This window comes from Shewanella sp. CAL98-MNA-CIBAN-0140, from assembly GCF_040309905.1.
Classification (GTDB): Bacteria; Pseudomonadota; Gammaproteobacteria; order Enterobacterales; family Shewanellaceae; genus Shewanella; species Shewanella psychromarinicola.
In genome coordinates this window covers 1-42,859 of record NZ_JBEOPI010000038.1, presented here as the reverse complement: position 1 = coordinate 42,859, position 42,859 = coordinate 1, and the positions used below count along the sequence as shown (strand labels likewise).

The window sequence follows — 42,859 nt, the reverse complement described above, 5'->3', positions numbered from 1 at the left end:
CTAGGTCGTTGGCTTGGGGTGCGTATTTTACGCATTTCCCGTTTCGCGTCAAGTGTTTTTTCAAACTTTCTTTTCGCCTTGAACTCAGTGTTTTGAACCACTTAATTCAACCTAACTCGGTGACTGCTTTCGCTGTCTGCCGTGTCAGTGGATGCGCATTATAGGCAATACAAGATTTAGCGCAAGCCCTTTTTCAATGGATTTATCAAAACAACGCCTAACCGAACACAATTCAAACAAAGCGATGTTAAAACGATTAAAATCACATCAAAACCTATCAATTCATAACTTAATTAGTCCTTTTATTGTTTGTTCTTGTTTGTTTACTCATACAAGAAACAATAAAAGGGAAACTAACTATAGTACAAATTTGCTGAATGAAAACACAAATGGCGATTAGATCATATTAAAATGAAAGATGCCTACTGCTAAGTAGGCATCATTAAGCAATCAAAGAAGACTAGTTGGAAGTTAGAGGTGGACTTAACAGAGCTTAAAGCAATGAGGCTCCATTAATAGCAGGTCTTATTGGACATCATCTTTTTGTTGTACTTTATCAGTTGGTGCTGAATGGGAAGATGAATGGCTATGGTTATCAGACTGAGTGGTTTTTTTGCTTATCGGTTCATCACCCATTATGTGTTCTACTTTTAGCTTCTTAATCGTTTTGATAGTGATCACGGGTCCAGAGAGTGCATATATATAGAAACCAAGACAAAGTATGATTGCAGGTTCTACAGAGATAATAACGAAGACCCCTACCAGCAATAACATAACAATGAAATTCACTTTCCCCCGCCAGTCTACTTCCTTAAAGGAATGATAACGGAAATTACTCACCATCAGTAAACCCGTTAACGCAGTGATGATTGCCACTATATAGCTAATATCTGTAGGGTCGACTTCATATTTAGTGCCGCTCCAAATACTCCCAGCAATTAATGCAGCAGCTGCAGGACTTGCAAGCCCTTGAAAAAATCGTTTATCCGCCACACCCACTTGAGTGTTAAATCGAGCTAATCTTAATGCTGCACATGCACAATAGATAAATGCAGCTAACCAGCCGATTTTACCTAAATCCTGCAGGGCCCAGTTGTAGGCAAGAATGGCTGGCGCCATGCCAAATGAAACCATATCGGCCATACTGTCATATTCAGCTCCGAAATCACTTTGTGTATTGGTAAGCCTTGCGACTCTGCCATCAAGTCCATCACAAATCATGGCAATAAAGATAGCAATTGCAGCAGACTCAAAGTGGCCGTTCATTGATGAAATGACAGCATAGAAACCAGAAAACAATCCTGCTGTTGTAAATAAGTTAGGTAATAGGTAAATACCTTTATTTTTTACTGGGTGATCAGGCGATTTTTGCATACACTTCAATCATTACCGTTTTAGATGTTGAATTTATACTCAAAGATAGCATATTTTGAAACATTCAAGCATAACGTCAATTAGCTCTAGGATACTCACATGAGAATTATGCGGATAGTGATTGGTTTGGCCACGTTAGCATTTAGTACATCCACACTAGCGGCGGCGATTTACACTTGGGTCGATACTGCTGGTGTTGTACATTACAGCCAGCAACAACCCTTGAGTGTAGATGCTCGCAAGATTTATAGTGAAGATATAGAACCATCGAAAATTGGAACTCACACCCCACAAAAAAAGGTCTCAACTAAAGTGGAGTCTGAATTAGAACGATCGGCAAAAATCATTAATGAAAAAGATAAGCAACAGGCCAAAGATATCTGTGAAAGTGCTAAGCACAGCCTTAATGTGTTAAAGAGTCACAGCAAATTAAATCAGCAAAATAAAGATACTGGCGAGTCGGTCGTAATGACAGAAGAGCAAAGGCAAGCTGCAATTGCTGAAAATACCGAACGAGTTAGCTTATTTTGTCAGAGTAAATAATAGAAAAAGGGAGCTGATGCTCCCTTTTTTATGCCGATGTCATCTAATAATTCTCAATAACATTATTGAATAAATGCTAGCTTGCCATCTTCCACTATGACTTTAATCATTTTACCCGGTAGCAATTGACCCCGAAGTAATTTTTGAGCTAATGGATTCTCTACTTCTTGTTGTAATGCTCGTTTTAACGGCCTTGCACCATAAACAGGATCGAATCCAGCTTCAGCGATTAATGATAATGCCGCATCAGACAATTCAATATCGAACTCCTTTTCAATCAAACGTTTGCGCAGCAACTCAAATTGAATACTGGCAATATGCTTGATGTTTGCAGCGTCTAAGGGATGGAATACCACAGACTCATCGATTCGATTTAAAAACTCGGGACGGAAACTTTGCGTCACAACATTCATAACCCCGGCTTTCATCTCCTCATATGTCGTATGACCAAAGCCCTCTTGGATAATATCTGACCCAAGGTTTGAGGTCATAATAATCACAGTGTTTTTAAAATCGACCGTTCTACCTTGACCATCGGTTAAGCGACCATCATCTAACACTTGCAGTAATACATTAAATACATCCGGATGCGCCTTCTCAACTTCGTCTAACAAAATGACAGAGTAAGGTTTACGACGTACCGTTTCGGTTAAATATCCGCCTTCTTCATAGCCAACATAACCGGGAGGAGCCCCGACTAGACGCGACACAGTGTGTTTTTCCATAAACTCAGACATGTCGATACGTACCAAAGCGGATTCGCTATCGAATAAAAATTTAGCTAACGCCTTACACAGCTCAGTTTTACCGACACCTGTCGGTCCAAGGAATAAAAATGAACCGATTGGACGTTGAGGATCGGCAAGACCAGCACGACTACGACGAATAGCATTCGATACTGCATCAACGGCTTCATTTTGACCGATGACACGTTGGTGGAGTGCATCCTCCATGTGTAACAGTTTTTCTCGTTCACCTTCAAGCATTTTTGACACCGGAATACCGGTGGCTTTTGATAGCACTTCAGCAATTTCAACATCAGTAACTTTATTACGCAGCAATGTCATATCTTGCATTTCAGCTTGTGATGCTAAATCCAACTGTTTTTCAAGCTCAGGAATACGCCCATATTGCAATTCTGACATTCGAGTTAAGTCACCGGCGCGTCGAGCCACTTCCAAGTCCATTCTCGCTTGTTCGAGATCGGCCTTAATGTGCTGTGTGCCTGCCAATGCGGCTTTTTCGGTATGCCAAATTTCATTCATCTCAGCCGCTTTACTTTCAACATCTCTCAATTCATGTTGTAAAAAATCAAGACGTTTACGACTGGCTTCATCGGACTCTTTACTTAACGCTTGTTCTTCTAACTTAAGCTGAATCGCACGACGTTCTAATCGATCTAGCGCTTCTGGCTTAGAGTCAATTTGCATCCTGATACTAGACGCTGCTTCATCAATTAAATCGATGGCTTTATCAGGCAATTTTCTATCTGAAATATAACGATGCGACATCGTAGCGGCGGCCACAATAGCAGGATCGGTAATCTCAACATGGTGATGTAATTCGTAACGCTCTTTTAAACCACGTAAAATGGCAATCGTGTCTTCAACACTGGGCTCATCTACAATCACTTTTTGAAAGCGACGTTCTAGTGCGGCATCTTTCTCAATATATTGTCGGTATTCATCGAGTGTTGTGGCCCCGACACAATGCAAGTCACCACGAGCCAACGCGGGTTTAAGCATATTACCGGCATCCATCGCGCCCTCGCCTTTACCGGCTCCCACCATAGTGTGTAACTCATCAATGAATAAGATAACTCGGCCTTCTTCTTGGGATAGCTCATTTAAGACCGCTTTTAAACGCTCCTCAAACTCACCGCGGTATTTGGCTCCCGCAATTAACGAGCCCATGTCTAATGATAATACCCGCTTATTTTTAATCCCTTCAGGGACTTCACCATTGATAATACGTTGCGCTAACCCTTCAACAATGGCGGTTTTACCCACACCTGGCTCACCAATAAGTACTGGGTTATTTTTAGTGCGGCGTTGTAATACTTGAATAGTGCGACGGATCTCTTCATCACGACCAATAACAGGGTCTAATTTACCTTGCTCAGCGCGCTCAGTTAAATCAACGGTAAATTTTTTCAATGCTTGGCGTTGATCTTCAGCATTGGGATCATCGACTTTCTGTCCGCCACGCATGTCCTCGATGGTTTTCTCCATTAATTCTTTACTTGCACCAGAGTCTTTTAATGCTTTGGCAAGGGGATCATTATTTTCCAATCCGGCCAAGACAAACAATTCCGATGAAATGAATTTATCTTTACGCTTTTGAGCCAGTTTGTCACACAGATTCAGTAAACGAATTAATCCCTGTGACAGCTGAACATCACCACCAGTACCTTCAACTTGCGGTAAACGCTCTAACTCTTGACTAATAGCTGAGCGAAGTGCGCTTACGCGAATACCCGCTTGGGTGAGTAAAGAATGAATAGAACCAGAATCTTGATTTAATAGCGCCATCATTAAATGAAGAGGTTCAATAAATTGATGATCGCGTCCCAATGCTAGTGATTGGGCATCAGAAATGGCAATTTGAAACTTATTAGTCATACGATCGAGTCTCATACAATCTCCTAGGATCTGATACTAATATAACGGGAAATTAATTCAGAAATGAATAATTTGTTAACTTAAAGATGGGGGGCATTTAATGTAAATTCAAGCTTAAAACATAACCTAGATCAAAAAATTGTTGTTTTTTTGAGCGCCATAACAAAATTTAGGCCTTAAGCCAGATTAGCGAAGCCATTCGACCCGTTTGTTTGTTGCGACGATAAGAAAAGTAATCAGGATCGGTAAAGGTACACACATCAGCACTATAGGTTTGAATTACACCAGCTGCAGACAAACGCAACCTTGCTAATCCGACCAAATCGCCTAAATACTTGCTGTTGTGGCCAACAAAGTGCATTGAAGCTTGTGGGTCTTTATTGATAAAAGCATCACGCACCTCACTGCCAACCTCAAAGGCAGAAGGGCCAATTGCAGGCCCTAAGTATGCGATCAAACTTGACGGTGGAGAATGAAACATCGCCAATGCCTGCTCGATAACGCCCTCACACAAACCTCGCCATCCAGCATGAACAGCGGCCACTTCACTGCCTTGTTGATTGCACAACAATATGGGTAAACAATCGGCGGTCATTACCGTGCAAACATGGCCAAACTGATTACTGTAACTGCCATCCGCTAATGCTATAGCGCTACCTGGTATCAATGTTTGTACATCAACAACGTTAGTACCATGAACTTGCTCGAGCCAAGTTGGCTCAGCTGGCAACGACAATCGTTGGCGTAAAATGGCACGATTAGCCAATACATGTTGAGGCTTATCACCTACATGGAGCCCTAAATTTAGACTATCAAAAGGGCTTAAACTGACACCGCCATAACGATTAGTCATCGCAATGGCGACATTATCAGGTATTGGCCAATCGTGCTTGAGCATTATAAATACACTATCGGATGAAGCTCAGTATCTACTCGAAGTGCTTTTGTCAGCTCAACCATGTCATCAGGAATAGGCGCATGCCAAGTCATGATCTCACAGGTGAAGGGATGAGCAAGTTCTAAACGCACGGCGTGTAAAGCTTGGCGCTTAAAGCTTTTAAGTAATTCAAAAAATTCTGGGCTAGCGGATTTAGGCGGACGAGGACGGCCACCATAAACCGGATCGCCCACTAACTCATGACCAATATGTGCCATATGAACACGAATTTGATGAGTACGACCAGATTCTAAACGTAAACGCAAACGAGTGTGAGCACGAAACTTTTCTGCAACACGGTAATGAGTCACCGATGGACGACCACCATGGATCACTGCCATTTGAGTACGACGAGTAGCATGACGTTCGATAGGCTCATCAACCGTACCACCCGCCGTCATAGTGCCTAATACAATCGCTTCATATTCACGAACGATATCGCGAGCTTGTAGAGCTGCAACTAAATGGGTTTGTGCTTCAACCGTTTTAGCGACAACCATTAACCCTGTGGTGTCTTTATCTAAGCGGTGGACAATACCAGCTCTTGGAACATGCTCAATATCAGGACAATGGTGCAATAATGCGTTCATCAATGTACCGTCGGCATTACCCGCACCAGGATGGACGACCAAACCAGCTTGCTTATTAACCACTAAAATATGATCATCTTCATAAATAATGTTGAGGGCGATATCTTGCGCTTTTGCCCGCACTTCTTCTTCGATAGTCGCGGTCACTTCTATCTGTTGAGTTTCGAAAACCTTTTCCCGTGGCTTGTCGACTGTGATACCGTCAATAGTAATTGCACCAGATAGGATCCATTCCTTGATGCGTGTGCGCGAGTAGTCAGGGAACAAACCAGCTAATGCTTGGTCTAATCTCAGACCGGTTTGTGTTGCTGTGATCTCGCTTTTTAGATTAATCTCTTGTGTCATAGGAACCGTACCCCAGTTTTGGGGTCCAAAGTGAATGAGCTATCTGTTACAATCGGATGTTTTCTATTTTACCGTGATTTTACCGTGAAATAGAAAAAATCTTAACAACAACTTAAAAAGAATTGAATTCAAGTATGCATAAAATTGCCAAAGTTGCCGCACTAGTATTACTTTCACTGGCTATTACAGCCTGTAGTAGCAGTCCAGAAGACGTTGATGTTGCCAGTAAAGCATCACCTGACGTCTTGTATTCTCAAGCACGAACGTCAATGGAATTAGGTAATTACTCTAAAGCCGTCCGTTCACTTGAAGCATTGGACACTCGTTTTCCATTTGGTCCGCACAAAACTCAAGTTCAATTAGACTTGATTTTTGCGTATTACAAAATGGATGATGCCGCCTCAGGACTTGCCAATATTGATCGCTTTTTACGCCTCAATCCAACGCATCCTAATATAGATTACGTCTATTATATGCGTGGTTTAACCAATATGCAGGCAGATAATTACTTATTTCACGATTTAATGAATATTGATCGTACCGATCGTGACCCCAAAAATGCCCAAGATGCATTTAAAGATTTTGACCGATTGATTAAATCGTACCCAAATAGCAAGTATGCTGCTGATGCACAACAACGTATGCAGTTCTTAAAGAACCGTTTAGCGAAATATTCTATTCAAGTTGCAGAATATTATATCAAAATGAACGCATGGAGTGCAGCGGCAGTTCGTGCCCAATCAGTCATGGAGAAGTTCCCAGGAACACCTTTAACTGAAAGAGCATTAGAGATAATGGCTAAAGCGTATGACGAGTTAGGTCAGGAAAAATTACAACAAAACGTTAAAGCTGTGATGAAAGCAAATTTTCCAAATAATGAGATATTAACTAACTAGTCATTATTGAAGCTCAACGACAGTTAACGAATATTTAGCATTAAACGCTCCTCGGAGCGTTTTTTTATACCTGACTCATCAGCATTAGTAAATTTCATATCTACTTATTTTACTCTTTTTACTTGGCGCTGTTATCACACCAGTAAAAAGGCACCATAACACCTTTTAACCTAGCAACCATCATAGGAATGAAGTATTTATTACACCATGGTGCTTTGGCTGAATAACACTCGATACGACCAAAATACATCCAAACAAATCTAATTTTGATATAAATATAAAAAAACAGGTTGACTCAGCAGGTCAAAACCCTTTAAATTGCGTCCGTCGCCCGAATAGCTCAGTCGGTAGAGCAGAGGATTGAAAATCCTCGTGTCCCTGGTTCGATTCCGGGTTCGGGCACCATATTTATATTGGTGGCTACAGCGACTAATAAAATAAAGTTATTTTGCAATAATGTTTTGCAGGTGTGGTGGAATTGGTAGACACGTCAGCTTCAGGTGCTGATGCTCGTAAGGGCGTGGAGGTTCAAGTCCTCTCACCTGTACCAAATAACTTTATCTGTTTTAACAAAAAGGCCTCGCATTGCGAGGCCTTTTTGTTTTGATTGTCTATCTCATTTCGAAATGCCAAGACAAACTATGTTGGTTTATTCAAATAGTACGACATCACCCCTTCTTCACTTACGGCAGCTAACTTACGGCAGCTAACTTACAGCAATAGCACACTGTAAATGATCCGTGAGTTCGCCATAAAACTCAGTTGCAAGTTAGCGCTTAAATATCAATATGTCGCAAGGTACTATCAAACCATTTTTCACTGGCAAGTCATTCAACTCGCCAGAACAATCCGCTACCACATAAAAAAGCAATTACATCGGCTCAATATAATCCACCATTAACTGCACGGTTTGTTTACCTCTAAACTCATTAACATCAAGCTTATAGACCACTCGGGCATGTTTAATGGTTGCGTCAGGCCATATTGCTAAATCCACATTAAAGGCAATACCGTCTAACATCGAACTGCCACATTGGGTCTCTAACAATAGCTTTAAATGTTTCTCGCCGACAATGCGCTGCTGGATAACATTAAATATGCCATCAAATAAAGGCTCTTCAAACGACTGTCCCCACGGTCCCGCATTACGTAACATAAATGCAGTATCAAGGGTCATTAGCTCACTTGACAGCTCGCCGTCTGACAGTAACTCTCCGGTCAGCTGTTCATAATCCAATATTTCTCTTACCGCATCATCAAAGGCTTGTTTAAATTGTTCAAATACGTCAGCTTTTAATGATAATCCTGCCGCCATCGCATGACCACCAAACTTAGTTATCATCCCAGGATAGCCACTATTAATGCGTTCGAGTAAATCTCGCATATGCAGTCCTTTAATCGAGCGGGCAGAACCTTTTATTTGGCCATCCCCCGCATCAGCAAAGGCAATAACAGGGCGATGATAGCGATCTTTAATCCGTGATGCCAAAATACCAATCACGCCTTGATGCCAATCATCCTTAAAAATGGCGATGCCCCAGGGTAAATCATCTTCATTAAGCGACACTTGCAATAAACTCTTTAATGCCTCTTGTTGCATGCCGGTTTCAAGTTCACGCCGCTCTTGGTTTAATCCATCCAGTTCGGCAGCCATTCTTCTTGCCAACATGATGTCTTCACACAGTAAGGTTTCTACCCCCAGCGCCATTTCATCTAGGCGGCCAGCAGCATTTAATCTGGGACCAACCGCAAAACCAAAATCGGCAGCAACCATCTTTGCAGGGCTGCGTTTGGCGACTTCTAGCAACGCGGTAATACCAACTCGACAGCGGCCACTTCTAACACGCTGTAAACCAGCATTGACTAAAATACGGTTGTTAGTGTCTAACGACACCACATCCGCGACAGTACCCAAGGCGACAATATCAAGTAATGTTGCCAGATTTGGCTCAGTAATTTGTTGCTGTTGATACCAATTACGTTGCCTTAATTCTGCTCGCAAAGCTGACATCAGATAAAATGCCACACCAACACCGGCAATAGACTTACTGGCAAACTGACAACCAGGCTGATTGGGATTTACAATAACATCAGCATTTGGCAAGCTATTACCAGGTAAATGATGATCTGTCACAACGACGGTCATGCCCAGTAACTTGGCAGCCGCAACCCCCTCAATGGAAGATATCCCATTATCAACGGTAATTAATACATCGGCACTCTTCTTGTAGGCTACCGCAACAATTTCAGGACTTAAACCATAACCATAATCAAACCGATTTGGAATAAGGTAATCAAGCCGTTTAGCACCCATCATGTTTAACGCCAGCATGCATACACTCGTTGAGGTCGCACCATCAGCATCAAAATCGCCAACAATCAAAATTGATTGCTGTGCAACAATCGCATCAGCGATCACTACTGCGGCCTCGGCTAGACCTTTCATCGTCTCGGGACGCAATAACTTACTTAACACTAATTCACAGTTATCTTGATTAACACCACGGCGGGCATAGAGTTGTTTCAGTAATGGCGGTAAAGAACTGGGTAAATGATTATCATCAACCTGAGGGCGACGGACTATATTATGAGACAAAAGGCAACCTTAATCGGGCAATAAGAGAATGGAGCATAACAAAAAGGTGAGCCTAAGCTCACCTTGATTTTACGTTTATAGCACAGGCTATACGACTTTGATTTATAAGTGGGCGTTATAAGTTTGATTCAATAGTACGTAATAATTCTGCCGGAGCTTGATAACCTGGCACCATGGTTCCATTTTCTAAAATCAGTGCGGGTGTACCGTTAACACCAAACGACATACCTAACTTATATTGCGCCGCAATATCAATATCACAACTCGCGGCTTTAACATTGCCACCCGCTTTAGCTTCTGTCATCGCTTTTAAAGGATCTTTAGCACACCAAACGGCTTGCATCTCATCAGCATTTGCAGAAGGAATGCCTGCACGCGGATAAGCTAAGTAGCGAATCGTAATACCTAAATCATTATAGCCTTGCATTTGATTGTGTAGCTTACGGCAATAACCACAGTCGACATCGGTAAATACAGTGACGACATGCTTCTCATTTTTAGCTTTGTAAACCAACATTTCATCTACAAATGGTTCGAGCAATGCGATACGAGGTCCGGCTAGTGCTGCCTCGGTTAAGTTTTTCATGCCGTTGTCGATGTCATACAGATTACCATGAAATAACTTAGCGCCATCTTTGGTGACGTATAACACACCTCGGTCGGTCAGCACTTGATATAAACCGTCGATGGGAGATTGCTGAATTGTCATCACGTTGACACCTAGCGTGTCGGTAAGTTTTTGCTTTAATGCTGATTCGTTGGCTACATCAGACGCAGCTGACACCATTGGAGTGATAACAAGGCTGGCAACAAGGGCTAATGTTTTGGTTAACTTCATGATAATTCCTAAATTACACGGGTTCAAAGTGAATAGACCCGATTTTGTCAATAAAACTTACAGGCTTAGTTTAGCTAACGCAACTAAACTCACAGGCTTAAATGTAAGGATTTGATCAACCTCGCACTCAACCGCGCGGATGATGCTGGCTATGCAATTGCTGCAAACGCACTTTTGCCACATGAGTATATATTTGAGTGGTTGATAAATCACTATGTCCCAACAAAAGTTGTACAACCCGTAGGTCAGCACCGTGATTTAATAAGTGAGTGGCAAAGGCATGTCGTAACGTATGCGGTGATAAATGGCACTCAATTCCAGACCTTGCCGCATACAACTTAATTCGATGCCAGAAAGTTTGCCGAGTCATCATTTGCCCACGACGTGACGGAAACAGTACATCGGACTGTTTCATATTTAACAATTCAGTACGAGCAAACTTAATATACTGTTCAACCTCAGTAATGGCCACTTCACCCAATGGAACCAAACGTTCTTTGCCGCCTTTACCCATCACTCGGACTAAACCTTGACGCAAACTGATTTGCTCCATCGTTAAGCTCACTAATTCAGTCACGCGCAACCCGGTGGCATACAAGAGTTCCAACATGGCTTTATCACGACATTCAATCGGATCGTCGGTATTAGGCTCAGATAATAAACACTCAATTTGTGCCTCAGACAAGGTATCAGGCAACTGACGAACTAACTTAGGCGACTTAATCAATGAGGTCGGATCTTGGCTAATTTGCTTTTTTACCAATAAGTAAGCATAAAAACGCCGTAAACTACTGAGTAATCTGGCGGTACTGCTTTTAGCAAATTGTTTGTCAAAACGCTCTGCGAGGTAGTCGCGCAACACGGCTTGATCAACTTGCAGTAAGTCTTTTCCCTGAGACAACACATAACGTTCTAAATGTTGTATGTCGGTGCGATAGGATGCCAATGTATTATCACTTAACCCGTTAGTTGACCATAAGTCATCAACAAACTGGTTAATTAATGGATCGGGTTGATAAGCAGGTTTGGCCAAAGCAGTTTCCAATAAATAATAAAAAACGACGTTAGATAATCTATCATAACGCCGTTATATTGATCCGTTTATTATGGCCTATTTAACGTTTAAGCCTGCACTTTTTGAAGCCTCTTTTTGGGTAAAAACAAACACACAATCGCGGTCAACGCCGTAGGCAGCAACCAAGCCATACCCTCAGCATGTAATGGCATAAAATCTAAGAAGCTCATGTCCATCCCCGCGGTTTGTAACCCATCGAAAATGCCGAAAAAAAGTGCCACAGTTAGCACTATTCGGTGCGAAAACTCAGGTCGAGCAAAACGCTCCGTTAAGAAAGTGACCAACACTAATGCAATAGCGACTGGGTAAATCGTCATTAACACCGGAATACTCACACTAATTAATTGCGCTAAACCAACGTTTGCAACGGTGGCACACACTGCACTTAGCAGGACAACCAACAATTTATACGACAAGCGCGGTAATAATTCATTAAAAAATTCAGCACACGCAGTAACTAAACCGACTGCCGTGGTTAAACAGGCTAAGGTGACAACGGTCGATAACAATAGTGAACCAAGATTACCGAAGTGATACGTGACGTAGTTGGTTAAAATTTGCCCGCCATTGTCAGCGCCAATGGCAAAATCACCCGCAGAAGCACCAAGATAAAACAAAGAAATATACACAAATGCTAGACCACCAGCAGCAATAAAGGCGGCACGAATTAAATACTTGGTTTGATCAGCGGCTTCATTGACACCTTTTTTGCGTAATAAATCGATGATTAACATACCAAACATCAAAGATGCCAAGGTGTCCATGGTATTATAACCTTCAATAATCCCTTTCGTTAATGGACTATTAATGTAATCACCAACGGGTTGGCTCACCTCTGCGCCAGGAATAATAATCACTGAACTGGCCAATCCCACCAATAATAAAATTAATACTGGCGTAAGCACTTTCCCTACGCTGTCCAGTAATTGGCCTGGATATAAAGATAAAAACATCACCACGGAGAAAAACACTAAAGTATAAATAAGTTGGGCAATATTGAATTCTTTACCGCCTAACATCATCAGTGCATCAGGATTACCGATAAATGGTCTTGCACCAATTTCGAACGCCACCAGAGCGGTACGCGGGGCCGCAAATGCCGGGCCAATAATAATATAAATAGCAATGGCTAATGCCGTTGCAGCAAATCCAGGTAATAATGCCATCACTTTACCGTTGGATTTGGCAACCGCAATTAAGCCTATCAACGGCATACCCACTGCAGTAATTAAGAAACCGAACATCGCAAAAGACATATTCTCGCCAGCAAGCATGCCAGCAAAAGGAGGGAAAATTAAGTTACCCGCCCCTAAAAAAAACGCAAAGGTCATAAATCCTAACCCAAGCGTATCCGTTACACTCATTTTGGTTGTTTGCACTACTCACTCCGCTTTGTTGTTATTTTTTACAAACCTAATTGATTACACCATCATTAGCTACTGCTAAACTGAACCAACAATGATTTGTAAAGTTAAAAATACACTTGAAAAATACTCAATTTGTTAAGACAACAACGGAAACGAGCTGTTAGTTCTATTTTCAGTGTCATGTTCCAGCCAAAATAGCTTAAATTAGACTTTTTACTCAATTTAATGCGTAAAAAAGTGTGCAGACTAATATCAAATATCGCCTTAATACTCAAGCTTCAGCACTCCAAACAATTAAAAAAACCTATTTAGTTGCGATTTGTGGCAAGGCTTGTGTACATATTCAGCACATCTATTGTTTTTAAGTTAATTTAGCATTACAAAAAATCAACGATGACAAGCGCTGGCAATTAAACCGCGACAGTAAAAACCAAAGCCGCTATGATCCTATTGAGTCGTTCATACAGCCCAAAGAGTACTCTATTATCTATGTCTTTTACGTTTAAGCAATTTCATATCGATGATAAACAGTGTGGAATGTCAGTCAGTACAGATGGGGTTTTACTCGGTGCTTGGGCTGAATTATCGCAATCTAGCAACATTCTCGATATTGGTGCAGGAAGTGGCTTGCTAAGCCTGATGGCTGCACAGCGCAGCCCTCATAACGCCAGTATTACTGCTGTAGAATTAGACGGTGCAGCAGCAAATGCCTGCCAATATAATATTCAACAAAGCCCTTGGCCTGAGAAAATTCAGCTATTTCAAGGTGCTATTCAGCATTTTCAACAACAACATAATCAAATATCAGCACCGTTATTCGATCATATCATTTGTAACCCGCCTTACTTTGAACAGGGTTTGCAGGCCAAAAATAGCGCACGAGCCGACGCAAGGCATACCAACACCTTATCTTTCGCTGAGTTACAGTACGTGATCGGTCAATTACTTGCTCCCCAAGGCACGGCTAGTATTATTCTACCGCAACAAAGTTTAGCCCGTTTTAGGCAACAACTTAACGCTCATGGTTTATTCGTTATAAAACACCTTGATGTTATTAGTGTTGAGGGAAAGTCTCCCAATAGAGCACTATTGGCAATACAATACGACCCAATGAGGGTTAATCCCCGACAAACCAATAACAAGGTCACCATTGAAACTCAATGTCTACAACTGGTGATCCGCGACAAACACGGACAATACAGCCAAGCTATGGCAGATTTATGCCGCGAGTTCTACTTAAAGCTTTAGCCTGCTCATTAGGTCAGTTATAATACTCAACTATTTTTCAGCGAGACCCAAGTGCATGCAATTTGAAGATTTCCAGCTCGACCCTAGCTTATTAGAGTCACTCAAGGCCATGGGACATCACAGCCCTACCACAATTCAACAACAAACGATCCCATTGGCCATGGACCAGCGGGATATTTTAGCGCGAGCGCCTACCGGCACAGGGAAAACGGCTAGCTTTTTACTGCCTGCATTACAGCATTTAATCGACTTCCCTCGGCGTTTTGAAGGCCAAGCACGTATTTTGGTGCTAACGCCAACGCGTGAATTAGCCAGTCAAATTCATCGTTATGCAAGTCATTTAGCCACTGGGCTTGATCTTAATATCGTCATCATTACAGGTGGTGTGCCATATGGCCCACAAGAAGAAGCACTTGCAGACAATGTTGATATATTGATCGCCACCCCAGGTCGATTAATGGAATACTTAGATAAAGATAAATTTGATGCCACTGAAGTGGAGATTCTCATTATTGATGAAGCTGATCGTATGCTTGATATGGGATTCTCGTCAGTAGTGCAATCTATTGCCATTGAAGCTCAAGGCCGCAAACAAAATATGTTGTTTTCTGCCACACTTGAAGGCAATGGGGTTAACCGTTTCGCTCGCGAATTGTTAAACGATCCGGTAGTGGTCGATGTAGAAGCGCCACGCAGTGAAAAAGCCAAAGTGCATCAGTGGGTGCATTTGGCCGATGATCAAGCACATAAATTTGCGTTGTTATGCCACATTCTTCAGCAAGAAAACGTTAAACGCACCATAGTGTTTGTTAAAACTCGCGAAATGGTTGCCAGCTTAGAAGGCTTATTGCTAAAAGCGAATATCCCTTGTGCATTTATGCGTGGCGATATGGAACAGAAAAAACGCTTCCAAGCACTGGGGCGTTTTTCTAAGGGCGAAGTCAACGTGCTATTGGCGACAGATGTTGCTGCTCGAGGAATTGATGTTGATGACATTACCCATGTCATCAACTTTGACATGCCCCGCTCTGCTGATGCCTATGTTCATCGAATTGGCCGCACCGCTCGTGCTGGCGCTAAAGGAACCGCGATTTCATTAGTTGAAGCGCACGATATGCGTATTATTTCTAAAATTGAACGATACATTGAATTACCGCTTAAACGCCGCGTGATTGAAGAACTTCGTCCTAAACACAAAGAAGCCAAGGTCCCAGGTAAGAAAAAAGCCAATGCAAAAGAGGCTAGAGTGACATCGAAAAAGTACAAGAAAAAGTAACCTACAGGTTTAGCTATACCTCGTCCTAGAATACCTTGACTAACGATTATTAAAGCGAATTACTCAGTAATTCGCTTTTTTTATCCTCAAAGCACTATATCGCATCATTAAATAGACATAATACAGCCAGAAAGTGTCAACTAATGTCAATTTGTGCACAAAAAACACTAACCCGAATAATCTAATATAACCTACTAATTAATAAGAGATAAAATATAATGGATTATTTTATCTCTATTCAAACATGGCAAAAAAAATCAGTTTATTAAGTGTTTATCGCCAAATCAGAAAAAACATAACTTTATGAAACATTTTATTTACATCAAACTATTTAGATAAACGTAATACTCTGTTAATTTAGACGCTATGAGTAATAAAATGAATTTGAATGAACATGTTAGCCAACGTAGTTAACTGTCTAAAGCATTATTTCAGCATGGATACGCAATAGAAATGATAAAAACCATATTAAGAAGATCATCACCACTGCTTATCATTGCTGTGTTTGTTGCCGCAGCCATGCTGCTTATCAGCACACAAGAAGCACCCGAGCAAAAAGATGAACCCATTAGCGTGCCCATTATTGATGTGCAAACCATCACGCCGCAAACCTTGTCGCTCAACTTACCGTCATACGGCGTGGTTAATCCCAAATATAAAACCCAGTTAGTCACCGAAGTTCAAGGGCGTTTACTGAACATTTCAGCAGACTTTGTTGCTGGCGGTGTCGTAAAGCAAGGCCAACAACTTGCCATTATTGAACCCTCTGATTACGAAGCGGATCTAATACAGGCAGAGGCGACACTTGCTCAAGCAACCGCCGCATTGAATGAAGAAAAAGCCCGTGGTGTAGTCGCTAAAATTGAATTTAAAGATTTTGGTACCGGTTTACCACCAGAGCTCGGATTACGGATCCCACAGCTAAAAAAAGAACAAGCTAACGTCAAATATGCACAAGCCGCATTAGCCCGTGCACAACGCAACTTAGCACGTACAGTAATTAGGGCCCCATTTGATGGCATTATCAAAGCACGCAATGTCGACTTAGGTCAGTACGTAACCTTGGGCACTAACTTAGGTGAACTCTACAACACCAGTATTGCTGAAATTAGACTGCCATTAACAAATGCAGATCTCGCGTATTTAGAGTCGGTTGATAATCCTGAAACCGCTGTCACACTCACCGCATTTCTGGCAGGTAAACAAGTCACTTGGCAAGGCAATATTGTTCGCAGCGAAAACGTCATCGACGAGCAAACTCGCATGGTGTATCTAGTCGCAGAAATACATGATCCGTATTTACGCAAAAATAAAACTGAAGGACAATTACCCTTAAAATATGGCAGCTTTGTGAACGCCGTCATCACAGGCCGCACGGTTAATAATGTAGTAAAACTGCCACGTCACGTGGTACGAAATGGTCAGGTTGCCGTTGTTGGTGCAGACAATATTATCGAGATGCGCCCAGTGAATGTTATTCGTTCAGATGCCGATACCATTTATATTCAAGGCAGCTTCAAGGCAAATGAGCGAGTATCCATGACTAGCATTAATAGTTTGAATTCTGGGCAGATCATTAAAGTGCTCGGAGAAGAAACCCAGTCAGCTCCAGTCGATACTGACGCCCAAGCCGCTACGACTGCAGGTGAATAAGAATGGATACTAATAAAGGGATCATCGCCTGGTTTGCGCGCAACAGTGTCGCAGCCAACTTACTGATGGCCGCCTTGCTTATTGGCGGTTTGTTTAGTGCGGTACTCATTAATAAAGAAATCTTTCCAACATTTGAATTAAATCTCATCAATATCAATGTTGCCTATCCAGGCGCAGCGCCACAAGAAATTGAAGAAGGGATTAATATAAAAATCGAAGAAGCGATTCAAGATATTAGCGGCATTAAAAAAGTGACTTCTGTTGCCAGTGATAGTGTTGGCTCAGTGACCATTGAGGTCGAAGACGGTTACGATGTGCAGCAAGTACTAGATGAAGCTAAACTGCGTATCGATGCCATTGCAACCTTCCCTGACAACATCGAAAAACCCAATATTTACCAAATAAAGCCAGAAAACAATGTGATTTGGGTATCTGTTTATGGCGACATGAACCTGCATGACATGAAAGAAATGGCTAAAGCGATCAGAGACGACATTACCGACTTACCAGCAGTGACTCGCGCAAAAGTCACCGGAGTTCGCGACTACGAAATAGGCATCGAACTGTCGGAAGACAAACTACGCGAATATGGCATTACGTTTACTCAAGTGGCTTTAGCGGTACAAAACTCGTCGATTGATTTACCCGGCGGTTCTATTCGGGCCCAAGATGGTGACATCCTACTGCGCACAAAAGGCCAAGCTTATACCGCAGATGACTTTGCGCAGATTGTGGTAGAAACGCGCCCAGACGGCAGCCGGATTATGTTACCGCAAGTGGCCACAATTAATGATGATTTTGAAGAACGTCTGGAATACACCCGCTTTAACGGCAAACCGGCTGCGGTAATTGAAATCACCAGTATTGACGATCAAAATGCCTTAGATATTTCATCACAAGTTAAGGCTTACGTCGCCGAACGTAAAAAAACCTTACCAAGCAATATTCAACTTGATACCTGGGGTGATTTAACTCACTACCTGCAAGGGCGTTTAAACATGATGTTGTCGAACATGTTTTATGGCGCTCTGCTGGTGTTTATTATTCTGGCCTTATTCTTAGATCTTAAACTCGCTTTTTGGGTAATGATGGGCTTACCTGTGTGCTTTTTGGGCACCATGTTATTAATGCCGCTTGAACCGTTTAACATGTCGATTAATATGCTGACCTTATTCGCGTTCATTCTGGTGCTGGGGATCGTCGTCGACGATGCCATTGTCATCGGAGAAAGTGCCTATACCGAGTTAGAGGAAAACGGCCACTCTTTAGATAATGTGATAAAAGGGGTACAAAAAGTGGCGATGCCAGCCACCTTTGGGGTGCTCACCACTATTGCAGCCTTTATCCCCATGATCATGGTGTCTGGGCCCATGGGCATTATTTGGAAATCCATCGGTATGGTGGTGATTTTGTGTTTAGCCTTTTCGCTGATCGAATCAAAACTGATTTTACCCGCACATTTAGCTCACATGAAAATCAGAAAACGCACCGCCCCAACGAATCCTTTCTCACGCTTTAAATTTGCTATCAACGAATGGTTACAGCATTTCATTCACAACACCTATCGTCATTTTCTTGAGCGCTGCATTAAGCGTCGCTACAACGTCGTGGCGGTATTTGTGGGGGTATTAATTCTGTCACTTGCTTTAGTGCAAAGCGGCAAAGTACGCTGGGTTTTCTTCCCTGATATTCCATCGGACTTTATTCAAGTGCAGCTTGAAATGGAAGAAGGCAGTTCTGAGCAGAACACCTTAAAAGTGCTGCAACAAGTCGAAGATGCGTTATACAAGATGAACGCCAAACTTGAAGACCAATACGGTTACCCCATGGTGAAGCACAGCTACATCGAACTAAGCTCACGCAGCAGTGCCTTTGTGTTTACCGAGCTGACTAAAGGCGAAGACCGTGAAGTAGACGGCGTCGCTATTGCTGAAGAATGGCGTAAACAATTACCCGAGTTATTGTCAGTTAAAAAGCTTAACATCAATGCCAGCACCAACGATGCTGGCGGCGATTTATCGTTTCGCTTAACCTCAAGTGATTTAAACCAACTGTCTGAAGCGGCCAAAGTGCTTAAGTCTAAATTGGCCACTTATGAAGGCGTATTTGATATTACCGATAACTTTTCTTCAGGTTCGCACGAAATTCGGTTAAATATCCGTCCTGAAGCCGAAGCGCAAGGGCTGACACTGTCAGATTTAGCTCGCCAAGTTCGGTACGGTTTTTATGGTTATGAAGCCCAACGTATTTTGCGTAATAAAGAAGAAGTCAAAGTCATGGTGCGTTACCCGCTCGAACAACGCCGCACTGTGGGTGACCTTGAAAACATGCTGATCCGCACCCCGTCAGGCGCAGCAGTGCCGTTTTCAACCGTAGCAGATATCGAAATGGGTGAGTCGTACGCGTCGATCACCCGGGTTGATGGCCGCCGAGCGATTACCATCAGCGCCAATGTGAATAAAAACAACGTTGAACCATCGAAAGTGGTCGCCGAAATTCAGCAAGATTTTTTACCCGAATTAACCGCACGATTCCCTAAAGTAACGTCAGCATTAGATGGCGGCAGCTTAGACGAGCAAAATGCTATGCTTGGTTTAGCGCAAGGATTTTTCTTTGCCATGTTTACCATTTATGCCTTAATGGCCATTCCATTAAAATCGTACACGCAACCGTTAATCATTATGTCGGTCATCCCGTTTGGCATGATTGGCGCCTTGTTTGGCCACTATATTCTAGGCTTATCCATGAGTGTGTTGAGCTTATGCGGTATTGTGGCGTTAGCCGGGGTAGTGGTAAACGACTCACTCATTTTGGTCGACTTTGTTAACCGAGCCCGCGAAGAAGGCAAGTCGCTAATGCAATCGGCTATCGATTCTGGTTGTTATCGTTTTAGGGCAATCATCCTTACCTCGTTAACCACCTTTTTTGGCTTGGTGCCCATTATTATGGAAAAAAGCTTACAGGCTAAAATTGTTATCCCAATGGCGACATCTCTAGCATTTGGTATTTTATTCTCAACGGTAGTGACGTTAATTTTGGTGCCCATCTTGTACATTATTCTGGATGATATAAGGCGCTTATTACGACGCGTTTTTATGTGGTGGTGGCAACCCAAAACAGTTGCGGAACCATTAGGCTCTGATGAACACCATTAACCCATATCGTTAGTCCCAAAAACAGAGCTAAATCAGCTCTGTTTTTTTTGCTGTAAAAACTGCGAGCTAAGCAACATAGTCACATTCGATATTTAGCTACAATACTTACCCTGTTCTCCATAATAAAAAGCTGCCATGAACGCCTCTACCTCACCCACGCCAACCTTAGTTTACGATATCGGCAATCACCGTTATCTCAATATTACGGCAAGATGCACCTTAAGATGCCAGTTTTGCCCTAAGCATAATGGATCGAAACAAGTGCACGACTTCGACTTATCACTCAGTCAACGTATTACCGCAGAGGATGTTTTACCCTTGTTAGGTAATGTGCATGACGTGGAAGAATATGTCTTTTGCGGCTTTGGTGAACCAACGTTAAACCTTGAATGTTTGCTGCAGCTTGCCCATGCCATAAAAGCACAAGGTGGGCGTGTAAGGCTTAATACCGATGGATTGGGCAACCACTTTCATCGTCGTAATATTTTGCCAGAGCTCAGCCAATGCATAGACAGCCTGTCAATTTCACTTAATGCCGACACCCCAGAAAGCTACCAGCAACACTGTCACCCCAAGCTGGCAAATTCCTATAAGGCACTGCTTGAATTTATTCAACTCGCACCTCAATACATACCGCAAGTACAAGTCAGTGCCATTAACGGACTGGCTAATGTAAACATCGAACGTTGCCGCGGTATCGCAGAGCAAAACGGTGCAATATTTAAACAACGCGAACTGGATAAAATTGGTTAAATAAATGGGCTATTGATACCTAGACGTTTTCGCCAACGTCGGCTTCATGCTAGTATTGCCAGTAAGAGAATGCTAAAAAAGTGGCACCATGTCTAAACACAAAGCAGTGGGTTCTTCAAACTCGTTATTAATTTCTTCACAAGCGAGTCATTGGTCGCAACAGCACATTCTTTCGCTGCTAAGCCAATTGATTATTTTATTAATTGTGGTGTTTATCGTCACTAATATGGTGGTCAATCTAGGCGAGCGTCGCCTGCAAGAAGATTGGGCAGATCAACGCTACAGTGAGTTGCAAACGGTAGCGTCTTTAGCCTCTGATAAAGTCTCATTTTTGCAGTTTAGAACCCAAACCATCGCAAAAGGTGAATTACTGCGACAATATCTGCAAAACCCATCAGACAAACTGCAATTAAAGACCATCGAAAACTGGAATTCATTGACTGAAAATATTCCTGAACTACTTGGGCTGGCATTATTTACTCCTCAAGGAGAACTCCAATTTGCCACCACGGGTAGTTTCAATAACATGCAACTACCCGCCGCGTTATTGGGCTCGGGTAGAAATATGGGCGGCAATGATATTTACACGTCACCAATGGCGTTTACTCCTATTGATGGCATATTAGAACCTTATTTTTATCAGTTATCGTGGATAGAAAACCCAGACCAAAGTATTAAAGGTTATTTGGTCACTTACAATTCTATCGTTAAACTACTGGAAACAATAAAGCCTGCTTTTTTTAATCAAAATTCACCATTACTCCTGCTTGATACTCAAGGTTTCCTCTATGCGGGTGCCTCTCAACCTGCGCCATTAGACAGTATGCCCAACACACTTGGGGCAAGTTTAAAACAAACTTACCCAGAATTGTGGCGTGTAATAGCAATGAATAACTTTGGTCAGTTTCACAGCCAAGACTCCACTTTTGTGTATTTAAAAGTCGAGTTAACCAACCAATACGAAAACAAAAGAGAATACTTTTTATTGTCTTATATTCGCCATGATGACATTGCCACTCGCTATGCTCAATGGCGAATACTCATCATAGTTGCAGGATGCTTGATAGCACTGTTAGCCAGTTTACTGATTATATTAAGACATCGATTTGTACTTGAGAGACGCGCGAGGCAAAATAGCCTTCAATTGAGTAACAGTTTGTTTAGCAGTGAATTAAGCTGCTTAATCGTCAATGATAGTGGCCGTATCCAGAGCGTTAATGCCAAAGCCGCTGCCGCACTATCCTTACCAATTGATGATCTCAAAGATCGCAGTTTACAACGAGTACTGCATCTTGATGATGATCGTTTCAACCACATTAAAGATGCATTAACTCATCATAAGCAATGGAATGGTGAGATCAATTTAGAAACGCTTAATAGTAGTATGTTACAAACTCATATTCGCAGAGAAAAATGCCCTAACAGTAATGAGTATTATTGGTTAGTCACATTTGAAGATATTACCGCATTATTTGATAGTCAGAGCCAAGCCTATCTCTATCAATTAATGAGCAACTGTGCTGTCGCTACGGCGCTAACCGATGCCAGTGGCATGATAATAAAATGTAATAAGCAATTTGATCAGCTGATGTCTTTACACGGAGACACTGATATTTCTATCACAGAATTACTCGGCGATGAACTGCATAATCAATGGCAGAACATAACCGCGCAAATTAGCTTACAGGGGGAGTGGACCGCGCAAATTATGCCATTTAACCATGGCCGTTATGAGCATTGCTTAAAAACGACATTAACAGGTCAACTTACATTCGAAGGTGATATTGAATACCTTATTTGTACTTTTGAACAGACCACGCCAGTGGTGTCGGCCCAAAACAGCAGTAACGTCATTGGCCATCGAAGCGCCATAGTATTACGTTTAAATGAGCTTGAAAATTACTTTATCAACCTTAGTGAGCTCACTAAAGAACATTCAAGCTTACTCGTAATGGACATTAATCCAGAAGGCATTTTCAGCAATATGGGCAATATGAGCCAACTTGAAAAGCGTCAAAAAGACATTGAGCTACAGTTACTGATTGAGTTACCGCTTAATTATCAAATTGCGCAATGGCAGCTCGGAAAGCTAGTCATATTGTTGACCGAAACGAATGCAAACTCAGCCCATCAATATGCGATTAATATGATGCAGTGTCTGGAAGAAAAGAATTTGGGTGAAGGAATTAACATTGGTATCGCGAGTTATTTACAGCGACAAAGTTTGGACCAATACCTTGCTAACGCTGAAATAGCCTTAAAACGTGCTAAACAATCTGTTGACCAAAATATTTGCCAAGCATTTACTCGCCCTACCAAAGCCACAACATCCTCGAAAATTGACTGATTCAATCACCTGACACAGCGTTGCTTAACGTCAGGTGGTGATCAATATTGACCGTTGAACAGAAGATGAATAACGTCAAGTTATTAATAAATAGAAATAAAGCTATAAAAGAAAACTATTTTTAATTACTTCATCTGTAGTCTTATGTGTGCGGATTAGAATGACTAACAACCTCTGGAAGGAGTTCGTCAGACTCAAGCCTAAAAGGTTGTACATTATCAGGCAGCTTACTTTCATGAATATCAATAATACTTGAACGGTTCATGGTCACTTTAAAGCGGGCATATTCAGGTTCCTGTTTGCCATCACGCAACACAGCAACCAAATTGACTTGATAGCGACGCTCAACAGACTCATTGCTAATATTACCTTCGGTTTCTTTATATATCTTCGCTTTACCACGTTCTAAATGACGAGCAAAAGGCACTAGACTAAAATTCACTTGTTCTTGAATTTGTGAATAATCCGCCTCAAAGGGCTTATTTGTCACCTTGGTTGCAATACGATAATGCAGAACTTCTGAATCCACTTTATTCTGACTGTGGCGTTGCTTCATGATATCAGAAACCGCTTTTGGGATATCTTGACTGCGCATAAATTCGAGCCAAACTAATTGTTTAGCGACCACAGTTTGGGTGGTAGTATCACGTAAAATACGGCTCCACCTTGGACGGCCTCGTTGGATAAACCGCCACATAGCATTACGAAAATCCTCTTTAAAGATTTCCCTAAAACCATAAATAACCGCTAACGTCAGCAGCAAGGTCAAGGTTAATCCATTAAAGAAACCTTGGGCTTTTATTATCAATGCCGATACCACCAGCATCACAAGCCCCGTGGCAACTCCAGTTACGAATTTTTTGAGACCGACGCCTAATGGCTTTAATTCTTCTTTTAAAACAACACCTTGTTGAATTAAGCGTCTTAAAAGAAGCATTTTATTAGAGATCCGGTTAGCATCAAGCTGAGTCTGCAACGAGTTGTATTTGCACTCTTGCTCTCTATAGTGATTCTCACTACGGCATAAATTTAATACTTTTTCTTTAACATCACTATAGTCAGCACTTCTAGGGCTTCGAGCCAATGTCTTTAATAGCTGCTGCTCACAAAACCAGGACAGGTAATTATCGGCATGCTCAAAATAAGATTTCCACTTAGGATCGTTCGGTTCATTACGCCGAAACTTTTTAAATAGTTGCGTAACCACATCACACAGCTCATCTAATGCCGGATAAAACTCACTTGTGTCAGTATTTTGTTGTAACTCTTTGGCATCAGTTTCAATGGCGACAGCAAATTGATAAGCGAATAAGTTAAGGTATAAACGAAACTCTTCTAACGTTCGTTTATTTAAACTGACAAAACGTGACTGGACTAACGGTAAATGCAGTCCTTTAGAATAATAAGAACGACGTCCAAGAATACTACTGTGATAATAATCCTCTTCATCTAAGGTATGCGAACCAATGCCCATTTCTGTTGGCAAATAAAAATACAGATCAAATACCCGTTGATCACCAGGGCCCATTTGATGACTAAATTTAATTGATAACGCTTCTTCTTGTTTTACTTTAACTTTTGCCACTATATCTTTCACACACCTTTTTTCATTGACACTTACCTACTATACCGCAAAGGGAATATTAAGCTAAAAGTTAATTTATTCAATGAAAATTAGTCAGCAGTATTGGGGGATATTAACTGACAAGCCCAAACGTTATTACTTGGGAGAAATTTTAGCGTTCCCCGTGTGAATGTGTCATCTAAGTCGATCACCTGAACCTCCTGAGATATGCTAAAACCATCCATAAAGTGAGATGCAGTAATACCAAATTCATTCTGTAAATATGGGCGTAATAGACTGTTATCTTGCCAACGGGTCGGCGGTAGGGATAATGCTAAATGATAAGTAAATGAGCCCATATGAACCTCTTCGACCTTGCCTGATAATTGAACCGTTTCGGGATCATGAGTTGATGACTCTACCCTATAAGTCAGTTCGGCTTGATTGTGCTCAATGTATAAGGTTAACCGTAAGTTACTTTTATTAACGGTTAATGGTAATTCTCCTTGATGACTAAAATAACCGTCAGCATGGCAATCGAAATGCCAAACATTATGGGTACTAGCAATGCGATTAAGCACACTGGTCACAATAAATGTAATCAGCAAAAAACTTAATACAAAAAAAAGCTTGCCGCGTTTTGACTGTAATAATCGGCGTATTTTCATGTGCATTAATAGGGACATAAATCTAGCCACAAATGTGCACCTTTTGTAGCCATTCTTGAGTGATAAATGGCGTGCTCATGTTATCGATACTCACTTTAATGCTATTAACTAATGGTATCGCTTCACTGGAATCGGTCAAAATGAAACTCATGTAACCTTGATTAGCCGATAACGTCATCGTAATTGAATCCCAGCGGGCATGGTGACACAAGCGTAATTGTGTTGATAAGCAGTCTGCATGCAATAGCGCATTTTGCTGATTATCCTCCCCAAAAACAAACAGTTGAACAATATGTCCATCAGAGGTCAACACTTGCCGCAATACATCGGCTTGAGCAAGCTGAGGAGGGTTAAGGTTAGCGTAAACAAACAACAATATACTTAATAGAATGGCAATAATAAACAGATACTGACCTAACGATAATAGCCGATTAGGCATTTCCAAGATCTTGCTGCGCTTAGTGGTCACGGTGGTATATAAAATCACCCCCTGTTCAGGGATATATTCAATGAGATTAATATGACGATGACACAGATGATTAATAATTTTATTGATAATACCTAGCAGTTCGGCATGAGATAATTGATGCGCACAGTCACCAGATGCCACCACAGTTGCAAGCAAAGATAAAGGCACTACTTGCCCGCGATGCTGAACCAATTGGTTTAACACCCAATATTCATTATCGTTTAAATGCCATTGAGTCGCCGTTGACTGATCTGTCAACAAACGTTGTGCATTGTCGAACCAACAACATCCTATTTGCATCGCACTGTCTTAGTGTATCGACTGATTAAAAAAGTATACTCCCAAAGAGAGAGATGAAAGGATGCTAACTCGACTATCCTCTGGATAAGATTGCTAATTCGTGAGCAAGCCCGCGAATATGGCGTTTTTCTGCGCAAGGTATAATTGCATGATAGTAAATATAGAAATCGCTAACTTACGACATTGCTGATTAATAATGGGACACGCTGAATTAATCACTTACGGATAAAGATTGGGGGGATCCATTCGTTAAGGCGATAATAAGCCGACATTGTAGTCATTCAAAAAAACAGCTATAAAAAAGCTGGCAAGGCCAGCGTTTCGATACATAAATTCAAGTTAACATGACAAATAGTGTTAACTTAAAATGCGTAAAGTAATGTCATGTTGGTTTCAGTGTCAGTACTTTCTTTGTCATCAAGCGGTTCACTGTTATAACGAACAATAACAGCAAATTTCATCGCCAGTGAGCCAACGATATTGGCTGTTAATGAGGTTTCAGAACGAGCATCTAATTTACTCCCCCAATCGGCAACAAACCTCTGCTGGAACTTAGATGAATCACTAATCTTAGTTTGGAAATCAATCACGGCGTGAGCAACAACGCTATCTTCGCTATCATAACCTTCAGCAAGTGCGGATTCTTCATCCAGTTGTTGATAAATATAACCCGGACCCGCCTCAGCTTTTAAAGACATTCTGTCAGTATCAATAAAGTGTTGACCATAACCGGCAGAAGTCGTTGAGGTGAAATCGTAACCAGTGAATGGATCAACTTCATAGTTAGTGTTAGCAAACAAATAGCTCACATCGTTAATTTGGTAGTTGCCTTGCGCACCTAGGAAATAACGTTTTGCAGTCACTTCTTCAGAGTCTTCTTTGTACAAGCCTTCTAACACATACTGGTTCTCCCAGTTGTCTAATTCTTGTTTCAACGCTAGGCGCGCTTTAAACGAAGAAGTATCTGTATTACCGGTGGTTAACGTTGCACCTAATTCTGCTTCACCAGCAAAAGTGGCATCGCCTTCAACAAACTCACTTCCAGCATGTGCTGCAAATGGCATGGTTAGTGTAATAGCTGCAGTAAGTAGCAGTCTCTTCATGTCATTTCATCCTTTATTTACGATTTACAAAATCTAATGTGGGGGGTTATACGTTTAACCCCTAGAATATTAACACTTTGATAATAAAATTGAAAAAATAGTCATCCCATCAATCATTAAGTCACTAGGCTGTTGCTTTGCCAACATGCGGTGCATTAACAGCCACAGCATGGCTAAACCTATTCATCGAGCGCTAAAACGGCCCAAACACCCAGCAAGCTAAACGCTAAGTGGACCGCATCAGATCCCGCTATACATCACATGGAACAGGCCCATGCAAAAAGCCAACATGGCATCACCGCAGGCTCTTAACGCATTAATCACTACTAAGTTAAATGTCCTAACGGTTTCCATAACTAACGGCAGCACAAATAATTATCCTATAAGGAAAATAAGGTCGTTTTTATCACTAGTTCCCCATGAGATTAGGCCACCATATCATCACGAATAGCATCATAATACTGGTTAGGATTAAGCCTAATGTTGGCACTAGATACCTTTGAGACTTAGCAGCTCATAGCTGTTTAGCACCGACCATAGGGTCAATAATAATCTTGTTACCTATACCAATCAACAATCCGAACAATAAGATAAACATTCAAATTTGGCAATAGAATCACTGTGCCGCGAAAGCTTTGTCACCCAGGGCGTCTCACATTAGGTCGCGGCCATTAATGGCCACATCCATGAGATCTTTCGCCCATAACAGGTAAATCAATAAATGTTGACGTTATAGCATCAATTTTTTAACCGATAACCATGTTCGATAAGGTTTACAAAATAGCGTTTTGGGTTATTTTTTCACAAAAAATCAGCTCATTGATAAATGAGCTGATTAGTGGTTTTAGTGTAAGACTGGCTTACATTATTTTAGGATCAAGCTCACCAGATTGATAAGCTTTATACATTGCTTGCAGTGATTTAGGCTTAATTTTAGAGCCCATACCCGCACAACCAAATGCTTCATAACGGATGGTACAAATGTCAGCCATCGCTTCCATTGATGCTTTCAAGAATTTACGCGGATCAAATTCTGCAGGATGTTCAGCCAAGAATTTACGCACGGCACCCGTTGATGCTAAACGTAAATCAGTATCAATGTTCACTTTACGCACACCGTGCTTAATACCTTCAACGATTTCTTCTAACGGCACTCCATAAGTTTCTGGAATTTCACCACCATACTTGTTGATGATTTGCAGCCACTCTTGCGGTACTGAGGATGAACCGTGCATAACCAAATGCGTGTTCGGGATCCGCGCATGGATTTCTTTAATACGGTCGATACGTAATACATCACCGGTAGGTTTACGGCTGAACTTGTACGCACCATGACTGGTACCAATGGCAATCGCTAACGCATCTACATGAGTATCAGCAACGAACCGAGCAGCTTCTTCAGGCGACGTTAGCATTTGGTCCATGCTCAGTGTTCCCACAGCACCAACACCATCTTCTTCGCCAGCTTGGCCAGTTTCTAAACTGCCTAAACAACCAATTTCACCTTCAACAGACACACCACAAGCATGAGCAAATGCCACTGTACGACGAGTGACATCTACGTTGTAGTCGTATGATGCAGGTGTTTTACCATCGGCCATTAACGAGCCATCCATCATGACTGATGACATACCTAACTGAATTGAACGCTGACAAATGTCAGGATCAGTACCATGATCTTGATGAATACAAACTGGGATATCAGGATACTGCTCAAGAGCGGCTGCCATTAAGTATTTTAAAAATTGTGGGCGAGCATATTTACGTGCACCGGCAGAGGCCTGAACAATCACAGGGCTGTCAGTGGCTTCAGCGGCTTGCATAATTGCACGCATTTGCTCAAGGTTGTTAACGTTAAAAGCAGGGACGCCATAACCATGCTCTGCAGCGTGGTCAAGCAGTTGTCGTAGAGAGATAAGAGCCATTTTGTTCTCCAATAATAGGGTGATTACTCACCTAGGTCGCTATCGTTTGGACGGATTTTTTACTCTGTCGCGGCTAAAAAATAACAGTGACAGAGCGGTTTTTTTTATAATAATTATTAGGTTTACGCTACAAATACTTGATGTGTGAACTAAGCGCCACGCTTTTCAAGCATTGCTACTGCGGGTAATTCTTTGCCTTCTAAAAACTCAAGGAAAGCCCCCCCACCGGTTGAAATATAAGACACTTTGTCTGCAATATTGTACTTATCGACTGCCGCCAGGGTGTCACCACCGCCAGCAATAGAAAATGCTTTGGAATTTGCGATCGCTTCGGCGATACGCTTAGTGCCTTCGCCGAATTGATCAAATTCAAACACGCCCACTGGACCATTCCAGACGATCGTGCCCGCTTGTTCAATAATTTTAGCTAAGGCTTCTGCGCTGTCAGGACCAATATCAAAAATCATATCGCTGTCAGTCACCTCGCTAACCGATTTAAGCGTCGCGGCAGCCGTTGGACTAAACTCACTCGCGACTACCACGTCAGTAGGAACCGGAATATCACCACCACGACTTCGGGCATTGGCCACTAGACGCTTGGCCTCTTCTACTAAATCAGCTTCATACAGTGACTTACCTACTTTATAGCCTGCTGCAGCAATAAAGGTATTAGCAATACCGCCGCCCACAACAAGTTGGTCAACTTTAGTTGAAAGGCTTTCAAGTACGGTTAATTTAGTCGACACTTTAGAACCACCAACAATCGCCACCATTGGACGAGCTGGATTATCAAGCGCTTTGCCTAGTGCATCTAATTCTTGGGCTAATAACGGGCCAGCACAGGCAATGGGGGCATACACACCGACGCCATGAGTAGATGCTTGGGCACGATGAGCCGTTCCAAATGCGTCCATAACATACACATCACATAATGCGGCCATTTTTTTAGATAATGCTTCATCGTTTTTACCTTCGCCAATATTAAAGCGAACGTTTTCAAATACGACGACTTCGCCAACATTAACCTCAACACCATCAAGATAATCACTCACTAAACGCACTGAGCAATCTAACGCTTTCGTTAAATAATCCACTACAGGTTGCATTGAGAATTCGGCGTTGAACACACCTTCTGTTGGGCGGCCTAAATGTGACATCACCATGACTGCGGCGCCTTTTTGCAGCGCAAGTTTAATCGTTGGCAATGACGCCCGTAAACGCGCATCACTGGTCACAACGCCATCGCTGACAGGCACGTTTAAATCTTCACGAATAAGCACCCGCTTATTTTGTAGATCTAAATCTGTCATGTTAATAATTGCCATAATTAGCAGTTCCTTTTTAAGTTAATACAAAGTCTTTGTGCGCAACCGGCTTAACCCATTACGGCATAATCTGTTTATGTTACCGATCTAATTTTGCTTGGATCATCGCTAAACTGGTATCAAGCATGCGGTTGGCATAACCCCATTCGTTATCGCACCATAATAATAATTTGACCAAGTGGCCAGCGCTAACACGGGTTTGGGTACCATCGACAATACTTGAACGTGGATCATGGTTAAAGTCACACGATACCAGAGGCTCGTCAGTATAGCCTAAAATACCATTAAAACTTCCGTTTGAGGCAAGTTCTAACACACTGTTGATCTGTTCAATATTGACTTTTTTCTCAAGGGTGACGGATAAATCGATCGCGGTCACATTAATGGTGGGCACACGCACAGAAATAGCTTCAAACTTATCTTTCATGTGCGGCAAAATACGTTCGATGCCTCGAGCTAATTTAGTATCAACAGGAATAATGGACTGGCCTGCGGCGCGCGTTCGACGTAAATCATCATGATAAGCGTCAATGACCTGCTGATCATTCATCGCCGAGTGAATAGTCGTAATAGCCCCACTTTTAATTTCAAAATGCTTATCCAATACATCGATAACCGGGACAATACAATTGGTAGTGCAAGACGCATTAGAAATAACCGTATGGTCTGCACGCAATAAATCATGATTAACACCATACACAATGGTTGCATCAACATCTGCAGAAGAAGGATGGCTAATCAGCACTTGCTTAGCGCCAGCATGAATGTGTGCTTCGCAAGCTTGACGATCAATTAAGCTGCCGGTGGCTTCATAAACGATATCAATATCAAGCTCAGCCCAAGGCAATAAGTTAGCATCAGCTTGATTGAGTAACAAAATACTGTCATCACCAATAAGCAACTGATCACCCTTTAGCTTAACGTTATGCTTGAAACGACCATGAGTAGTGTCGTATTGGGTTAAATGACAAATAGCTTCTGGCTTTGCCAGCTCATTAATCGCCACAATTTGAATTTGTTGACGTTTACCAGATTCGTACAGTGCACGAAGTATTGAGCGGCCAATCCGGCCATAACCATTAATTGCAACTCGAATCATTTAGGGTCCAGTATCATTCACCGAGGTACCTATGGTGTCATCAACTATTGTAGAAACACTGACACATAAGTGACTTAGTAAATGTTATTTAGTGTGAATTAAAGACATAAAAATAACGGCCTGCAATAGTATTGCAGGCCGTTATTATACAGATTAACCACCTAATAGATAAGTGTTTAATCTCAGATGATTATCCTAAAGATTGGACAGTTTTTACTACATTATCAACAGTGAAGCCGAAATGCTTAAGTAAATCACCACCAGGGGCTGACTCACCGAAGGTCGTCATACCCACTACGCCACCATCAAAACCAATATACTTGTACCAGAAATCTGTATGTGCAGCTTCAATGGCAACACGTTTAGTGACACCTTTTGGCAAGACAGATTCTTTGTAGGCAGCATCTTGCTTATCAAACTCAGTCGTAGAAGGCATAGAAACCACACGCACTTTTTGACCTAACTTGGTTAACTCGACGGCAGAATCCATCGCCAATTGCACTTCACTGCCGGTGGCAATCAAAATCACCTCTGCAGTGCCTTGACAATCAGACAGTACATAACCACCTTTAGTCACGTTAGCTAATTGCTCAGTGCTACGCGCTTGTGCTTTAAGACCCTGACGGCTAAAGACTAGCGCTGTTGGTGCATTGCGACGTTCAATCGCCACTTTCCATGAAACAGCCGTTTCAGCTGCATCACATGGACGCCATACGGCCATATTTGGCGTTAAGCGCAAGTTAGCTAATTGCTCAACAGGCTGATGGGTTGGACCATCTTCACCTTGACCAATTGAGTCATGGGTATACACGAAAATATTTTGAATACCCATTAATGCAGACATACGTACTGCGTTACGCGCATATTCCATAAACATCATGAAGGTTGCACCATAGTTAATAAAACCACCATGCAATGATGCGCCGTTCATAATACCGCTCATGCCAAATTCACGTACACCGTAATAGATGTAGTTACCGGCAGGATCGTCTTGAATACCTTTTGAACCAGACCAAAGCGTTAAATTAGAACCGGCTAAGTCTGCGCTACCACCGAGTAATTCTGGCAACATGGCACCGAAGAAACCTATGGCATTTTGCGATGCTTTACGGCTGGCAATACCTTCAGCTTTATCTTGGCTTTGTTGGATAAAAGCTTGTGCTTTAGATTCGAAATCTGCAGGTAAATCACCTTTTAATACCCGGCGATCATATTCTGCAGCGAGTTCTGGAAATGCAGCTTGATAAGCGCCAAATTTTTCATTCCATAATGATTCATTGGCCACACCTTTTTGCTTAGCATCCCAACCAGCATAAACATCAGATGGGATTTCAAAAGGAGCATGTGGCCAGTTTAAGAACTCACGAGCCGCGGCGATTTCAGCATCACCTAATGGTGCACCATGGCAATCATGGCTACCCGATTTGTTAGGCGAACCGAAACCAATAATGGTTTTACAGCAAATCATCGATGGCTTGTCAGTGACTGATTTGGCTTGTTCAATTGCAGCACGGATAGCGTCTGGATCATGACCATCTACACCCGCAATAACATGCCAGCCATAGGCTTCAAAACGCTTAGGCGTATCGTCGGTAAACCAACCTTCAACATGACCATCGATAGAAATACCGTTGTCATCCCAAAATGCCACTAACTTACCAAGACCCAATGTGCCCGCTAATGAACTGGCTTCGTGAGAAATACCTTCCATTAAACAACCATCGCCTAAGAAACAGTAGGTAAAGTGATCAACAATCTCGTGGCCTGGGCGATTAAACTGAGCCGCTAAGGTTTTTTCAGCAATTGCCATACCAACAGCATTACTGAGCCCCGCGCCTAAAGGACCGGTTGTGGTTTCAATGCCAGGGGTGTAACCATATTCTGGATGACCAGGGGTTTTTGAATGTAATTGACGGAATTGTTTTAGCTCTTCAATTGGCAATTCATAACCCGATAAATGCAGTAAAGAGTATATAAGCATAGAGCCATGACCGTTTGATAGTACAAAACGATCGCGATCGACCCAGTTAGGATTAGTTGGATTGTGCTTTAGAAAATCATTCCATAGCACTTCGGCAATATCAGCCATACCCATAGGGGCACCTGGATGACCAGAATTGGCTTTTTGAACCGCATCCATACTTAGGGCGCGAATGGCGTTAGCGAGTACTTTACGAGATGACATGCTCTCTCCTGCTTGTTTGTGAGTAGCTGACAATTGTGAAGTCATATTTTCCCCTACTAGGCGATGTGACGCAAATTAAAATTTCTCACATTGCATATTTATACCCAAACGACCTCGAAAGACAGGATTGTGCATGTCCAGAATTGACCCAGTTCAAGGGTCTAGGAATAGAGCGCCTGCGGCTGCTAGGAGCGGACTCTGTCCTACTAGGGACAGCTTCAGAAACGATAACAAGAGATAACAAGCGAACGCTGCGCTCACGGATAGAGCGGTCTAGCACCTAGGCTCGTGGCTTATCATCTCTTGATATCGCTCGTCACCGCTTGTCATCTCAGGAATAGGGACCGCTTCGCTGCTAAGATTTTATAGCATCAAGCAGCGAAGCGACCTAGTACCTAGCCATATGCTCAAATACCAATGAAGGGCATTGATGAGCTAAGTCATTATTTATTGACAGTCAAGCTTGAAAACAGCGCCATATCAGTCAAACATAACCTTATATCGCCATTTAAAGCCTAATAATCAACCCTGATATTGTTCAATTTTTGGCACTAAAGTGATTATAAAAAACCATAAAAACATCTAAAATTATTTATAATCAATTAGTTAATTAGCAACGAAGCTAAAAATAGTTATTTTGAATATAAAATATTCATGCATCACTGCACAATTATAAAGTTAAATTCGTATAGGGGGGGTGTTATCAGATTCGATTTCGACTAAAATAGACGTCTAGACGTATATTCAAATGCAACCAACGAGATTTTCCTATTATGGCAAAGCACTTGTTTACCTCTGAGTCTGTCTCAGAAGGTCATCCAGATAAAATCGCCGATCAGATTTCTGATGCGGTATTAGACGCAATACTTGAGCAAGATCCAAAAGCTCGTGTTGCGTGCGAAACATATGTTAAAACCGGTATGGTATTAGTGGGCGGCGAAGTCACCACTTCTGCTTGGGTAGATATTGAAGAAATTACCCGTAAAACCGTGCGCGAAATCGGTTACACCAATTCGGATATGGGTTTTGATGCAGATTCATGTGCTGTACTGAACGCCATTGGCAAACAGTCACCAGACATTAATCAAGGTGTTGATCGCTCAGATCCGGCTGAACAAGGCGCGGGTGACCAGGGCTTAATGTTTGGCTATGCCAGCAATGAAACCGATGTATTGATGCCTGCACCTATCACTTACGCGCACAAATTAGTTAAGCGTCAGTCTGAAGTGCGTAAAGATGGCACCCTACCTTGGTTACGCCCAGATGCGAAAAGCCAAGTAACGTTTGCCTATGACGATGGCAAAATCATCGGTATCGATGCGATTGTATTGTCAACGCAACATCGTGAAGACGTGAAACAAGCTGATTTGATTGAAGCGGTAATGGAAACCATCATCAAGCCTGTATTACCGGCACAATGGTTAAATAAAGACACTAAATACTTTATTAATCCTACCGGTCGCTTTGTAATTGGTGGACCTGTTGGTGATTGTGGTTTAACCGGACGTAAGATTATCGTAGATACTTACGGCGGAATGGCCCGTCATGGCGGCGGAGCATTCTCTGGTAAAGACCCATCTAAAGTAGATCGAAGTGCCGCTTACGCTGCACGTTATGTGGCTAAAAACATTGTTGCGGCTGGCCTTGCTGATCGCTGTGAACTTCAAGTGTCTTACGCCATTGGTGTGGCAGAGCCAACATCTATCAGTATTGAAACATTCGGTACCGGTAAAGTGTCTGAAGAAGTGTTAATCAAATTGATTCGTCAACACTTTGAGTTACGTCCATATGGCTTAACGGCAATGCTAGATTTGGCACGTCCAATCTACCAACAAACCGCTGCTTATGGTCATTTCGGTCGCGATATATTCCCTTGGGAAGCGACAGATAAAGCTGAAATCCTTCGGGCTGATGCTGGGCTATAATGAAGAAACGCATATCGTCTTAGCCTAGCGACTTTAGGCTAAGCAAAACGATATCAAAAATAAAACCGCCATTGGCGGTTTTATTTTATCTGATTTATTAGACTATTATTTGATCTCACAAATGGCTCACGTTATGTATCACCCCACTTGGCTAGACACAAAGATAACGGCAAACCACCAGCCATCTGTTGCGACTAAATCCATTGCGGTTAACCCAAGAGCAACTAATCCGACTGCGATTGAACTCACGGCTATCAAGCACTGTGCCAGTAAACTTTCTGCTATAAAAGCGTGGTCTGCACTCAAATTATTTTATCGTCAGCATATGCCTTATGCTCGATTAGCCCAAAAAGAAGCGGTTGCAGTGATTCATCACCTACACTCTTCTGGCACAGATAGCACAGACTTAAATCAGCAAACAATCGTTGCCGCAATAAGAATTAAACCGATAGGCCAATATCAATTGATAAGTGGATTATTAGTCCATCCTCACTATCGTGGCCAACAACTTTCAAGTCAGTTATTGCAATTTATCGCGCCCAAATTAACGAGTAGACATTGCTTCTTATTTGCCCACCCCTGGTTAATTGGCTTATATCAACGGCAGCACTTTATGGTGATAGACCCGAGTGCGTTTGCTAGGTTACCGGCAGAGATAATGCAGTTATATCATCGATATCACAGTGAGCAACGGCCATTAGTGATAATGCAACTCCATGACGCTGAAGTGACAGCGCCATAAATACGGGGTGATAGGCTCATTAACAATGATCAAAATGAGCCGTTTCAACACACATAAACGATACTTGCGGCATGGTCATTACTGGCACCACTTTGACACAAATTGACGCCTTATTAATCCGCTCGACTTGGGTAAACAATGTAATCGCTGCATGGTAATCATTGGTTACCCCACAAAATAACCACGTTTGTTGCCAGCACACAAAATATCCCGACGGCTGCAACTGTGGATCATCTTCATCTTGTAAATCAGCTGCAACACACTCAAACGTCTCACTCGCGTCAGTCAATACCGCAGCAATCAGCTTCATATTGTCAAACGCCGATAACCTTAAGCCAAGGTAAGGTAAAAAAAGGGTTTCAAAGTCAGTACTCATAATATTCCTAATAAATAACCTCAGCTCGGGATAGCAAACGATAATCAAACAACTCTTTGTCCTGCTATCGGTGTTGCATTGACTGACAATAGGGCCACAACTAACACGTCAATGTCCCTTGTTAGCAAAGCCAATGGCCAGTTTGATATTGCAGACTTGAAATAAATCGGTTTTTATCGATATATCCCTTATACCGCCTTGACGTTAAATAACCACCTTAACGACACAATTGATCAGATACCATTTACCGTGGCAGTGGCAGTGGCAGTGGCCAGTAAACAATAATCACGTTGTTCAAAACTAAATTGATCAATCTCTGTCATCGCCGCTTTTTGTTGATGTGCGGCTAATGAACGCGCATTGTCTGCGGCGACATACGTAATCATAAATGGAAAGGTATTGCTTACTTGTTTTTTTAATTCAGTGACTAACGCCGAAAATACTCCTTTGCCACGTTTTGATTCTTGGATCCAAACCGGCCCATATTGGCATGAATTAGTGGTCGATAAAGTTTGTCCCTCTAAATCGGTAAACTTAATTTTTTGAATAATATGGCGATACAATGGTTGCGCGGAAAGAAAGGACCATTTGGCTGCCATCACATAACCAATGATTTGCTCTTGCTCTTCTGCCACGATAAACCAATGCTGATTGATAAGCTGTATCACCTCGCCTTTGCTGAGTGAATGAGCATGAAGTTGGTTATTTGAACCTAGCAACTCATCATCTACATGAGCACGTTCTAACTGCACAATAGCAGCAACATCGGTTAATAACGCCTTACGGATAATAAATGACAATGATTATTCCTTTGACCCTAAATTGGGAGATTGTTTCTTAGACCATTCTATCACTAGCGCAACAGGCAGCGGAGACATAATTAATGTCCCCACACCAATAAGTAAGGCAATGACTAATATACCACTGACTTGCTGGCCTATATCACTTTGCCAATATAATCCTACGCCCACCAGCAACATGATTAAACCAACGATATGCAACACTTTGAGTAATTTGATCATTTTAGACTCTTTAATACGTTAAATAATGTTCATTAATCCGAAAAATTACAATTATTTACGCTCTTACTCACCTTCAAGTAGTAGAATAACGGCAATTTTTTCGTATTTGGAACTCTCTTCGCATGATAAAGCATATTCTTGGCGCCACCGTTATATTTTTAGGCCTTAGTGCTTGTCAAAACCACACTCAAATTGTCTCAAATGAACAATTAATTGGTACTTGGCATGTAGAAGTCGTCCTTGATACTCCTACCATTAATAATAGCCCAGCAAAATTAGTTTTTGCCCAAAATGGTGAGTTAAGCGGCAATAACAGCTGTAATCAATTTTTTGGTCATTACGATCAACAAGGAAATCGACTCCAAATGGCACCGTCGGGTTCAACTATGAAAGCTTGTGTAGATAGTTTAATGGCCCAAGAAGCGGATTTGATGCACGCTATTGCACAGGTACAACAGATTGATTTCTCAAAAGGCAAACTCAATCTGCTGTCTGAAAAGGGTGATACGCTATTGGTACTAACAAAACAATCATCGCCACGATCGTTATACAAAGAATCGTTATATAACGAGTCGTCCGATAAAGCCTCTTTAAATACTGCACCCTATTAATTTATAGTTTATAACCTCAATACTGTGAATTATTCACTTAAGTCGGTAGACTTATTACTCACCCAAGTGTCAGCTTAAAGTTCCACTGTAAAATGAATTTTTATTCAATAAATCTGATTCTTTCTTGACTTAACAAGCCAATATATTCAAAATATGCTAGTTTTTTGAATAACAACTATAAGATGAATTATCACTATGCCAGCGACAAGAAATCAGGATGAGCTCGTTCGAACTTTTAAGGCGATTCTGAAAGAAGAACGTTTTGGAAGCCAAAGCGAGATTGTTATTGCGCTTCAAGCCGAAGGATTCGGTAATATTAATCAATCTAAGGTCTCTCGCATGCTCAGCAAGTTTGGTGCTGTGCGAACTCGAAATGCTAAGCAAGAGATGGTGTATTGCCTCCCTGCCGAGCTAGGCGTTCCGACTGCGGGTAGTCCAGTTAAGAATTTAGTACTGGATGTTGACCATAACCAAGCCATGATTGTGGTAAGAACCAGCCCAGGTGCAGCGCAATTAATTGCACGTTTGCTCGATTCAATAGGCAAACCAGAAGGCATATTAGGTACCATTGCCGGCGATGATACTATTTTTATTTGCCCAGCAAGCATAAAAACTATTGATGATACTCTCGAAACGGTTAGATCCTTATTCAACTATAGTGAATAAAAAAACCGTTCCAATAAAAAAGCAATGCCATGGCATTGCTTTTTTATTGCCTAGGATCGGCGTTTACACATCATCAAATTGAGTTAAAAAATCCAGTGATGGTACAAAAAATGACGACCCAGTCAACGCTTTAGTAAACGACATTAGATGATCATGATTTCCATGACCATCACCGTGCACCATACTGCGGAGCATTTTTTCGAAGTTATCAGGTGTACGGCATACAGAAAGAAACATTAGCCCTTGTTCTCTAATCGAACCATATGGCATGCTTTGGCGTAAAATCTCTAATGCGTTACCCTGTGGGTCCTTTAAATTGACTCGTTTCGTATGGCTGGTTAATGGCTTATCTTCTGACTCGTACTCAATATCATCAACTTTGGTTCGACCAAAAATATCTTCTTGTTTTTTAAGTGGTAAACGATGCCATTTACTTAAGTTATGCATGTATTTTTGCACATGTAGATAACTACCAGATACAAAGTCTTGATCTTCATCACCGACGAGCGCAACTTGTTGACGATGGCGCCCTTTAGGGTTTTCAGTACCATCAACAAAGCCGGTTAAATCACGACTGTCCATAAATCGAAAACCGCGCTCTTCATCGACTAACTCAACCAAATCCTCAAACATTTGATTAATTTCATTAGCAACAAGATGCAAAATATCATAACGATCGCAACGGATATGAACAAACAGATCATATTCCATCGCGGGAGCATCACGATTACCGTCATTCATTGCAGGAAAAGGTTTCAACAATGCTGGACGAGCTTCTGGATAAAAAGTATCCCAAAAATTGGCCCCAATACCCACAAAGCCATTAAAAGCACTGTCTGCATACTGATCCGTGAGTTCGTAAATGTATTGCGCCACATTAGCAATGGACGGACGTAGTTGATCTTCAACACCGTCATTGGCATTAAACATCAAGTACACACTGTGTAAATTCCCTTCTGCGCAAATCCCTAACTGTTCACGAGGCATAACTTGGTTACCCATATTAACTCATCTACCTTAATACTTTATGTCGGCCTAAATGGTTATAACTTAACGCTTTGATGTAATTAAGTAGTCATTAGATAACCAATAGCTTCTTTTATCAATTCCGCTAATTAATAGCTTATCTTAATTCAATATACATTACCCGAAGTGTACTCACATTTAGCTGATTTGTAATCGATATTGTACTCATATTGGGTCAGGTAAGAGGTTGATCATTCATTACAATTATTATCATACTGTCTGTGAATATGGCGAGCAGGGCCACCACTGCATTCTCATTTACGATACTATTACCAATATTTTTCGACCGTTATTTGCCCAGGAGCACGTCGAAGATTTTTGGCTAATCCTTTATCTACTAGGGCTATTTGAGCGTCACTTATCATCCCTGGGTTACCACAGATCATCACTTGAGAATGTTCTGCATTAATCCCTAACCCCGCTTTTTGTTCAATTAATCCGCTGCTAATGCCATCAGGAATGCGACACGATAACCCTTCAGGATAGTCTTCACGGGTCACAATCGGAATAAACACAAACTGCTGTGGATGTTGTTCAATAAACTGGTTAATGGTTGCTAAATAAGCTAAATCTTCAGCGAACCTGACACCATAAACTAATACGACTTTTTCAAAGCGTTGCCAAGGTTCTGCCGTTGCCAGCATAGAGATAAAAGGACCCACAGCGGTACCGGTAGCAAAGAACCACAAATGTTTGCCTTGCAATACGCCGTTAGGCACTTCATCTAAGGTCATAAATCCAGTCGCTTTGGGCGTCACTTCAATGGTGTCTCCTGGGTTTAATGCTTTTAGATCTGGAGATAATTGCCCATCCTCTACCGACACCGCCAGCACTTCGACATAATCCGTACCTGGAGAATTTACCAGTGAATACGCCCGCGCGACACGCTTTTCATCACGCATTTGGCTGAGCTTAATAAACTGACCTGCGATAAAAGGTTCGACATCGGCTTTGATGCGCAATGAGAATAATTTATCATTCCAATCAATGCGCTCAATTACCTTACCCGTTGTCCACATAGTCACTATCCTTATCGCTGAAAGCCTATCTTAATCATAAGAGACTAAGTAGCTTGAGTCACGCTTTGTGATCCATCTTTAGTCGACTTATCCTGTCTAAATTGCGCTAACCCTTGCTGTATCAGCTCATATGTTTTATCAACACCAGCAGCAATATCGCCCTCTAGTACTTTTAAACCAGACAAAATATCACTTGCCTCTTTAAAGCCGTGATCGATTGCATCTCCAATTTTGAGCATAAAGCTGTCAACTTGTTCATCGAGCACCATAGATTGGTTTTGTTGTTGATGCACAGAGAAAAACGCTGTTGCAAAGCTAACAATACGATCAGCAGTTGCTTCTGGCGAGTAATCCACCCCACTCGCAAGGCTCTTTTGGACTGAGTTTTCTCCTCGCATTGGTGCAAGCTCTTCGTTAATGGCTTCAATCGCGGCGCGATAAAGTAATGCCATGGACTTGTCACCGGCAGCAATGCTCACTTCCTCTTGTGCTGCCAGAATGTTGTTATTCATTATTTGACGACTGAGTTGGCTCGCTGATATTTTGGTGGATAAGTTGACCGCTGAGCTAGCGTTATTGGAAGCGGCTTGAGTTGACGAAGTGGCGGCACGGGTTGAAGTGCTTTTACTTTCTAGTGCAGGGGTCGCATTAGTTGAAGCCGCATTGTTAACATCCATAATAATTTCTCATTTAGCATAATAGATAGCCTAAATATCGACCAAAAAATGAATCTCTGAAGTCATAATAGATAAATATAACGATTCATCTCATTCACCCCCTTACGATATTAATGGCGAACTAAAGGCCTATATTGCATAACGATAATGTAAAGGATAGCCCAAATAACAGCGTTAATGTGTACATTAGCAATACCCGCTAAATTGAAAAAGTAAGCTTCAACGCATCACAATCGCATCAATTAATGCCTTACTACTGCAAAAGAAAACCGTTTGATAACGAGGTCAAAAGTGTAACGATATAGTTACCTCGTATTGGTTATTGCTAATATGGCTAGTTAATAAGATTAATTTTATCATTATCACCCATACTGAGTCTCTCACACTGAATTTTAATTAAGGACAAAAATATGCTGCAACAACATTGGTTTATGTGGGGAATAGATATTTTTTCTGGTCTTTTATTAACATGCCTATGCATCTGAGTCAGTTTTGGCCTATTCTTATAGTATAAATCAAGACTAGAAGTGAGATTTGCTATGA

The 42,859-nt window shown here is 41.8% G+C and carries 34 protein-coding genes and 2 tRNA genes; 14 read left to right on the top strand and 22 right to left on the bottom strand.

Annotation, left to right across the window (positions count from 1 at the left end):
- Positions 1-525: 525 nt before the first annotated feature.
- Positions 526-1,374, bottom strand: a complete 849-nt coding sequence (pssA, locus tag AAEY93_RS16910; RefSeq protein ID WP_233768623.1) for a CDP-diacylglycerol--serine O-phosphatidyltransferase — start codon at positions 1,372-1,374, stop codon at positions 526-528.
- Between the two features lie 99 nt (positions 1,375-1,473).
- Here pssA and AAEY93_RS16905 point away from each other — a divergent pair, with 99 nt between their 5' ends.
- Complete coding sequence (locus tag AAEY93_RS16905; RefSeq protein WP_124012390.1) at positions 1,474-1,917, top strand: DUF4124 domain-containing protein; 444 nt, start codon at positions 1,474-1,476, stop codon at positions 1,915-1,917.
- A gap of 62 nt (positions 1,918-1,979) precedes the next feature.
- Here AAEY93_RS16905 and clpB read toward each other — a convergent pair whose 3' ends face one another.
- From clpB to rluD, 3 genes are all read right to left on the bottom strand, one after another.
- A complete protein-coding gene (clpB, locus tag AAEY93_RS16900; protein WP_124012391.1) occupies positions 1,980-4,553 on the bottom strand; it encodes an ATP-dependent chaperone ClpB in 2,574 nt (857 codons plus the stop codon).
- 154 nt (positions 4,554-4,707) lie between these two features.
- Positions 4,708-5,436, bottom strand: a complete 729-nt coding sequence (gene pgeF, locus AAEY93_RS16895; protein WP_124012392.1) for a peptidoglycan editing factor PgeF — start codon at positions 5,434-5,436, stop codon at positions 4,708-4,710.
- The gene (gene rluD / locus AAEY93_RS16890; RefSeq protein ID WP_101034271.1) at positions 5,436-6,410 is read right to left on the bottom strand and encodes a 23S rRNA pseudouridine(1911/1915/1917) synthase RluD; all 975 of its coding nucleotides are present in this window, start codon (positions 6,408-6,410) and stop codon (positions 5,436-5,438) included. The genes pgeF and rluD overlap by 1 nt, the downstream gene beginning before the upstream one ends.
- Before the next feature lie 134 nt (positions 6,411-6,544).
- Between rluD and AAEY93_RS16885 the strand changes: the two genes are divergently transcribed.
- From AAEY93_RS16885 to AAEY93_RS16875, 3 genes are all read left to right on the top strand, one after another.
- The gene (locus AAEY93_RS16885) at positions 6,545-7,306 is read left to right on the top strand and encodes an outer membrane protein assembly factor BamD (protein ID WP_351078513.1); all 762 of its coding nucleotides are present in this window, start codon (positions 6,545-6,547) and stop codon (positions 7,304-7,306) included.
- Positions 7,307-7,635: 329 nt separating this feature from the next.
- Positions 7,636-7,711, top strand: a tRNA-Phe gene (locus tag AAEY93_RS16880).
- Between the two features lie 58 nt (positions 7,712-7,769).
- Positions 7,770-7,856, top strand: a tRNA-Leu gene (locus AAEY93_RS16875).
- A gap of 321 nt (positions 7,857-8,177) precedes the next feature.
- Here AAEY93_RS16875 and recJ read toward each other — a convergent pair.
- The 4 genes from recJ to brnQ all read right to left on the bottom strand — a co-directional run bounded on the left by recJ (position 8,178) and on the right by brnQ (position 13,194).
- Positions 8,178-9,902, bottom strand: coding sequence for a single-stranded-DNA-specific exonuclease RecJ (gene recJ, locus AAEY93_RS16870; RefSeq protein ID WP_124012393.1), 1,725 nt, complete (start codon positions 9,900-9,902; stop codon positions 8,178-8,180).
- A 115-nt stretch (positions 9,903-10,017) separates the two neighbouring features.
- Positions 10,018-10,740, bottom strand: coding sequence for a bifunctional protein-disulfide isomerase/oxidoreductase DsbC (gene dsbC / locus AAEY93_RS16865; RefSeq protein ID WP_101034268.1), 723 nt, complete (start codon positions 10,738-10,740; stop codon positions 10,018-10,020).
- A 127-nt stretch (positions 10,741-10,867) separates the two neighbouring features.
- The gene (gene xerD / locus AAEY93_RS16860) at positions 10,868-11,773 is read right to left on the bottom strand and encodes a site-specific tyrosine recombinase XerD (protein WP_124012394.1); all 906 of its coding nucleotides are present in this window, start codon (positions 11,771-11,773) and stop codon (positions 10,868-10,870) included.
- 89 nt (positions 11,774-11,862) lie between these two features.
- On the bottom strand, positions 11,863-13,194 hold the full coding sequence (gene brnQ, locus AAEY93_RS16855; protein WP_232772151.1) for a branched-chain amino acid transport system II carrier protein: 1,332 nt from the start codon (positions 13,192-13,194) through the stop codon (positions 11,863-11,865).
- 477 nt (positions 13,195-13,671) lie between these two features.
- Between brnQ and AAEY93_RS16850 the strand changes: the two genes are divergently transcribed.
- The 6 genes from AAEY93_RS16850 (at position 13,672) to AAEY93_RS16825 (ending at position 23,614) form a co-directional block, all read left to right on the top strand.
- Positions 13,672-14,430: a tRNA1(Val) (adenine(37)-N6)-methyltransferase gene (locus tag AAEY93_RS16850; protein WP_124012395.1), complete on the top strand. Its 759-nt coding sequence runs from the start codon at positions 13,672-13,674 to the stop codon at positions 14,428-14,430.
- 55 nt (positions 14,431-14,485) lie between these two features.
- On the top strand, positions 14,486-15,706 hold the full coding sequence (gene srmB / locus AAEY93_RS16845) for an ATP-dependent RNA helicase SrmB (RefSeq protein WP_101034265.1): 1,221 nt from the start codon (positions 14,486-14,488) through the stop codon (positions 15,704-15,706).
- Positions 15,707-16,159: 453 nt separating this feature from the next.
- A complete protein-coding gene (locus AAEY93_RS16840; protein WP_124012396.1) occupies positions 16,160-17,359 on the top strand; it encodes an efflux RND transporter periplasmic adaptor subunit in 1,200 nt (399 codons plus the stop codon).
- 2 nt (positions 17,360-17,361) lie between these two features.
- A complete protein-coding gene (locus AAEY93_RS16835) occupies positions 17,362-20,514 on the top strand; it encodes an efflux RND transporter permease subunit (protein ID WP_101034263.1) in 3,153 nt (1,050 codons plus the stop codon).
- 135 nt (positions 20,515-20,649) lie between these two features.
- Complete coding sequence (locus tag AAEY93_RS16830; RefSeq protein WP_124012397.1) at positions 20,650-21,267, top strand: TatD family nuclease-associated radical SAM protein; 618 nt, start codon at positions 20,650-20,652, stop codon at positions 21,265-21,267.
- Between the two features lie 88 nt (positions 21,268-21,355).
- On the top strand, positions 21,356-23,614 hold the full coding sequence (locus AAEY93_RS16825; protein WP_101034261.1) for a PAS domain-containing protein: 2,259 nt from the start codon (positions 21,356-21,358) through the stop codon (positions 23,612-23,614).
- 142 nt (positions 23,615-23,756) lie between these two features.
- On the opposite strand, the gene AAEY93_RS16820 is transcribed toward AAEY93_RS16825, so the two are convergent.
- The 8 genes from AAEY93_RS16820 to tkt all read right to left on the bottom strand — a co-directional run bounded on the left by AAEY93_RS16820 (position 23,757) and on the right by tkt (position 34,252).
- Entirely contained in the window at positions 23,757-25,199 is a 1,443-nt protein-coding gene (locus AAEY93_RS16820; protein ID WP_101034812.1) for a hypothetical protein, read from the bottom strand.
- A gap of 89 nt (positions 25,200-25,288) precedes the next feature.
- On the bottom strand, positions 25,289-25,876 hold the full coding sequence (locus tag AAEY93_RS16815; protein ID WP_124012399.1) for a hypothetical protein: 588 nt from the start codon (positions 25,874-25,876) through the stop codon (positions 25,289-25,291).
- Entirely contained in the window at positions 25,869-26,576 is a 708-nt protein-coding gene (locus AAEY93_RS16810) for a hypothetical protein (RefSeq protein WP_351078503.1), read from the bottom strand. Before AAEY93_RS16810 ends, AAEY93_RS16815 begins: the two co-directional genes overlap by 8 nt.
- A 401-nt stretch (positions 26,577-26,977) precedes the next feature.
- Complete coding sequence (locus AAEY93_RS16805; protein WP_124012401.1) at positions 26,978-27,718, bottom strand: DUF481 domain-containing protein; 741 nt, start codon at positions 27,716-27,718, stop codon at positions 26,978-26,980.
- A gap of 860 nt (positions 27,719-28,578) precedes the next feature.
- On the bottom strand, positions 28,579-29,643 hold the full coding sequence (fba, locus tag AAEY93_RS16800) for a class II fructose-bisphosphate aldolase (protein WP_351078500.1): 1,065 nt from the start codon (positions 29,641-29,643) through the stop codon (positions 28,579-28,581).
- Between the two features lie 149 nt (positions 29,644-29,792).
- The gene (locus AAEY93_RS16795) at positions 29,793-30,968 is read right to left on the bottom strand and encodes a phosphoglycerate kinase (protein WP_351078497.1); all 1,176 of its coding nucleotides are present in this window, start codon (positions 30,966-30,968) and stop codon (positions 29,793-29,795) included.
- A 79-nt stretch (positions 30,969-31,047) separates the two neighbouring features.
- Positions 31,048-32,067, bottom strand: a complete 1,020-nt coding sequence (epd, locus tag AAEY93_RS16790) for an erythrose-4-phosphate dehydrogenase (protein ID WP_124012403.1) — start codon at positions 32,065-32,067, stop codon at positions 31,048-31,050.
- Between the two features lie 190 nt (positions 32,068-32,257).
- Complete coding sequence (gene tkt / locus AAEY93_RS16785) at positions 32,258-34,252, bottom strand: transketolase (RefSeq protein ID WP_124012404.1); 1,995 nt, start codon at positions 34,250-34,252, stop codon at positions 32,258-32,260.
- A 773-nt stretch (positions 34,253-35,025) separates the two neighbouring features.
- Between tkt and metK the strand changes: the two genes are divergently transcribed.
- Positions 35,026-36,177, top strand: a complete 1,152-nt coding sequence (gene metK, locus AAEY93_RS16780; RefSeq protein WP_124012405.1) for a methionine adenosyltransferase — start codon at positions 35,026-35,028, stop codon at positions 36,175-36,177.
- Between the two features lie 133 nt (positions 36,178-36,310).
- On the top strand, positions 36,311-36,919 hold the full coding sequence (locus tag AAEY93_RS16775) for a GNAT family N-acetyltransferase (protein ID WP_351078492.1): 609 nt from the start codon (positions 36,311-36,313) through the stop codon (positions 36,917-36,919).
- 19 nt (positions 36,920-36,938) lie between these two features.
- Here the strand turns inward: AAEY93_RS16775 and AAEY93_RS16770 are convergent, their stop codons facing one another.
- The 3 genes from AAEY93_RS16770 to AAEY93_RS16760 form a co-directional block, all read right to left on the bottom strand.
- Positions 36,939-37,295, bottom strand: coding sequence for a hypothetical protein (locus tag AAEY93_RS16770; protein WP_351078489.1), 357 nt, complete (start codon positions 37,293-37,295; stop codon positions 36,939-36,941).
- A 233-nt stretch (positions 37,296-37,528) separates the two neighbouring features.
- A complete protein-coding gene (locus AAEY93_RS16765) occupies positions 37,529-38,095 on the bottom strand; it encodes a GNAT family N-acetyltransferase (protein WP_124012408.1) in 567 nt (188 codons plus the stop codon).
- 3 nt (positions 38,096-38,098) lie between these two features.
- Positions 38,099-38,317 (bottom strand): hypothetical protein, encoded by a 219-nt coding sequence (locus AAEY93_RS16760; RefSeq protein ID WP_124012409.1) that lies wholly within the window; start codon positions 38,315-38,317, stop codon positions 38,099-38,101.
- Positions 38,318-38,439: 122 nt separating this feature from the next.
- Here AAEY93_RS16760 and AAEY93_RS16755 point away from each other — a divergent pair, with 122 nt between their 5' ends.
- On the top strand, positions 38,440-38,928 hold the full coding sequence (locus AAEY93_RS16755; protein ID WP_335689048.1) for an META domain-containing protein: 489 nt from the start codon (positions 38,440-38,442) through the stop codon (positions 38,926-38,928).
- Positions 38,929-39,123: 195 nt separating this feature from the next.
- Positions 39,124-39,594, top strand: a complete 471-nt coding sequence (argR, locus tag AAEY93_RS16750; RefSeq protein ID WP_101034246.1) for a transcriptional regulator ArgR — start codon at positions 39,124-39,126, stop codon at positions 39,592-39,594.
- A 63-nt stretch (positions 39,595-39,657) separates the two neighbouring features.
- On the opposite strand, the gene AAEY93_RS16745 is transcribed toward argR, so the two are convergent.
- The 3 genes from AAEY93_RS16745 to AAEY93_RS16735 form a co-directional block, all read right to left on the bottom strand.
- Entirely contained in the window at positions 39,658-40,596 is a 939-nt protein-coding gene (locus AAEY93_RS16745; RefSeq protein WP_101034245.1) for a Dyp-type peroxidase, read from the bottom strand.
- 293 nt (positions 40,597-40,889) lie between these two features.
- Complete coding sequence (locus AAEY93_RS16740; protein ID WP_101034241.1) at positions 40,890-41,639, bottom strand: ferredoxin--NADP reductase; 750 nt, start codon at positions 41,637-41,639, stop codon at positions 40,890-40,892.
- Positions 41,640-41,683: 44 nt separating this feature from the next.
- The gene (locus AAEY93_RS16735; RefSeq protein ID WP_101034240.1) at positions 41,684-42,316 is read right to left on the bottom strand and encodes a DUF5610 domain-containing protein; all 633 of its coding nucleotides are present in this window, start codon (positions 42,314-42,316) and stop codon (positions 41,684-41,686) included.
- Between the last annotated feature and the right edge of the window lie 543 nt (positions 42,317-42,859).

Coding starts and splice junctions, on each gene's coding strand:
- pssA (WP_233768623.1), bottom strand. CDS start 1,374: ATGCAAAAATCGCCTGATCACCCAGTAAAAAATAAAGGTATTTACCTA.
- AAEY93_RS16905 (WP_124012390.1), top strand. CDS start 1,474: ATGAGAATTATGCGGATAGTGATTGGTTTGGCCACGTTAGCATTTAGT.
- clpB (WP_124012391.1), bottom strand. CDS start 4,553: ATGAGACTCGATCGTATGACTAATAAGTTTCAAATTGCCATTTCTGAT.
- pgeF (WP_124012392.1), bottom strand. CDS start 5,436: ATGCTCAAGCACGATTGGCCAATACCTGATAATGTCGCCATTGCGATG.
- rluD (WP_101034271.1), bottom strand. CDS start 6,410: ATGACACAAGAGATTAATCTAAAAAGCGAGATCACAGCAACACAAACC.
- AAEY93_RS16885 (WP_351078513.1), top strand. CDS start 6,545: ATGCATAAAATTGCCAAAGTTGCCGCACTAGTATTACTTTCACTGGCT.
- dsbC (WP_101034268.1), bottom strand. CDS start 10,740: ATGAAGTTAACCAAAACATTAGCCCTTGTTGCCAGCCTTGTTATCACT.
- AAEY93_RS16850 (WP_124012395.1), top strand. CDS start 13,672: ATGTCTTTTACGTTTAAGCAATTTCATATCGATGATAAACAGTGTGGA.
- srmB (WP_101034265.1), top strand. CDS start 14,486: ATGCAATTTGAAGATTTCCAGCTCGACCCTAGCTTATTAGAGTCACTC.
- AAEY93_RS16840 (WP_124012396.1), top strand. CDS start 16,160: ATGATAAAAACCATATTAAGAAGATCATCACCACTGCTTATCATTGCT.
- AAEY93_RS16835 (WP_101034263.1), top strand. CDS start 17,362: ATGGATACTAATAAAGGGATCATCGCCTGGTTTGCGCGCAACAGTGTC.
- AAEY93_RS16830 (WP_124012397.1), top strand. CDS start 20,650: ATGAACGCCTCTACCTCACCCACGCCAACCTTAGTTTACGATATCGGC.
- AAEY93_RS16825 (WP_101034261.1), top strand. CDS start 21,356: ATGTCTAAACACAAAGCAGTGGGTTCTTCAAACTCGTTATTAATTTCT.
- AAEY93_RS16805 (WP_124012401.1), bottom strand. CDS start 27,718: ATGAAGAGACTGCTACTTACTGCAGCTATTACACTAACCATGCCATTT.
- fba (WP_351078500.1), bottom strand. CDS start 29,643: ATGGCTCTTATCTCTCTACGACAACTGCTTGACCACGCTGCAGAGCAT.
- AAEY93_RS16795 (WP_351078497.1), bottom strand. CDS start 30,968: ATGGCAATTATTAACATGACAGATTTAGATCTACAAAATAAGCGGGTG.
- epd (WP_124012403.1), bottom strand. CDS start 32,067: ATGATTCGAGTTGCAATTAATGGTTATGGCCGGATTGGCCGCTCAATA.
- tkt (WP_124012404.1), bottom strand. CDS start 34,252: ATGTCATCTCGTAAAGTACTCGCTAACGCCATTCGCGCCCTAAGTATG.
- metK (WP_124012405.1), top strand. CDS start 35,026: ATGGCAAAGCACTTGTTTACCTCTGAGTCTGTCTCAGAAGGTCATCCA.
- AAEY93_RS16775 (WP_351078492.1), top strand. CDS start 36,311: ATGTATCACCCCACTTGGCTAGACACAAAGATAACGGCAAACCACCAG.
- AAEY93_RS16770 (WP_351078489.1), bottom strand. CDS start 37,295: ATGAGTACTGACTTTGAAACCCTTTTTTTACCTTACCTTGGCTTAAGG.
- AAEY93_RS16760 (WP_124012409.1), bottom strand. CDS start 38,317: ATGATCAAATTACTCAAAGTGTTGCATATCGTTGGTTTAATCATGTTG.
- AAEY93_RS16755 (WP_335689048.1), top strand. CDS start 38,440: ATGATAAAGCATATTCTTGGCGCCACCGTTATATTTTTAGGCCTTAGT.
- argR (WP_101034246.1), top strand. CDS start 39,124: ATGCCAGCGACAAGAAATCAGGATGAGCTCGTTCGAACTTTTAAGGCG.
- AAEY93_RS16745 (WP_101034245.1), bottom strand. CDS start 40,596: ATGGGTAACCAAGTTATGCCTCGTGAACAGTTAGGGATTTGCGCAGAA.
- AAEY93_RS16740 (WP_101034241.1), bottom strand. CDS start 41,639: ATGTGGACAACGGGTAAGGTAATTGAGCGCATTGATTGGAATGATAAA.
- AAEY93_RS16735 (WP_101034240.1), bottom strand. CDS start 42,316: ATGGATGTTAACAATGCGGCTTCAACTAATGCGACCCCTGCACTAGAA.